At 46.8% G+C, this 46,507-nt stretch carries 48 protein-coding genes, 7 tRNA genes and 1 pseudogene (1 of these 56 cut by a window edge); 49 read left to right on the forward strand and 7 right to left on the reverse strand.

The genetic code is table 11. From position 1 onward, the window contains the following. The 8 genes from HMPREF0721_RS02010 to HMPREF0721_RS02045 form a co-directional block, all read left to right on the forward strand. Nucleotides 1-119, forward strand: the final stretch of a protein-coding gene (locus HMPREF0721_RS02010) for an insulinase family protein (protein WP_006597865.1). 2,818 nt of this gene lie to the left of the window's left edge; 119 of the gene's 2,937 nt are visible here — the last part of the coding sequence; the start codon falls outside the window, past its left edge; its stop codon occupies nucleotides 117-119. Between the two features lie 16 nt (nucleotides 120-135). After that, entirely contained in the window at nucleotides 136-1,500 is a 1,365-nt protein-coding gene (locus tag HMPREF0721_RS02015) for a D-alanyl-D-alanine carboxypeptidase family protein (protein ID WP_006597866.1), read from the forward strand. Between the two features lie 8 nt (nucleotides 1,501-1,508). Further along, nucleotides 1,509-3,857 (forward strand): U32 family peptidase, encoded by a 2,349-nt coding sequence (locus HMPREF0721_RS02020; protein ID WP_050786939.1) that lies wholly within the window; start codon nucleotides 1,509-1,511, stop codon nucleotides 3,855-3,857. Nucleotides 3,858-3,869: 12 nt separating this feature from the next. Continuing rightward, nucleotides 3,870-6,251, forward strand: a complete 2,382-nt coding sequence (locus HMPREF0721_RS02025; protein WP_006597868.1) for an endonuclease MutS2 — start codon at nucleotides 3,870-3,872, stop codon at nucleotides 6,249-6,251. Nucleotides 6,252-6,324: 73 nt separating this feature from the next. Continuing rightward, nucleotides 6,325-6,759 (forward strand): Fur family transcriptional regulator, encoded by a 435-nt coding sequence (locus HMPREF0721_RS02030; RefSeq protein WP_006597869.1) that lies wholly within the window; start codon nucleotides 6,325-6,327, stop codon nucleotides 6,757-6,759. Nucleotides 6,760-6,804: 45 nt separating this feature from the next. Further along, nucleotides 6,805-7,299 (forward strand): peptidylprolyl isomerase, encoded by a 495-nt coding sequence (locus HMPREF0721_RS02035; RefSeq protein WP_006597870.1) that lies wholly within the window; start codon nucleotides 6,805-6,807, stop codon nucleotides 7,297-7,299. Nucleotides 7,300-7,536: 237 nt separating this feature from the next. Beyond that, on the forward strand, nucleotides 7,537-8,556 hold the full coding sequence (gene argF, locus HMPREF0721_RS02040) for an ornithine carbamoyltransferase (protein ID WP_006597871.1): 1,020 nt from the start codon (nucleotides 7,537-7,539) through the stop codon (nucleotides 8,554-8,556). A 13-nt stretch (nucleotides 8,557-8,569) separates the two neighbouring features. Then, nucleotides 8,570-10,054 (forward strand): phosphohexomutase domain-containing protein, encoded by a 1,485-nt coding sequence (locus HMPREF0721_RS02045; RefSeq protein WP_006597872.1) that lies wholly within the window; start codon nucleotides 8,570-8,572, stop codon nucleotides 10,052-10,054. Nucleotides 10,055-10,112: 58 nt separating this feature from the next. On the opposite strand, the gene HMPREF0721_RS02050 is transcribed toward HMPREF0721_RS02045, so the two are convergent. From HMPREF0721_RS02050 to HMPREF0721_RS02060, 4 genes are all read right to left on the reverse strand, one after another. Beyond that, complete coding sequence (locus HMPREF0721_RS02050; RefSeq protein ID WP_040639842.1) at nucleotides 10,113-10,964, reverse strand: DegV family protein; 852 nt, start codon at nucleotides 10,962-10,964, stop codon at nucleotides 10,113-10,115. A 99-nt stretch (nucleotides 10,965-11,063) separates the two neighbouring features. After that, nucleotides 11,064-12,368 carry a glutamate-5-semialdehyde dehydrogenase gene (locus HMPREF0721_RS02055; RefSeq protein WP_006597874.1) on the reverse strand — a complete coding sequence of 435 codons (1,305 nt, stop codon included), beginning with the start codon at nucleotides 12,366-12,368 and terminating at the stop codon, nucleotides 11,064-11,066. A 44-nt stretch (nucleotides 12,369-12,412) separates the two neighbouring features. Continuing rightward, nucleotides 12,413-12,583 (reverse strand): hypothetical protein, encoded by a 171-nt coding sequence (locus HMPREF0721_RS11710; protein WP_006597875.1) that lies wholly within the window; start codon nucleotides 12,581-12,583, stop codon nucleotides 12,413-12,415. Nucleotides 12,584-12,690: 107 nt separating this feature from the next. Further along, nucleotides 12,691-13,296: a secondary thiamine-phosphate synthase enzyme YjbQ gene (locus HMPREF0721_RS02060; protein WP_006597876.1), complete on the reverse strand. Its 606-nt coding sequence runs from the start codon at nucleotides 13,294-13,296 to the stop codon at nucleotides 12,691-12,693. Between the two features lie 82 nt (nucleotides 13,297-13,378). Between HMPREF0721_RS02060 and HMPREF0721_RS02065 the strand changes: the two genes are divergently transcribed. From HMPREF0721_RS02065 to tnpA, 3 genes and pseudogenes are all read left to right on the forward strand, one after another. Further along, nucleotides 13,379-13,455: transfer RNA gene (locus HMPREF0721_RS02065), tRNA-Pro, on the forward strand. Between the two features lie 21 nt (nucleotides 13,456-13,476). Beyond that, nucleotides 13,477-13,553: transfer RNA gene (locus HMPREF0721_RS02070), tRNA-Pro, on the forward strand. Between the two features lie 176 nt (nucleotides 13,554-13,729). Beyond that, nucleotides 13,730-14,209: pseudogene (gene tnpA, locus HMPREF0721_RS11415) on the forward strand (IS200/IS605 family transposase). Between the two features lie 122 nt (nucleotides 14,210-14,331). On the opposite strand, the gene HMPREF0721_RS02075 reads toward tnpA, so the two are convergent. From HMPREF0721_RS02075 to HMPREF0721_RS02090, 3 genes are all read right to left on the reverse strand, one after another. Beyond that, nucleotides 14,332-14,760, reverse strand: coding sequence for a hypothetical protein (locus HMPREF0721_RS02075; protein WP_156788677.1), 429 nt, complete (start codon nucleotides 14,758-14,760; stop codon nucleotides 14,332-14,334). 333 nt (nucleotides 14,761-15,093) lie between these two features. After that, entirely contained in the window at nucleotides 15,094-16,338 is a 1,245-nt protein-coding gene (locus HMPREF0721_RS02085; protein ID WP_006597879.1) for an aminopeptidase, read from the reverse strand. A gap of 92 nt (nucleotides 16,339-16,430) precedes the next feature. Continuing rightward, a complete protein-coding gene (locus tag HMPREF0721_RS02090) occupies nucleotides 16,431-17,633 on the reverse strand; it encodes a tRNA(Met) cytidine acetate ligase (RefSeq protein ID WP_050786942.1) in 1,203 nt (400 codons plus the stop codon). Nucleotides 17,634-17,873: 240 nt separating this feature from the next. On the opposite strand from HMPREF0721_RS02090, the gene HMPREF0721_RS02095 reads away from it, so the two are divergent. The 38 genes from HMPREF0721_RS02095 to HMPREF0721_RS02270 form a co-directional block, all read left to right on the forward strand. After that, nucleotides 17,874-19,070, forward strand: a complete 1,197-nt coding sequence (locus HMPREF0721_RS02095) for an acetate/propionate family kinase (RefSeq protein ID WP_006597881.1) — start codon at nucleotides 17,874-17,876, stop codon at nucleotides 19,068-19,070. 115 nt (nucleotides 19,071-19,185) lie between these two features. After that, nucleotides 19,186-19,686, forward strand: a complete 501-nt coding sequence (locus HMPREF0721_RS02100) for a YceD family protein (protein ID WP_006597882.1) — start codon at nucleotides 19,186-19,188, stop codon at nucleotides 19,684-19,686. Nucleotides 19,687-19,723: 37 nt separating this feature from the next. Continuing rightward, nucleotides 19,724-19,900, forward strand: a complete 177-nt coding sequence (gene rpmF, locus HMPREF0721_RS11420) for a 50S ribosomal protein L32 (protein WP_083798122.1) — start codon at nucleotides 19,724-19,726, stop codon at nucleotides 19,898-19,900. 52 nt (nucleotides 19,901-19,952) lie between these two features. Next, nucleotides 19,953-20,981, forward strand: a complete 1,029-nt coding sequence (plsX, locus tag HMPREF0721_RS02105) for a phosphate acyltransferase PlsX (RefSeq protein WP_006597883.1) — start codon at nucleotides 19,953-19,955, stop codon at nucleotides 20,979-20,981. Next, nucleotides 20,968-21,201 (forward strand): acyl carrier protein, encoded by a 234-nt coding sequence (locus HMPREF0721_RS02110; protein WP_006597884.1) that lies wholly within the window; start codon nucleotides 20,968-20,970, stop codon nucleotides 21,199-21,201. Before plsX ends, HMPREF0721_RS02110 begins: the two co-directional genes overlap by 14 nt. Before the next feature lie 81 nt (nucleotides 21,202-21,282). After that, nucleotides 21,283-21,972 (forward strand): ribonuclease III, encoded by a 690-nt coding sequence (gene rnc, locus HMPREF0721_RS02115; protein WP_006597885.1) that lies wholly within the window; start codon nucleotides 21,283-21,285, stop codon nucleotides 21,970-21,972. Nucleotides 21,973-21,975: 3 nt separating this feature from the next. Next, nucleotides 21,976-25,554, forward strand: a complete 3,579-nt coding sequence (smc, locus tag HMPREF0721_RS02120; protein ID WP_006597886.1) for a chromosome segregation protein SMC — start codon at nucleotides 21,976-21,978, stop codon at nucleotides 25,552-25,554. A gap of 30 nt (nucleotides 25,555-25,584) precedes the next feature. Continuing rightward, a complete protein-coding gene (ftsY, locus tag HMPREF0721_RS02125) occupies nucleotides 25,585-26,502 on the forward strand; it encodes a signal recognition particle-docking protein FtsY (RefSeq protein WP_006597887.1) in 918 nt (305 codons plus the stop codon). A gap of 108 nt (nucleotides 26,503-26,610) precedes the next feature. Further along, nucleotides 26,611-26,997 carry a sigma factor-like helix-turn-helix DNA-binding protein gene (locus tag HMPREF0721_RS02130; RefSeq protein WP_006597888.1) on the forward strand — a complete coding sequence of 129 codons (387 nt, stop codon included), beginning with the start codon at nucleotides 26,611-26,613 and terminating at the stop codon, nucleotides 26,995-26,997. Nucleotides 26,998-27,011: 14 nt separating this feature from the next. Next, the gene (ffh, locus tag HMPREF0721_RS02135; protein WP_040640183.1) at nucleotides 27,012-28,358 is read left to right on the forward strand and encodes a signal recognition particle protein; all 1,347 of its coding nucleotides are present in this window, start codon (nucleotides 27,012-27,014) and stop codon (nucleotides 28,356-28,358) included. 47 nt (nucleotides 28,359-28,405) lie between these two features. Further along, the gene (gene rpsP, locus HMPREF0721_RS02140; protein WP_006597890.1) at nucleotides 28,406-28,651 is read left to right on the forward strand and encodes a 30S ribosomal protein S16; all 246 of its coding nucleotides are present in this window, start codon (nucleotides 28,406-28,408) and stop codon (nucleotides 28,649-28,651) included. Nucleotides 28,652-28,664: 13 nt separating this feature from the next. Continuing rightward, entirely contained in the window at nucleotides 28,665-28,895 is a 231-nt protein-coding gene (locus HMPREF0721_RS02145; protein ID WP_006597891.1) for a KH domain-containing protein, read from the forward strand. A 107-nt stretch (nucleotides 28,896-29,002) separates the two neighbouring features. Then, nucleotides 29,003-29,527, forward strand: a complete 525-nt coding sequence (rimM, locus tag HMPREF0721_RS02150) for a ribosome maturation factor RimM (RefSeq protein ID WP_050786943.1) — start codon at nucleotides 29,003-29,005, stop codon at nucleotides 29,525-29,527. Further along, nucleotides 29,524-30,249: a tRNA (guanosine(37)-N1)-methyltransferase TrmD gene (gene trmD / locus HMPREF0721_RS02155; protein ID WP_006597893.1), complete on the forward strand. Its 726-nt coding sequence runs from the start codon at nucleotides 29,524-29,526 to the stop codon at nucleotides 30,247-30,249. Before rimM ends, trmD begins: the two co-directional genes overlap by 4 nt. A 130-nt stretch (nucleotides 30,250-30,379) precedes the next feature. Beyond that, nucleotides 30,380-30,721 carry a 50S ribosomal protein L19 gene (gene rplS / locus HMPREF0721_RS02160; protein WP_006597894.1) on the forward strand — a complete coding sequence of 114 codons (342 nt, stop codon included), beginning with the start codon at nucleotides 30,380-30,382 and terminating at the stop codon, nucleotides 30,719-30,721. A gap of 59 nt (nucleotides 30,722-30,780) precedes the next feature. After that, nucleotides 30,781-31,341 carry a signal peptidase I gene (gene lepB / locus HMPREF0721_RS02165; protein ID WP_006597895.1) on the forward strand — a complete coding sequence of 187 codons (561 nt, stop codon included), beginning with the start codon at nucleotides 30,781-30,783 and terminating at the stop codon, nucleotides 31,339-31,341. Beyond that, entirely contained in the window at nucleotides 31,331-32,179 is an 849-nt protein-coding gene (gene ylqF / locus HMPREF0721_RS02170; RefSeq protein WP_006597896.1) for a ribosome biogenesis GTPase YlqF, read from the forward strand. The genes lepB and ylqF overlap by 11 nt, the downstream gene beginning before the upstream one ends. Further along, on the forward strand, nucleotides 32,163-32,951 hold the full coding sequence (locus HMPREF0721_RS02175; protein ID WP_006597897.1) for a ribonuclease HII: 789 nt from the start codon (nucleotides 32,163-32,165) through the stop codon (nucleotides 32,949-32,951). The genes ylqF and HMPREF0721_RS02175 overlap by 17 nt, the downstream gene beginning before the upstream one ends. Nucleotides 32,952-32,954: 3 nt before the next feature. Further along, entirely contained in the window at nucleotides 32,955-33,341 is a 387-nt protein-coding gene (locus HMPREF0721_RS02180; RefSeq protein ID WP_006597898.1) for a YraN family protein, read from the forward strand. Between the two features lie 165 nt (nucleotides 33,342-33,506). Next, nucleotides 33,507-34,427 carry a thioredoxin-disulfide reductase gene (gene trxB, locus HMPREF0721_RS02185; protein WP_006597899.1) on the forward strand — a complete coding sequence of 307 codons (921 nt, stop codon included), beginning with the start codon at nucleotides 33,507-33,509 and terminating at the stop codon, nucleotides 34,425-34,427. Nucleotides 34,428-34,480: 53 nt separating this feature from the next. Continuing rightward, nucleotides 34,481-35,023 (forward strand): glutathione peroxidase, encoded by a 543-nt coding sequence (locus HMPREF0721_RS02190; protein WP_040639844.1) that lies wholly within the window; start codon nucleotides 34,481-34,483, stop codon nucleotides 35,021-35,023. Between the two features lie 170 nt (nucleotides 35,024-35,193). Beyond that, a tRNA-Pro gene (locus tag HMPREF0721_RS02195) sits at nucleotides 35,194-35,270 on the forward strand. 15 nt (nucleotides 35,271-35,285) lie between these two features. Further along, a tRNA-Ile gene (locus tag HMPREF0721_RS02200) sits at nucleotides 35,286-35,362 on the forward strand. A 5-nt stretch (nucleotides 35,363-35,367) separates the two neighbouring features. Beyond that, a tRNA-Phe gene (locus tag HMPREF0721_RS02205) sits at nucleotides 35,368-35,443 on the forward strand. 433 nt (nucleotides 35,444-35,876) lie between these two features. Continuing rightward, nucleotides 35,877-38,534, forward strand: coding sequence for a DNA polymerase I (polA, locus tag HMPREF0721_RS02210; RefSeq protein WP_156788678.1), 2,658 nt, complete (start codon nucleotides 35,877-35,879; stop codon nucleotides 38,532-38,534). After that, on the forward strand, nucleotides 38,521-39,159 hold the full coding sequence (gene coaE / locus HMPREF0721_RS02215) for a dephospho-CoA kinase (protein WP_006597902.1): 639 nt from the start codon (nucleotides 38,521-38,523) through the stop codon (nucleotides 39,157-39,159). Before polA ends, coaE begins: the two co-directional genes overlap by 14 nt. A gap of 64 nt (nucleotides 39,160-39,223) precedes the next feature. Then, nucleotides 39,224-39,313 (forward strand) — tRNA-Leu (locus tag HMPREF0721_RS02220). A 64-nt stretch (nucleotides 39,314-39,377) separates the two neighbouring features. Continuing rightward, nucleotides 39,378-39,452, forward strand: a tRNA-Gly gene (locus HMPREF0721_RS02225). 75 nt (nucleotides 39,453-39,527) lie between these two features. After that, the gene (locus tag HMPREF0721_RS02230) at nucleotides 39,528-40,184 is read left to right on the forward strand and encodes an NUDIX hydrolase (RefSeq protein ID WP_006597903.1); all 657 of its coding nucleotides are present in this window, start codon (nucleotides 39,528-39,530) and stop codon (nucleotides 40,182-40,184) included. Nucleotides 40,185-40,867: 683 nt separating this feature from the next. Beyond that, the gene (locus HMPREF0721_RS12350; protein WP_006597904.1) at nucleotides 40,868-41,836 is read left to right on the forward strand and encodes an alpha/beta fold hydrolase; all 969 of its coding nucleotides are present in this window, start codon (nucleotides 40,868-40,870) and stop codon (nucleotides 41,834-41,836) included. Further along, nucleotides 41,784-42,113 carry a methyltransferase family protein gene (locus HMPREF0721_RS02240; protein WP_341349316.1) on the forward strand — a complete coding sequence of 110 codons (330 nt, stop codon included), beginning with the start codon at nucleotides 41,784-41,786 and terminating at the stop codon, nucleotides 42,111-42,113. Before HMPREF0721_RS12350 ends, HMPREF0721_RS02240 begins: the two co-directional genes overlap by 53 nt. A 693-nt stretch (nucleotides 42,114-42,806) precedes the next feature. After that, nucleotides 42,807-43,052 (forward strand): hypothetical protein, encoded by a 246-nt coding sequence (locus HMPREF0721_RS12355; protein ID WP_242821841.1) that lies wholly within the window; start codon nucleotides 42,807-42,809, stop codon nucleotides 43,050-43,052. 280 nt (nucleotides 43,053-43,332) lie between these two features. Next, entirely contained in the window at nucleotides 43,333-43,545 is a 213-nt protein-coding gene (locus HMPREF0721_RS02250) for a hypothetical protein (RefSeq protein ID WP_040639846.1), read from the forward strand. Next, on the forward strand, nucleotides 43,497-43,919 hold the full coding sequence (locus HMPREF0721_RS02255) for a hypothetical protein (protein ID WP_156788679.1): 423 nt from the start codon (nucleotides 43,497-43,499) through the stop codon (nucleotides 43,917-43,919). The genes HMPREF0721_RS02250 and HMPREF0721_RS02255 overlap by 49 nt, the downstream gene beginning before the upstream one ends. Then, nucleotides 43,894-44,517, forward strand: coding sequence for a class I SAM-dependent DNA methyltransferase (locus tag HMPREF0721_RS02260; protein WP_006597911.1), 624 nt, complete (start codon nucleotides 43,894-43,896; stop codon nucleotides 44,515-44,517). Before HMPREF0721_RS02255 ends, HMPREF0721_RS02260 begins: the two co-directional genes overlap by 26 nt. A 13-nt stretch (nucleotides 44,518-44,530) precedes the next feature. Then, nucleotides 44,531-44,698 carry a hypothetical protein gene (locus HMPREF0721_RS11715; RefSeq protein WP_006597912.1) on the forward strand — a complete coding sequence of 56 codons (168 nt, stop codon included), beginning with the start codon at nucleotides 44,531-44,533 and terminating at the stop codon, nucleotides 44,696-44,698. Between the two features lie 28 nt (nucleotides 44,699-44,726). Further along, a complete protein-coding gene (locus HMPREF0721_RS02265; protein ID WP_006597913.1) occupies nucleotides 44,727-45,518 on the forward strand; it encodes a class I SAM-dependent methyltransferase in 792 nt (263 codons plus the stop codon). 375 nt (nucleotides 45,519-45,893) lie between these two features. Further along, the coding region (locus HMPREF0721_RS02270; protein WP_156788763.1) for an alpha/beta hydrolase fold domain-containing protein at nucleotides 45,894-46,507 on the forward strand (614 nt) is incomplete at its 3' end.

Genomic DNA, 46,507 nt, shown 5'->3' on the forward strand with positions numbered 1-46,507 from the left:
ATTGCGGCGAAATCGTCGATGAAGCGATGCAGCAAAATAATTTATGCGTCGTCGGCAACGAAGAATTAATTAGAAACAATCAAGAAATATTTAACAATGTCACATATATCTTTGAATAACTTAACTCGACGATCAATGGCCGTTTTTGTTTTGATTTTGACCTTTGCAGTGGTTACCTGTTTACCGGCTTATGCGGCAATGCCCAGCTATACCGGCGATGAAGCTGTTTATGCAGTGGAAGAAAAAAGCGGCGATGTCATTACAGCTCAAAATGAGCACAAGCGAATGTATCCGGCGAGCACCACTAAAATGATGACGACTTTGGTGGCGCTGGATTACGTGGCGGATAAAATGGATCAGCAGGTTAAAATCGGAGACGAAGTTTCGCTGATTACGGCTGATTCCTCCAAAGCAGATCTCAAAAAAGGAGATACCTGCACGTGGCGGCAGCTGTTTTACGGATTGCTTTTGCCTTCAGGCAATGACGCGGCGTTGGCTATTGCCAAAAATATTGGACGGGCGGCATCAGGGGATCGCGAACTCGGCACAGATAAGGCGATTGATAAATTTGTATCGTTAATGAATCGTAAAGCGGCACAGCTGCAATTGGAGGATTCCCATTTTGTGAATCCGCATGGACTGCACGATGCCAATCACTATACGACGGCGGCTGATTTGGAAAAAATTTCTGCGGCGGCACTTGAAAATCCGACCATTCGAAAAATTGTTCAAACCAAGGTCTATTCTTGTAAACTCAAAAGCGGTCAAAAGAAATGGATCAATACCAATTCCCTGATTATCAGCACGAATGATCTTGCTAAAGTAAGGGAATCTTCCCATAACGGCAAACAATACAATCCTTATGCTACCGGAGTGAAAACCGGGCATACGGATGAAGCCGGCCGCTGTTTGGTTTTTTCTTCAAAGGATGGAGATAAAACCATGGTTGCGGTTATTTTGCACAGCGATAATCAAATTTTCACACAAGCGAATGGCGTTATCAATTCGCTGCACAGCGATTTCTCCCGGATTAATTGGGGGAAGCCATCAGGCTACTATCGCTCTGTGCAGTTAAAACACGTTCATTTTGCGGATGACAACGTGTTGAAGCTTTATTTTAAAGAGGAAGCCTCTTCGATGGTTGAAACATCGGAAAAAAGTGCATACACAACGCGCTTACAACTGGATAATCAGCTTTTTACCAAGAAAAAAGCCGGCGTGTATCGCTTGAATGAGGATCTTAAAAGCGGCCAACAAGTTGGGGTGCTCAAGGTTTATAAAAATCATCAGTTGGTTAAAAAGCTTCGTTTAAAGTCAAAGGCTGATACGAAAACGCGCAATTTTGTGGATTATCTCTTATTCTTTGTTATCGCTGGGGTGATAATCTGGTTGATTTTATACCTTTATGCCAAGCGAACAGCGTATCTCAGGCGTCAACGGCTGCGCCGGCACAGGCAGAGAAACGAACGTGCATCTGCGCGACGTACACAAAAAAGGTGATCAAACGATTGAAACAAAAAAACAATAGGCCGGAAATTTTGGCACCGGCGGGCAACGAAGCCGGCATTATCGCTGCGATTAATGCCGGCGCCGACGCTGTCTATTTTGGCGGAAAATTTTTTAACGCCAGACAGCGGGCTGATAACCTGGATGAAAAAGCCATTCGTCATTGTGTGCGTTTGTGCCATCAGCATGACATCAAGGCCTATTTGACATTAAATATTTTAGTAAAAGATAGCGAGTGGGATGAACTGCTCGACTATCTTTGTTTTTTGGAAACGTCCGGACTCGATGGATTAATTGTTCAGGACCCGGGCCTTATTTGGGTTTTGCGGCGATATTATCCGCAAATAAAATTACAAACCAGCACACAAGCGTCGGTCGGCGGTCTTTTTGGCGTATTATTTTTTGAAACGATGGGATTCACGCGGGTGGTTCTGCCGAGGGAAATGCCCATTGCCGAAGTGTATGATATCAAAAAGCACAGCCGGATAGAGCTCAAGGTCTTTGCTCACGGGGCTTTATGTTTTGCCAGATCAGGACAGTGCCTGATGAGCAGCCTGATCGGCGGGCGCAGCGGCAACCGTGGCCTATGTGCCCAGCCTTGCCGGCAATACTATCATCTGATGGATACGCAGGGGAAACCAGTGCGGGAGGGCTATTTGCTGTCGATGAAGGATTTGAACACCCAAACGCATCTGGAAGAAATCGCAGATGCCGGCGTCAGTGCATTCAAAATTGAAGGCCGGTTAAAAAACCAAGCGTATATTTATGCGACAACCAAAGCCTATGCGCAGATCCCTGAGGATGCGAAACAAGCGCCGATCAATTTGGATGCGATTTTCAGCCGAGATTTTACCGCCGGCTGGCTTTTTGATCTGCATCATCATATCAATGCGCACGTTCAGAAAAAAAGAGGCGAGTTGATCGGTGAAGTTGAAAAGGTGGGCAGGCGTGAAATGGTCGTGACACTAAAAAAGGGTGTGACGCTGGCAGCAGGAGACGGATTGGCCTTCGGGAAAGCTGCCGATCGTGGCATGCGGGTCGAAAACGTTCAAAACATTCGCGGGCAGGGAAACCGCGTCAGGGTTTTCGGCCATTCGGCAGCGCGAGCACATGAGCCGGTCTATCGCAATAAGAACAGCCGAATGCTTGCGGCGATTGCGTCAGCGGCAGAAAGGCCCGTCGATTTTAATCCGCTAGCCTTGTCGATTGATTTGGATCTGAAGAAAGACCGACCGATTCACTATAAGGCACGTGCGGATGAACGACAAATTGAAGGCCGCATTGCAATCGTGCCGTCACGGGCCCAGAAGCATCCGCTGGATCAAAAAATGATTCAAGGCCAATTGCAAAAATTGGGCGGGACGGATTATCTTTTGGCGGATTTGCATATAAAAATGACGGATGCTCTTTTTTTATCGAAGAAAGACCTTAATCGGGTTCGCCGCGGAGTGATTGAACAATTGGATGCTCCTGGAAAACGCAAGATTGATTTGTCGGTATTATGGTCAACCCCAAGAAAAATTCGGGATGGGCACCCCCCGATATCCCTTGAAGTCAGAGGGCTTGATCAAATAGAGGCACTGCGCGAATGTCAGCCGGATGAATGGGTTTTGCCATTGGATGGCGTCAAATCCATACCGCGGTTGCATGGACTGGTTCAACAGTTAAAAAAAGAAAACGCCGCGGTCAGAATCGCTTTTCCGCATATCATGAACACGCAAAGCTGCCGCTCACTGGCTGCCCATTTGGATGAGATTGAAGCAATGGCGGCGGATGGTTATCTGGCTCGCAATTATGAAACACTTTATCTTCTTCGGCAGATAAAGCGGCCGATCGAAGCCGATGCATCTTTGCATGTGTTTAACACCGTGACGACCAAGGCCCTTGGCGAATGGGGGTGCGCTTCGGCCGCAATCTCTCATGAATTGGAAGCACCGGCGATTCAGTCGCTGTTAAAAAGATCGGCGTTGCCTTTGGTGCTTTCGGTATATGGTTTTCAGGCGGTCATGTTTTCGGATAATTGTGTGGTTGATTGCGATAAGAAACAGTGTTCCCGGTGTCCGCATCACGGCTTATATTTTTTAAAAGATCGCATGGGAAAGGTATTTCCGCTGGTGCTGGACAAAGCGGGGAAAACGGTGATCTATAACGCGGACAAGCTTTTTTTAACGCCTAAAATGCTCGAACCATTAAAAGGGATTGATCGCTATCGCATCCACGTGCTGAATGAAACGGCGGCAGAAATTTCGCAGGTGATGACAATTTACCGCAGCGGTCAAATGGCGAATCTGAACCAATTGGATGAGGGGCAGCATTTTACAGCGGGCAATTTCAAGCGAGGCGTTCAATAAAGAGGAGTATCAATGAATGACAGAAGTCTAAGGGTTCTCGAATATCCCCAAATTTTAGAAAGGGTGGCGGCACTTTGCGTGACAGATGGCGGAAAAGCTGCCGCGCGCCGGCTGCGGCCGTCATCCAGATTGGAAGAGGCCGATATCTGGCTGGACTGGACAGACGAAGCCACGGGAATGATTTTAAGAAACGGCCGTGCGCCCATGGCCGCGTTGTGCAACATTCCGGAGTATGTCCATCGGGCTGAAATCGGGTCAACGCTTTCGATGCGTCAATTGCTCGAAATTGCAAGCAGCCTGCGCGTGGTGCGGGACATGCAGGCATATTTTGATGAAGATCCGGAACAAGAAGCGTTAAACCGGCTGCACAACGATTTTGATGCACTGGATCCCTGTGCCGATCTGGAAGCGGAAATCTCCAAGAAAATTATCGGGCCAAAGGAAATGTCGGACCGTGCATCCCGGGCGCTTAATCAGATCCGCAAGGAGATAACGGCTAAAAACGCTCAGATTACCGATAAACTCAACAGGATCATTTCGTCATCGGCCAATGAAAAAGTGCTTCAGGAACGCATTATTACGGTCAGGAATAATCGTTATGCGGTGCCGGTTAAACAAGAATACCGCAACCAGATTCCCGGCATTGTGCTGGATAAATCGGCAACGGGAGCCACCCTTTTTATTGAACCTGCCGCTGTGGTTCAGCTCAACAATGAATTGAAAATTTTATCGGTTGAGGAGGAAAAAGAAATAGCGCGTATCCTCAAAGCGCTGACCGAAAAGATCGCGGCATATAAAATGGTCTTAATCGCAGATTACGATGTGCTCGTGCATCTGGATTTTGTTTTTGCCAAGGCGGCATATGGTTTGAATACGGGCGGTGTGCGCGTCGCTTTTAAAGATGATCGGGAAAACGTTTTGCAGTTGCTGCGGGCCAGGCATCCGCTGTTGGATCCAAGACAGGCCGTTGCCTCTGATATTGCGGTGTCCAAGGATATTCACACCATTGTGATTACCGGTCCGAACACCGGTGGGAAAACGGTCACGCTGAAGACGATTGGATTGCTCAGTGTCATGATTCAATCCGGATTGTTTGTGCCGGCGCGGGAAGGGAGTTATACGCGATGCTTTCGCGAAGTATTTGCCGATATTGGCGATGAGCAAAGCATTGAACAATCGCTCTCCACATTTTCGGCGCATATGAAAAACACGGTGAATTTTATTGATAAAGCTCAAAAAGACGATCTCGTGCTTTTTGATGAATTGGGAGCGGGAACCGACCCGACGGAAGGCGCGGCGTTAGCCATTTCCCTGTTGGAGGTGCTGCACGCCCGAGGCGTGACGACGGTTGCGACAACCCATTATAGCGAGCTGAAAGAATACGCCTTGACAACTTCAGGGATTGTCAATGCTTCGGTTGAGTTTGACGTAGAGACTCTCCAACCTACCTATCGTTTGCTGATTGGTATTCCCGGAAAATCAAACGCTTTTGAAATTGCCCAAAAACTGGGATTAAAACCGGAAATCATTGCGCGCGCGCGGGCTTATGTCAGCAAAGAAGCCAGTCGGTTTGAAGACACCTTGGATGTGCTTGAGTCAAAGCGTCGGGAGATGGAACGGCGATTGGAGGAAGCTGAACGCAAGGAATTGGAGGCGCAGGAAAAAACGGCGCAGATTGAAGAACAAATGGCGGCGCTCAAAGCAACACAGGAAACGATTCTCAATGAAGCCAGAGCTAAAGCCGATGCCCTTGTGACGCAGACGCAGCAGAAAACAGAAGCCATTTATCGGGAAATCCGTGAAATTCAAGAGCATACCAATCAGCAAATTGATAATAAAAGATTGGAATCCCTCCGCAAACAGATGCATAATGCCCATCAGCGCGCAGGTGCAGAAAAAAGAAAAAAACAGAAGCCGCAAAAACAACGGCTTGATGTTCAAACGTTAAAGCCAGGAATGACGGTGTACCTTGAAAATTTCCATAAGGAGGGCGAAGTTCTTGAGGTTAAGCCCGGTACACATCAGGTTTTGGTGCAGGTGGGTCCCATGAAGATAAAGGTTGGGGAGAAAGAACTTTCGGTTTTAACACATTATGGAAAGGCATTGGACAAAAAAGCGACGCCAAAGAAAACTAAAAGTTTTGACCGGCATGCGATGAACACGCGTTTAGATCTTCGCGGACGAACGGCCGAAGAAGCGGTGTACATGGTTGAAAAATTTTTGTCGGATGCGGTTGTTGCCAATGCATCCCAACTCACCATTGTTCACGGCAAGGGAACAGGTGTTTTGCAACGGGTTGTGCAGGATTATCTGAAAAAATCGAATATGGTTCGAACTTTTCGCTTCGGCAATCCCAGCGAAGGCGGAACCGGAGCGACAATTGTTGAATTATAGTTTTAAATTAGAGATGCATTTAAGAAATAATAGTTATAATCTGAAATCATTCAAAAAGGAAGTAGGATAGTGCATGCCTAAAATAGACATGAAACAAAGAGATTCCAGGGAGCAACGCATCATAGATACCATCCGGCGCTGTGGGTTGCGTGCAACACCGCAGCGGATCGAGTTATTAAAATTATTACGGGACACGAAAAGTCATCCGACGGCAGAGGCATTAATGCAGATGGCCAATCATGAGGGATTTAATTTGTCGATGGGGACCGTTTATAATACGCTCGACAGTTTTGAGAAAAAAGGGTTAATTTCTCGGGTTCATGGATCAAACGATGTGATGCACTATGATGCAGAAACAGATTTTCATGTGCATTTGGTGGACCAATCCACAGAAGAGATTGTGGATCTTTTTGACGATGAATTGGAAGAATTAATTCGCAGACGTTTGAAGGCCAAATTTCCGAATGGCTTTAATCCCCAAAGACTGGAAGTAACGATTTACCAATAAGATTTCTAATGATCAGAATTTAAAAATCAGGAGAAGATTAGACGGATGACAATAACAAATCCTAAAATTCAAATTGAAATGGCCAATGGCGGTATTGTAAAAGCGGAACTTTATCCGGAAGTGGCGCCGATTACGGTCGAAAATTTTGTCAAACTCATAAAAGAGGGTTTTTACGATGGGTTGATTTTTCATCGCGTTATCCCGGGCTTTATGATTCAAGGCGGAGATCCGGAAGGCAGTGGTATGGGCGGCCCAGGCTATAGCATCAAGGGAGAATTTGCTTCCAATGGGGTGGAGAACGATCTGAAGCACGATCGCGGCGTTCTTTCCATGGCCAGAAGCATGATGCCTGATTCTGCCGGTTCTCAGTTTTTTATTATGGTCGAAAAGGCCCCGCATCTGGATGGCGATTACGCTGCCTTCGGGCAAGTGACCGAAGGCATGGATGTGGTTGACGCGATTGTTAAGGCACCACGTGACACGATGGACAAACCACTTGAGGATCAGCAAATGACCAAGGTCACTTTGATCGAAGAATAATAAAAACATAATAAAAAAGCCGTTTATGATATATACGTTCCGGGTTGCGTGAGGTATGTATGCATAAACGGTTTTTTATTGCAAAGCTGCATTGTCAGATTGGTGGATGGAATAATCATGCATTCAGGGGAAATGAATCGCGTTGCCACGCTGCAATTTAGCAAGTAAAAGCATTGAACTTCGTATGTATTTCGGGTAAAATATTAAAACGGCCATTTGAATGGAAAGGGAAACACAATGCAATTAAAAGGTAAAAGTTTTTTAACGCTTCGTGATTTTTCTCCAGAAGAAATCACATACATGATTGATTATGCCCAGGCACTTAAAGCGAAAAAAAAAGCCGGACGGCGAGGAAATTTGTTGTCAGGCAAAAATATCGTTTTGCTTTTTGAAAAAACGTCGACGCGCACGCGATGCTCCTTTGAAGTCGCAGCCTATGACGAAGGTGCCAATGTTACTTTTTTGACCAACTCGCAAATGGGAAGGAAAGAATCCATCGAGGATACAGCCAGGGTGCTGGGCCGTTTTTACGACGGCATTGAGTTCCGCGGATTTAAACAGAAAACGGTGGAGGATCTGGCAAAATATTCCGGGGTGCCGGTTTGGAACGGCTTGACGGATTTTTATCATCCGACACAAATTCTTGCGGACATGTTGACGATTCGTGAAAATTTTGGAAATTTAGCAGGCCGCAAATTGGTGTTTGTGGGCGATGCCCGAAATAATATGGGCAATTCGTTGATGATCGGCTGTGTGAAATTGGGCATGCACTTTGTAGCACTGGCGCCGAAATCTTTGTTTCCGGATAAAAATCTGGTGGAAGCAATGCGCGGCGTTGCGGCGCAGACCGGAGGATCCATCACATTAACAGAAGATATGGCTGCCGGCGTGAAAGGTGCCGATGTGCTTTATACCGATGTTTGGGTCTCCATGGGTGAAGAAAATCAAATGGCCGAACGCATCGCCCTGCTGAAAGATTATCAGGTCAACAAAGCGATGGTTGCGGCGACCGAAAATCCGGATGTGATTTTTTTGCATTGTTTGCCCGCTTTTCACGATCTAAACACGACTGTTTCAGCTTCGGTGTTCAGAGAATACGGTCTGGGCGAAATGGAAGTGAGTGATGCGGTTTTCCGAGCCCCTTATTCCAAGGTATTCGATGAAGCGGAAAATCGGATGCACGCCATTAAAGCAGTGATGTGTGCAACGCTGGCTGATAATCGTCTGGATGCTGACGGCAAACCGATAGTGGATTAAAAGGAGTTAAGAAATGATTTTAAGAGGGATTGTTGAGCTCCAAAACGGAACAGACGTCCGGGGAATTGCCGCAACAGGAGTTCCCGGTGAAGATATCAATTTAGACGATAATAAAACCATGAAAATTGTTTACGCTTTTATCGAAGGGTTAAAGCGTCAATTGGGAAAAGATAAACTTAAAATTGCCGTTGGCCGGGATAGCCGTGTCTCCGGTGAATTGCTGGCTCAGGCAGCCTGCGTTGCGGGTGTCTGCACAGGCTCGCATGTGTATGACTGCGGATTGGCCACAACACCGGCCATGTTTATGACCACGGTGGATCCGTATTTGCAATGTGACGGTGCGGTGATGATTACGGCCAGTCATATGCCGGCCAATCGCAACGGAATTAAATTCTTCACGCGAAGAGGCGGTATCGAAAAGGGCGAACTGGCGGCTGTGCTTAAGGAAGCAGAAGAGACTGAAACATCCTTCAACGGAGGACAACGAACCGATTCAAATTTCATGTCGGTCTATGCCGCCAATATTGTTGGAACTGTGCGCAGTGAAACCGGTAAGATTAAACCGTTGGCCGGGCTTCATATTGTCGTGGATGCGGGAAACGGTGCCGGAGGTTTTTTTGTCAAGGATGTATTGGAGCCCCTGGGAGCGAATACCAAGGGATCACAGTTTTTAAATCCTGACGGTCACTTCCCCAACCACATTCCGAATCCGGAAGATTCGGACGCGATGGCCTCGGCAATCCAAATGGTTAAAAAAAGTCATGCAGATATGGGGATTATCTTTGACACCGATGTTGATCGATCGGCCATCATTGATGAAAATGGTGATCCGATCAATCGCGACGCATTTATTGCGTTTATTGCAAAAATACTTTTGGACAAATATCCGGGAACAACCATTGTGACAGATTCAGTGACATCCACCGGCCTTGCAGATTATATCAATGCGCACGGAGGTAAACACCGCCGTTTTAAACGGGGCTACCGCAATGTTATTAACGAGGCGATTCGCTTGAATAAAGCAGGTGAAGAATGCCATCTGGCGATGGAAACCAGCGGTCACGGGGCCATTAAAGAGAATTATTTTCTGGATGACGGTGCTTATCTGGCCACAATGGCATTGATTGAATTGACTCGGCTGAAAAAGGAAGGAAAACCCCTTTCGCGTTTTCTGGAGGATTTGAAACAACCGTCAGAATCCGAAGAATTGCGCTATCGCATTAACGCTGACAATTTCAGGAAAAGAGGGGAGGCCATCCTCAAGGCATTTGAAAAATTTGCGGCGGAACAACCGGGGTGGTCGCTTGAGCTGCCCAATGAAGAAGGGGTTCGCGTTAACTGTGGGGCAAAAGCAGGCAATGGCTGGTGTCTCATGCGCCTTTCGCTTCATGAACCTAAGATGCCAATCAATATTGAGTCCGAAGAAATGGGCGGGTGCGCTAAGATAAAAGCCGTAATAAATCAGTTTGTGTCTCAATATTCAGAACTTGAATTGTAATTTTAAGAGCAATAAAAAAGAGAATGCGTTTTCTCATTCTCTTTTTTATTGGCAAATTTTAAAAAGAAATAACAATGCCACCGTTATCGGCGTAAACCGTGCTGAGACCGCCGGCTTCTAAAATAATAATCTCTTTAAATTTAGCGCCGGCCTTGATAATTTCTTCCTTGAGTTTTAATGCTTTTTCCGGTGCGTTAACGTGTGAAATGGCGAGGATGCGCATGGGTGCATTAACGACCTCTTCAGTGATAATTTGAGCCAGCCGAATCATTGTTTTTTTATGTCCGCGGCATTTTTCTTTGAGCTCAATCTCGCCGGAAACGCCCATCATAATGGGGATGATCTTTAAAACTTTTCCCACAAGCGCAACGGAATGCCTGATTCGGCCATTTCTCACCAAATTGTCGAGCGAGTTAAGCACAAAGAAGATAGACATATGGGCAATGTAATCTCGGACAATGGGAATTAAATCGACAGCCGAAAGATTGCGCTGGACTAATTCGATGATTTTAAGCACGGTGAGATCCTCGCCGGTTACCGCGGAGAGAGAGTCAAAAACATAAACACGATCGCCAAATCCCGCGTCTGCGGCCATCTGTTGGGCTATGCTTGCCGCATTATAACAGCCGCTGAGGTGTTTTGAAATGGTCACAATGTAATTCATGGTATTGGGATCAAACGCATCAAAAAAATCTTGAGGAGAAGGACAGGCCGTTCCGATTTTATTTCTGCTCAGCTGCATTTTATCAATCAATTCCGCCTGATTGAGATTGCGGTCGATGATTTCTTGATCATCAATAATGATTTTAAAGGGAATACGTTCGTAAGCAATGGATGAATCAAGCGCTGACAAATCCAATTCTGTGCAGCTGTCCATAATAATTTTAGTATTGAGGTTTTTGGGGCCCATGGGATCTCCTTGACAGACGAGATAATTTAATTGGTCGCAGTACATTCATCAATGATTTTTAATTATTATATCAAATCGAATTAAACAGATGAATGCCTTTTACAGTGGACATTTCTTTTGAAGTGACCGATGTGTAAATTGCGCTTGTCCATTGGCATAATCGGCAACGATCTGGCCATGACCGATTAATTTATACTTATAGCTGACTAAGCCTTCCAAACCCACTGGCCCTCTGGCGTGTAATTTGCCGGTTGAGATACCGACTTCTGCGCCAAAGCCGTAACGGTACCCGTCGGCAAAGCGCGTGGAGGCATTAACATAAACACCGGCAGAATCAACCAATGTCGTAAAGCGCTTGGCGGCATCGCCATTTTCTGTCACGATAGCGTCCGTATGGCCGCTGCCATAACGATTGATATGGCGAATGGCTTCATTAAGAGAATCGACGATTTTCACAGAGAGTGTATAATCCAAGTATTCTGTTTCCCAGTCAGCTTCGGTTGCCGGATACACAGAGATGTAATTTTGAACTTTAGCATCGCCGCGCAAAGTCACATGGGCTCGTTCCATTGCCGATTTTAAAGCCGGCAGAAAATCAGCGGCTATCGCCCGGTGCACCAGTAAAGTTTCGGCAGCATTACAGACAGAAACATATTGAGCCTTGGAATCGACAGAAAGAGCGACAGCTTTTTTCAGATCGGCATCTTGATCGATATAAACATGGCATAATCCGTCGGCGTGTCCCATGACAGGAATTGTCGTGTGATCCATGATATATTTGACAAAGGCATTGGAGCCCCGGGGGACAATCAAATCGATCGTTTCATTTTGGGCCAGCATATCATTCACATCTTCCCGGGTTTCCAGATTTTGAATCCAATTTTTCGGCAAGTCAATTCGTTGTGTGGCTCCTTGGATAACTTTAAAGAGAGTGCGGTTGGTGCAACGGGATTCGTGCCCACCTTTTAATAAAACGGCATTGCCGGATTTGAGACAGAGCGTTGCAATTTGAACAAAAGCATCGGGGCGTGATTCAAAAATCACGCCGATGACGCCGATGGGACAAGTGACGCGGTACAGTTCAAGCCCTTTGTCTAATTCTGTTGCCATTTGTGTGAGACCGATAGGATCAGGCAAATGAATGAGGCTTTCAATGCCGGCGATCACATCTTCGATTTTGTTCGTATCAAAGCGCAGTCTTTTTAGAAGTGGCGTATCAAGTTTGTTGGCCTTTGCCATTTCTAAATCTTTTTGATTAGCTTCAATAATAAAGTCTTGCTGTGACCTAAGCGCAGAAGCGATAGCCTGTAAAGCCTGATTTCGTTTGTCTTCGGTTGTTGCCGCCAATAAAATGCTGGCATCGTGGGAGAGAGTTCCTCTCTCTGTCATGTTTAATGGTTTCATGAATTGCCTCGGATAAGAATCTAAAAATCAGAAATATTAGAGAATCAGCCAGTATAGGAAAGACCATACATGGCGATAATACCAACAATTAGCGCGATGACTAACACCATCGCACCAATCCGATGCCAAGGTTTAACAGTTTGATGGGTTTCACGCCGGGCGGAATCATAATGATTGTTTTTTTTCTTGTGTTTATTTTTTTTATGATTTGACATAATAGCTCCTTATTTTAAACAGTTAAAGATCACTAAAGGCTGATATCCTTATTTTATAATAAAAGCATTAAAATAAGTTAATATTGACGACAGGCTATTCAGATGATTTATTTTTTTTGATTTTTGGGTTTCATATGGTTTTTCAAAATGGATTCACCGTTTTCTTTAAAATATTCTGTGTGAGATTCACGGTATTCACGACGCATTTCTTCGATGATTCGTTTTTCTTCTTCAGCAGCGGCCCTTTCTTCAGCAATCATTTTTTGATTAAATTGTCTGAGCAGCTCGGAACCCTGAGCGGTTTCACCGCCAGCAAACGTTGTTCCCATATGAGAAATAAAGATCATGCGGTCTTTTTTCGGCCCGCCAAAATCAGCGGCAAAAATACCTTGATGAAGACCAAGAATCAAGCTGCCTTCGTGCACAGAGATGCGCAGAGATTGACCGACCAGCGCCGCCTTAATGCCGGGTGTTGCCGGACCAGTGTATTGCATGCCATTGAAGCGGGGAACAACATGATCCAGGGCTTTCAAATAATCCTTTGCGATGGAGGGATTTTTTGGGTCGGCGAAGGTCAAGCCAACTGTGTTTTCCGGCGTTTGCAGTAGGATTTCTCCATTTTTAATTCGTTCAGCCTCAATATAATGATGAACTTCCTCGGTTATTTCACAAATATCTTCAAAATTTTTTGAAGAAAAATGAATCATTTTCATAAAAAACCTCTCAAAAAAGACTTGATTTTAAATCTGCCTTATTTTATAATAAACACCGTTGATTTGCAAATCGTAAGAGTGTCGGGGTGTGGCTCAGTTTGGTAGAGCGCTGCGTTCGGGACGCAGAGGCCGGAGGTTCAAATCCTCTCACTCCGACCATTCAATTTAATATTTTGATTACGGGGTGTGGCTCAGTTTGGTAGAGCGCTGCGTTCGGGACGCAGAGGCCGGAGGTTCAAATCCTCTCACTCCGACCATATAGCAATAGGCAGACTTTGGTCTGCTTTTTTTGTATAGGTAAAAAATCAACCACCTGCCTGCTATCCAGGTGAGTTTCCCAATAACTTTAGCTTCAAGGAAAAATAAAACCTCCAAGGTATAATGAAGTGCAGCTCCGTCAACCGCATAGACTAATACAAAGGAGGCATCTTAGATGGATAAAAATAGTTTATCACATACGAGATGGGAATGTAAGTACCATATAGTGTTTGCACTAGAGTGTCAAAGAAAAATGATTTATGAAAAAATTAGAACAGATATAGACCGTGTTTTAAGCGAACGGTGCAAGAAAAAGGGATAGAAGTTTCTGAATTATATACACATGTTTGTGAGAATGCCATCCAAATACAGCGTGTCAGAAATAATGAGATACTTAAAAAGGGAAAAGTTCGCTAATAATATTCGAGCGGCATGCCAATCCGAAATATAAATATGTGAATAGGCATTTCTGGAGCAAGGGGATATTATATCGATACAATGGGAAAGAATAGGAAGAAAATTCAAGAGTATATACGAAATCAATTAAAGGGAAGATTTAGAATATGATCAAATGATATTAGAAGAGTATACCGGCCCGTTTATGGATGGATGCGCCGGTAAAACAAAGCAAAATAAGATAACGCTTTTGTGTTAGCCTGGGGCACAGTGTGGAAGACGGGTCATTCATAGCCTTTTTATAAGGTAGGTAGGAAACAGCGGTTTATAGTTGCAGAGCAAACCACCGGCTTAGACAGTGGTGATAATTTTAAAAGGAAATTATTCATATCGAAGCACATCGATGGGGTTAAGTTTCGCGCCCCTGTTCGCCGGATAAAATCCCAAAAGACGCCAATCGCAAAAGCAAATCCAAAGAAGAATGCCAATGATCCCACCGGTATTGGCATGGCTGTCATTATCTTGTTTGGAGAGTGTACGCTCCTGTTTGAAGTGAACGGATTGAATATCAAAATAATTTTCGTTGATGCCTATCAAGGAAATATTCGCCCGTATTAAGCGGCCATCGGACATGGTGAGGACCCGGTTGGTTTCAATGGACAATTTGGCATTGTGGGTGCTGAGCACAATGGTTTTGCGCTGATCCTGATTTAGATTTTGAAATAAATGCATGACGCGCTCGCCGGTTTTGCTGTCCGGAGTGCTGGTGGGCTCGTCGGCGAGGATGAGATCCGGGTCGTTGGCCATCACCCGGGCGATGGCTTATCCGCCGGATAATTCATTGGGCTGATGCTGCATGCGGTCTTTCATCCCTACCATTTCGAGGAGCAATTCAGCACGCTCGCGGCGGACTTTCTTGTCCATCTCCGCATGAACCATGGGGATGGTGACATTTTTGAGCGCTGAGATGCGGGGAATTAAATTGAAATTAATGATATTGATTTTAGACGAGTGAGTGCTTTGGTTCAATTATGAAAGCGAAAAAAGTGCTTGATTTAAGCAAAGTGACAGATTTTGAATGGTATCAGCGCATAAAAAAGACGTCCGAAGACGTCCGCCTGTGCAGGCACAGGTGAAAAAAGTTTAGAGAGGATTGGCCCAATTGCCATCCACAAAAATCGGCGTTTCGTTGCCTTCGGCATCGAGTCCAACGATGGATAGGTCTTTGCTGCCCACCATGAAATCGACATGAGTGGTGGAGATGTTTAGTCCGGCTGCAGCCAGTTCCGTTTCGCTCATGTTCTGGCCGCCCTCAATGCAGGTGGGATAAGCTGCGCCGAGGGCAAAATGGCAGCTGGCGTTTTCGTCAAAAAGCGTGTTGTAAAATAGAATACCCAAATTTTGAATTGGAGAGTCGTAGGGCACGAAAGAAATTTCACCGAGCATATTGCTGCCGGGATTGGCTTCGACCAAACTTTTCAGGGCGTCAAACCCCTGTTCGGCATGGTAGCCGACGACTTTGCCGTCTTTAAAGGTGAGGGCAAAATGATCGATCAGCTGGCCGTTGTAAACCAGAGGATGAGAAGCGGCCAAGGTGCCGTTGACGCGGGTTTTGTCCGGAGCAGAGAAAATTTCTTCTGTAGGGATGTTGGGAAAGAAGGCAATGCCGTCTTCCGCAATTTCCGAGCCGCCGGCCCAGATATGATTTTTGGGCATGCCCACGGTGATGTTTGTTCCCAAGGCGTTTTTGTAAACAAAGGCGTCAAACTGTTTGTTGTTGAGAAAACGGACCTTTTCTTCAAAACTGGCATTATGTCGATGCCAGGCAGCGGCAGGGTCGGTCAGATTGGTGCGAGTGGTTTCGAAGATGGCGTTCCAGAGTTGTTCGACGGCGGCACTTTTCGGAATATCCGGGAAGACTTTCCGTGCCCATCCTACCGTTGGAACTGAGATTACGCACCAGCGAATTCGGTCGTTTATCACAGCCTCGTGGTATTTTTTGGCGGCGGCCTGCGCTGCATTGGAAGCGGCTTTGACGCGATCGACATCGACACCGGCCATCACGTCGGGATCGTCGGCGTAGATGGAAATCACCGCGACTTGGTCGTCGACATAGCTGTCCATCCGTGCTTTCTGCCAGGCGGGGATGGTGGTTAAGGCTTCGAGATCAGCATGATCATAGCGCATGCGGGAGAGGCGTTCATCATTGTAGCGAATAGCGACATCTGCCGCACCGCGGTCAAAAGCCGCAGCGGCAACCTTATGGGCGAAATCGGCGCAGTCGATGGGAGCGTTGATGATCAGGGTTTGTCCTTCCTGAAGGTTGACGCCCAGCGCCACCGCCAGATCGGCTAAATTTTGCTGCTTAGTTTCAAATGAGATAGTCATATGGGGATCCTCTTTCGTTCGATAGTTTGCGGTTGTGAATCGCGGGAAATAAATCAGGAGTTTTTGTTAAAGTGAGCCTGTTCAAACTGGCTTTAGTATCGCTTAGGATTCTGAAGATAATCTTTATGATAAATCGGTCGGTCGGCGAGCATATTCCATAGATCCTGGGCACGGACGTCAAGATCTAAAATGGCACGCTGTGTCGGGGATAACCGTGTTTGATTGCTGCGGAGATTGGTTAAAATCGGCAGGCTGCATTGATTGCGCAACTGCGCCAGAAGTTGTTGCCCGCGACGATTAAAGGCTAAAACGCGAAGATAAGGGACGAATACTGTTTGCAGGGACATAAGCGTCTGCCTGGAAATATTTAAGGCAAGATAGGCCAGAATGCGGCGTACGCGGCTTTTAGGGATGCGCTTTGAAGAGACCCGGTCAATAATCGCCTCGTATTTTGGAGCAGCGGTCAACGCGTTTTGAAGGGAAAATTCCAGCCCTTCACGCACTTCCGGCAGGTTGCGCAATTGTTCCAGATCGGCGGTGATAAGCTTTGAAACGACAAGACGTTGATATCGGGTACATATTTGAGGGTAATGGCCTTCGGTTAGGTGCTCAATATCGTATGGAATACCGGCGGCAATGGTTTTGTCATCGCTACGACACAGCGCATTGCGGATGGCCGAGCCAGAAAGCAGACTGCCATCCGTATTTTGATTATGATGCGCCGAACCCAGCCGGGGAACAGGAATGGGGCAGAGGCAGGCGGTCTGTTGCCGAATCGCCTTGAGGTATTCGATGGCGAGAATATTATTGGGATAACGGAGCAAATCGGCGGCATCCTCGCCTAAAATTTTTTGGATGGCCTGGCTTCTGGCCGCAGCAAATCCGATGCCGGCGGCGAGGCGGTCGGCAAGCTCGCGCCGAAAGGCCGACGGCTCTTCGGCGAGATAATGGGCGAGTGATTGCAGAAGGGGAAGGTCGTCGGTTTCTACGCCAAAAGCAAGGGTATCCAAACGGCATGCGTTAAGGATAGCGACAGCGCCGGCGGCAAAACTTTCCGCCCGTGCGCAAGCAAAAATGGCCGGCAATTCACAGACAAGATCTGCGCCGCCGGCCACGGCCCATTCGGCGCGCTGCCATTTGTCTGCACAAGCCGGCGTTCCGCGCTGCACAAAGGCGCCGCTCATTAAAACCATGACCGCGTCTGCTTGGGTGCGTTTTTGTGCGGCATGCAGATGGTAGCGATGTCCGTTGTGAAACGGATTGTATTCGGCGACGATTCCCAATGTTTTTATCAACTGTTTTTTCCTCCATTTGTGACAATACGCAGGCTGTCCATCAATAAAGATTTTGATCATTTTATCATTAAAATCTGAGGGCCGGTGTATTTGACTAAAAAAATCACTTTTTCGCGCAAAAAAATAAACGAACTAAATAATTAGAAGTGATAAGATATCACGTATTGTGATACAATATAAATGAAGTATCGTCATTCCGAGCAAGATGCTTGGAGAAATAGAAAAGGAGAAACATCAGGAATGAAAGTACTCGTTATTAACGCCGGCAGTTCGTCGCTGAAATATCAGCTGTTGGACATGGACACAGAAAGGCTGCTTGCCAAAGGTTTGGCAGAAAGAATCGGCATTGAAGGTTCCGTTGTGACCCATGAACCGGTTGGCAAAGACAAAGTGAAATTTGAACGTCCGATGGAAACCCACAAAGAAGCGCTCGACATCATTATGAGAGCCCTGGTGAACGAACAATACGGTGTCATTAAGAGTCTCAACGAAATCGATGCGGTGGGCCACAGAACAGTTCACGGAGCAGAATCCTTCGCTTCTTCTGTTGTGATTAACGACGAGGTGATTGAAAAAATGGAAGAATGCTCTGTTTTGGCGCCGCTGCACAATCCGGCCAACCTGATCGGGATCCGCGCCTGCCAGGAAGTGCTGCCCAATGTGCCGATGGTTGGTGTTTTTGATACCGCTTTTCACCAGACTATGCCGAAGGAAGCTTATATTTATCCGTTGCCTTATGAGCTTTATGAAAAATATCGCATTCGTAAATACGGTTTCCACGGGACTTCTCATCGTTATGTCTCGCTTAGAGCGGCAGAGCTTTTGAATCAGGACCTCAATCAGTTAAAATTGATCTCCTGTCATCTGGGGAATGGGGCCTCTATCGCTGCTATTCGCTACGGCAAATCCATTGACACTTCCATGGGCCTGACCCCATTGGCAGGGCTGGCCATGGGAACGCGTTGCGGCGACATTGACCCTGAAATCATGATTTTCCTGCGTCAGCATGGCTATACGACAGAAGAACTGGATCACATCATGAACAAAGAATCCGGTATTTTGGGGATTTCCGGCATTTCTTCCGATTTCCGTGACGTCGAACAGGCCGCGGATACGGGCAATAAGAGAGCGCAGCTGGCCCTGGATGTTTTCCATTATCGCGTTCGCACAACCATTGGCGCTTATGTGGCGGCAATGGACGGGGTTGACGGCATTATCTTTACGGCCGGTTTGGGTGAAAATTCAGCATCCACTCGCTCGGCGATCTGCAGCGGACTGACGTATTTGGGGATTAAGCTCAATGCGGAAAAGAACAGCAAGCGCGGCGAAGAAATGGTCATCTCCACAGCAGATTCCGCTACAAACGTTATGGTGATCCCGACCAATGAAGAATTGATGATTGCCCGAGACACCGTGGAATTGGTTCAAGGCAAATAAAGTCGTGAATTGAGGGTTTACGCACTCAGGAACATTTATTAAAATGATCAAGGTTTTTTCTTGACAAAATGGGCAGATCTCATTTATAATTTGACTTGCCCATTTGGAGTTTATTATGAAAATACGATTGACAGAGCTTTTTGGCGGCAAACCATTTTCCTTGGATTTTGAAGTCGGACCGGCAGATATTGTCGATGCGAATCAAGAGCTGAACGGCAAGATCAGCGAAGAAGGTCTTCATATTACAGGGGCGGTAACCATGTTAAGTCGTCAAAAAGTTCAAGTGGAACTCAATGTAAGCGGTAATCTAGTATTTCCTTGTGCGAGATGTTTGAAACCAACGATTTATCATTGCCGAGAAGCTTATCAAGATACCTTTACATTAGATCCGGAGATTGGTGAATTCGATTTGATTCCTTGCGTGGAAGAATGTCTTTTCATCAATGAACCTTATCGTGTTCTCTGCAAGCCCGACTGCAAGGGATTGTGTCCGCGTTGCGGGACTGATCTGAATCAAGGCTCTTGTAATTGTGGAAATGAATCAGAGGAAGATGATGGGATTGATCCGAGGATGGCCAAACTAAAGGCACTTCTTGATGATCAGAAAAGCAAATAACTGTTGCAATCAAACAGATTGTTGGGAGGTGTAAAAGATGGCAGTACCGAAGCATAGATCATCCAAAGCAAGACGTGACAAGAGGAGAACACACTACAAATTGAGTGTGCCAGGTATGAGTGTTTGCCCGAAATGCGGCGAAACCAAATTACCGCATCGTGTTTGCAAAAGCTGTGGAACCTATAAAGATACCGAAGTATTAGCGGAAGATTAAGACAGAGTTCAAGACTCTGTTTTCTTGTTTTAAGGGATATTCTGAGAGCCATATGCATATTTATGTAGACGCGATGGGCGGTGATAATGCGCCGGAAGCAATTGTCAAAGGATCTGTCGACGCCGTGAATGAATGGGGCCTGTCGCTGACTTTGGTCGGGAAAGGTTCTGCTATTCAAAACGTGCTGACATCGTTGTCCTACCCGGAGGATGCCATTCAAATCTTGGAGGCGGATGAGGTGATTGGTTTTGATGAAGAACCGGTCCGCGCCGTTCGCCGAAAGGATAATTCGTCTTTAGTGATTGCCCTTGAGGCGATGAAAGCGCAAGATGATGCAGTGTTGGTCTCTGCAGGGTCAACCGGGGCATTACTGGCGGGCGGCTTATTGAAACTGGGACGTATTAAAGGCATTAAACGGCCGGCACTTGCAACGCCGATACCCAGAGGAGATCATGTGACGTTGTTGCTGGATTCTGGTGCCAACGCGGACTGTAAAGCGGAATATCTTTTGCAGTTTGCCTTGTTAGGGACCGTGTATTGTAAGAATGTGATGCATATTGAGAATCCTAAAGTTGGATTGATCAATATCGGCACAGAGGCCGAAAAAGGCAGCACAATGGCAAAGGAAGCATACGCATTGCTTAGCCAGAGCAATTTAAACTTTATCGGAAATGTTGAAGCGAGAGATATTCTGACAACAGAATCGGATGTCCTGGTGACGGATGGTTTTACAGGGAATATTATCCTGAAATTTTTAGAAGGCGTATCCAGTTATCTGTTGCGCGGACTGAAAGATGCCATCACCCAATCTACTAAGGGGAAAATTGGCGGAGCCCTTATTCGCGGTAATTTACGATCGTTTAAAAAGCAATTCTCAGCAGACGAGGTTGGCGGCGCTCCCTTCTTGGGGATCCGCGGTGGTTTGATTAAAGCTCATGGCTCGTCCGATGCTTATGCGATGAAAAATGCCATTCGTCAGGCGACGCTTTATGCCGATGGCCAAGTGCTTGAAAAAATCACAGCGGCTTTGTCTGAAGAGAATCATGTTAAAAAAAATACAGGAGAAAATGAAAATGAGTGACAAATTTGAATCCGTTAAGAGCATTATTGCTGAACAATTGGGTGTTTCCGAAGACGAAATTACGGAAGAAAGTAACTTGGTAGAAGATCTGGAAGCTGATTCTTTGGATATCGTTGAGCTGGTCATGGCTTTCGAAGATGAATTCGGCGTTAAAGTTCCGGATGACGAACTGGAAAATGTGAAGACCGTCGGCGACATTCTGAAGGTCCTCGACAAATAATCTTTATCTAAATGATGATGAGCTCCCTGGACCAGGGAGCTTTTCTTGATATGGTGAAATTTTAACAATGGAGAATCGCGTATGGAAGCATTGAAACTACAGCAAAGCATAGGATATATTTTTAAAAATCAGGCATATTTGCATGAAGCATTGACCCATAGTTCGCATGGCAATAGTGAGAAGAATAACGAGCGCCTGGAATATTTAGGGGATGCTGTTTTAGAGTTATCGATCTCAGATTATTTGTTTAAGCACTTTGATTTTGATGAAGGCAAAATGACTAAATTGCGGGCCAGTATCGTTTGCTCCGAATCGTTGTCGCAGGCAGCGCGGCGATTGCACTTGGGAAATTACCTTCACCTGGGAAAGGGTGAAGTGATATCCGGGGGGAGAAGTCGGCAGTCGATTCTGGAAAATGCGTTTGAGGCCATGCTGGGAGCGATTTTTTTGGATTCAGATTATTCGACGTCGCAAAAGAAAGCTATCGAACTTTTGTCCGACAATATAGAGATGGCGATTGCCGGCCGTTTGACCAACGACTATAAAACAGCGCTGCAAGAACTGATTCAAAAGCAAAGCGATCATGTTATTGAATACGTTCTTGATAAGGCGGATGGTCCGGAACACGATAAAACTTTTTTTGTCACTTTGATGATCAATGGGCAGATGAGCAGCAACGGCCGGGGAAAGACAAAAAAAGAAGCGGAGCAGCAGGCGGCCAAGAAAAGCCTGCACGCGCGTCTGAGGCATGAAAAAAGCCCATCGGAGTAACGCATGCATTTAAAATCACTGCGAATCACAGGATTTAAATCCTTTGCGGACACGGTTGAATTATCTTTTGATCAAATGATCGCTGCGATTGTCGGGCCGAACGGCAGCGGCAAAAGCAATATTATCGATGCGATACGCTGGGTTCTGGGAGAGCAGCGGAGCAAATCTCTTCGCGGAAAACGCATGGAGGATGTGATTTTTTCCGGAAGCGATTATCACAAGCCGATGAATTATGCAGAGGTCGTTTTAACTTTGGATAACGGTTCGGGCTATCTGGCAGACCAACCGGATGAGGTCAGCGTGACGAGAAGGATCTTTCGTTCCGGGGAGTCCGTTTATAAAATTAATGGCAGACAGGTTCGTCTGAAGGATATCCAAGCGATTTTCGCCGATACGGGTCTTGGCCGCAATGGGTATTCGATTGTCGGCCAGGGCAGCATCGAAAATATTGTTAACAGTTCGCCTCAGGCGCTCCGTGAAATCGTGGAGGAGGCCGTGGGCATTGTCAATTATAAAATGCGCAAACAAGAGGCTGAGCGAGAATTGACGACAGCTCAGGAAAACATGGATCGGGTGTTGGATATCCTTGAGGAACTCAATCGCCAGCGCAAACCTTTAGAAAAACAATCGGCAAAAGCCAAACGATATTTGAAGCTGCGGGAAGAGCTTAAAGCTGTGGATTTATTTCGTTTTGATGAGCGTTGGCGGGATCTAAGCGATCGATTGGCACAAAGTGATGCACACATTGCAGACGCGAATGCACAGATCAAACAAACGGAAATCGCACTCCACGATGCGGATGCCCGTTATCAGCGCCTGCGCGTTCAAAATCGGAACCAATTAGTGGCGCAGGAGGATTTAGAGGCTCAGGCAGAGTCGACACGTCAGGCCTTGACCACCGTTAAAGAAAGCAAGGTTGTGTTGGCAGAGAAGATCCGACACGGCCAGAATGACATGGATAAACTTCGCGAGCGGGAAAAGCTTCAGGATGAACAATGGCAGTCAGCCCAAAATGCGCTTGCCATTGCTCAGGAGGCGGTTGCCGCGGAGCAGCAAAAACTAAAGGACCTTACCAAAAAAATGGGCCGCTATCAGGCGAAAGATCGGGCATTGGCGCTTTCTTTGCAGACCATTCAGGAGAAAATGGACCGCCGGATGCAGGCAGAACAAGCGTTGAGCGATCGTCGTTCCGCTTTGGCAAAGCAGCAATCACAATTAATGGCGGAGCAAGCATCTCTCGAAACGCGGATGACGATTGCTCAGCAAAATTTACAAACCATCCGCGCCGATATTCAAGATCGCAAGCAGCAAATCGAGGCGATGCAGGTGACGCTTGAAGCCCGACAAGTGCGGACGGAGCAACTGAATGCAGAAAATCAAACGCTTCAAAAACAATGGGAAGCGGAAAATCAGACGTATGAAGATTTGCTTAATCGATATCGGCTGCAGAAAAATAATTTGCAGGTTGCCAATTCCAAGTGGACGTATTTAAAAAACGCACAGGATCGGTACCAAAATTATTATCCTGGGATTCGGCTCATTATGAAGCAGGATGTTCTGCCGGATGTCGTTCGCAAAGCGGTTTACGGACCGGTTGGAGAACTGATGGACGTGCCGGAAACTTTAACCCAGGCCATCGATACGGTTTTGGGCGGTCGGAGTCAGAACATCGTGGTGGCAAAAGTAGAAACAGCGAATGCCTGCATTGAATTGCTTAAAAAGTATCGCGCGGGACGCGAAACGTTTTTGCCGTTGGACAATCTGCATTTTCGCTCTTTGGACAGCCGCGGACGGGCAGAACTTCTGAAACAAAGCGGCGTATACGGGGTTGCCTCTGAATTGGTATCTTGTGACACAGCTGTGCGGCCGGCGATCGACAGCCTTTTGGGGCGGGTGGTGGTCGTCCGCCATTTCGACGTGGCCAAACCGATTCGGAAACGTTTTCGACAATTGACGATCGTGACCCTTTCCGGAGAAGTTTTTTATCCGGGGGGAGCCATTGTCGGCGGGACGTCGAAAAAACAGAAAAATTCTCCGATTGCCCATAAAGCGGAGCTTGTAAGATTACAAGCGGAACTTAAAACGCTGAAAACCGAAGGTGCGGTTCTCAAGCGGCGATTGGCCGAACAAAAGATTAAAATTGATGACCTGAAAGGGAAACGGGCGGCGTTAAAAGAGGATCAAACGCATTGGGAGCAGGAAAACTGGCAGCAGGAACAGTGCCAAAAAGCCTTGAAACAGCATTTAAAAAATTTGCAGGATAACCTTGAAACGGCAGAAAATACGGATCGCGATCTGCAGGTACAAAACGAAAACCGGAAGCAAACTCAAAAAACGCTCGAACAAAGGATGGCTTCTCTGGCTGACCGGGAAAATGGCGAGGAAGTCTTAACCGCAAGAAAAGCAGATTTGGAACGACAGCGTTTCAAACTGCGCGAAGCATTATCAACGTTGGAGATCCAAAAAGCACGATCAGAAGAAATCTGCCGACAGAGCAATCGCTTGTTAACCGAACGGAAAACGCAGATTGAAAGCCTGGCCAGTGAGCAAAAACGTATGCAGATCGAACGAGAAAAAGGATCGGCGGCTCTGGCGGCAGCCCAAAAAGATTTGACGCAGGCCCAGGCACAGATCGCTGAGATTGAAGAAAAGCATCAGCGTATTACAGCGAAGCGGCAAACCCAAAATGAAAATCAAAAGGTCATAACCCTGGAGATTGAAACGATGGACGGGCAAATCAGAAGCTTCAACCACGATTTGGTTGTTCAAAATGAAGCGAAAAATAAACTGGAGATTGCTCAAAACCGAATTTTGGCAGTAAAGGAAGGGCTTGAGGAGAAGATTAGAACTCGCTACGATTTTAATCCGTTAATGGTTTCAGACTGGCTGGCAGATCATGATTTGTCGGAAGCGGATGTGAGTGAGAAACGCCAGCAAGAGCTGAGTCAGCAGATAGAGGCCCTCGGCAATGTGAATGTCGGCGCAATCGAAAGTTTTTCAGCATTGAACACGCGCTATCAATTTGTCCGCGGACAATACAGAGATTTGGAAAGCAGCAAGCAGGAAGTAGAGACCATTATCCAGGCGTTATCCGAAGCGATGACCACACAATTTGCCGAAGGGTTCGAGAAATTGCAGAAGTCCTTTGGAGAGATTTTTAAAATTCTGTTTGAAGGCGGTCAGGCTTCCCTGCGCTATGAAGATCCCGACCATATTTTGGAAAGTGGCATCGAGCTTATGGCGAGACCGCCGGGAAAACATTTGAAACAGCTCTCGCTGTTGTCCGGCGGGGAAAAATCCATGACGGCCATCGCCCTGCTCTTCGCTTTTTTAACCTTGAATCCGTCGCCGTTTTGCGTGATTGACGAAATTGACGCCGCGTTGGACGATCACAATATCGATCGTTTCACGCGCTATTTGGAGACCGTCGCGGATAAAACCCAATTTATTTTAATCACGCACCGAAAGAATACCCTCAAGGTGTGTGATACGATTTACGGGGTATCGATGGCTAAATCGGGAGTCTCCAAATTGTTGTCCATTCATATTTCAGATTATACGGAGCCTAAAAGGCATTCTTAAATGGAAAGTTTAAAAAGAAAGAGGTAAAAAATGGCATCTTTGTATCAGCGGATGAAAGATAAACTGGCAGGCACCAAAAAGAATTTTTCTGAGAAGATTAACCGTGCCCTGTATTACAAAAATCTGGATGAAAATTTTTTTGATGAGCTGGAAGAAAGTTTGATTCTGTCGGATATGAGCATTGAAACGTCAGAAGCCATTATCGACCAGCTGCAAAAAGAGATTAAACAAAAGGGGATTAAAAAAAGCGAGGAAGTTTTAGGGCTGCTTGAATCCATTATGACGGAGATGGTCACGGTGACGGCGGCTCCGATGCAGATGCCGGCCGTGATGTTGGTGGTCGGGGTCAATGGTGTTGGGAAAACCACCACGATTGCCAAATTGGCTCAGCGCTATAAAAACGAGGGAAAGACGGTCATGCTGGCGGCGGCGGACACCTTTCGGGCGGCTGCGGCAGAACAACTGGAAGCCTGGGCAGAGCGCATCGGTGTGGATATCATTGCCAGTGCATCGGGAGCCGATCCGGCATCGGTTGTTTATGATGCACTGCATGCGGCACATTCCCGACATGCGGATGTGCTGATCTGCGACACGGCCGGACGTTTGCACAACAAAGTGAATTTGATGAATGAACTTGAAAAGCTCAGCCGGATCATCGACCGGGAGGGCCAAGGCTTTGATGTGCACAATTTGCTGGTGGTTGACGCGACAACCGGGCAAAATGCTCTGACCCAGGCACGCACCTTTAATGAAGCCGTGCATTTAAGCGGTATCGTGATGACGAAAATGGATGGCACGGCGAAAGGCGGTGTGGTGATTCCGATGATTAATGAATTGAAAATCCCCGTTGAATATGTGGGCCTCGGTGAAGGCGCGGATGATTTGGTGCCCTTTGATGCCCGCGAATTTGTGAAATTACTTTACGATACCAGTGATTCGGGCGCGTGAACGGCCGCACATGTTTCAAGAAAGCGTCAAGACAAATTGTCAAGAAAAAAGCTTGACAAAGAGACGGCGAATCTGTAAAATATAAAAGCTATCGGAGTCAAAATAGAGATGCAGAATAGAAATGAAAAGGTCCGAGAAAAAGTTGAGGAGCAAATTCTCTTCGATTTTTATGGTGAGCTTCTGTCGGAACGATTGAAGTTGGTGCTGAGCTATTACTACAACGAGGATTGCTCCGTTTCTGAAATTGCGGAACTGACACAGATGACGCGGCAAGGGGCATCCGATGCGCTTCGACGCGGGCGTCGGCAGCTGAAGGTCTATGAAGAAAAATTGGGTCTAGTCGCACGTTTTCGCGATAATCGAAAACTGATCAGCGACACGGCGGAGGAAATGGCCGGCGTGATGGATGATCCTCAGATCGGAGAGAACGCGAAACTGCGACAAACGCTGGCAGATATTGCGAACAAAATTCGGCAATTCGCCGATGCATTTTAAAAGGCTGGTGAATGATGGTATTTGAAGGATTGAGTGAAAAATTTCAAGACATCTTTGCTGGTATGCGCCGCAAAGGGAAATTGGATGAAGCTGACATTAAAGCGGCGAACCGGGAAATCAAACTGGCCCTTTTAGAAGCGGATGTCAACTTTAAAGTGGTCAAGCGGTTTACCAAAGCCGTTAGTGAGCGGGCGCAGGGCGAAGAGATTTTAAAATCGCTGACACCTGGCCAGCAATATATTAAAGTCGTTAATGATGAAATGACTCGATTGCTCGGCGGCGAAATCAAACCGTTGGAGCTTCAGAAAAGCGACTTGAATATTTTCATGATGGTTGGATTGCAGGGCGCCGGCAAAACCACGACGGCCGGTAAAATTGCCAATCTGCTCCGGAAAGAAAACAAATTGAAGCCTTTGCTGGTGGCCTGTGACGTTTATCGCCCGGCAGCCATTGATCAGCTAAAGGTTTTAGGCGAACAGCTGGATATTCCGGTTTACACCATGCCGGGAATGAAGGAACCGCGGATTATTGCCAACCAGGCGATCAGTTATGCCCAAAAACAGGGGTATAATTTGGTGATTTTGGACACGGCAGGGCGTCTGCAAATTGATGAACGCCTGATGCGTGAACTGATGGATATCAAGGAGTTGGTCCATCCTACGGAAACCTTGTTGGTGGTTGATGGTATGACCGGTCAGGAATCAGTCAACGTTGCGAAAAGTTTTGATGACCAGTTGGACATTTCCGGAGTGGTGCTTACCAAATTGGATGGGGACACGCGAGGCGGTGCCGCCTTGTCGGTTACTTACACGACCGGTAAGCCGATTGTTTTCATCGGGAGCGGCGAGAAATTATCGGACCTTGAACGCTTCCATCCGGATCGGATGGCATCGAGAATCCTTGGTATGGGGGATGTATTGTCCCTCATTGACAAGGCTCAGGAGATGGTTGACGAAGAGCAGGCCCGGGCGATGGAAGAAAAAATCCGAAAGGCAACGTTCGATCTGAGTGACTTTTTAGATCAGCTTCATCAATTGCAGAAAATGGGATCCCTTACGAGTTTGCTCGAGATGATGCCGGGGATGAACAAGAAAGCGTTGGCCGGGCTTGATATGGTCAAAACCGAACAGCAGACGAAACGGACCGAGGCGATTATTTACGCGATGACGCCGGAAGAGCGGGCTAAGCCTGAAATCATCAACGGCAGCCGCCGCAAACGCATTGCTAATGGCAGCGGTACCAGCGTGGCGGATGTCAATCGCCTGCTTAAGGGGTTTGATCAGAGTCGTAAGATGATGAAGCAGATGGGCGGTATGGGAAAGGGCCGCAAAAAAGGCCGTATGAAATTGCCGTTTATGTAAACCAGGGTTTACTGAACATAAATTAGAATATTGAAAGGAGAAAAACAATGGCAGTAAAGATTAGAATGAAACGGATGGGTAAAAAGAAGAGTCCATTTTACAGGTTGGTAGTCGCGGATATTCGCGCACCGCGTGACGGTAAATTCATTGAAGAAGTCGGCTACTACAATCCGACCGCGGAACCGCCGGTTGTTAAAATTGATGGCGATGCTGTGAAAAAATGGATCGCCAATGGCGCAAAACCTTCTGACACTGTGAAAGCACTTTTAAAGAAAGAAAACATCATCGACTAATTAGGAGATAGGCATGAAAGATCTGGTTGAAATTATCGCCAAAGCTTTAGTCGATCATCCCGATGAAGTTGAAGTGACTGAAACAGAAAAGCAACACGAGATTTTTGTGGAGCTTCGTGTTGCGGACAGCGACATGGGCAAAGTCATCGGCCGTCAGGGGCGCATTGCCAAAGCCATTCGCTCTGTGTTAAAAGCCGCCGGCACCCAGCAGGACAAGCATGTTTTGCTCGACATTGTGGATTAATGATTAAAGGAATGATTCGTGAAAGCGGGTCATTTTTTTATAAGCCGCTGTTTTCAGAATAGCTGATTGGGAAAAAGATGAGTGGCAAAGGAATGAAAGAGATCAACATGAAGGATTGGTTGACCATCGGCCAAGTCGTGAATGTTCATGGCATTCGCGGGGAAATAAAAGTTGCACCCATGACCGATGATGTGCAACGTTTTGATGCATTAGATCAAGTGTGGCTGATGCATCCGCGCAAGGAAGAGAAGAAGGCTTATGCCATTGAATCGGTTCGTGTGCACAAGGGGAATGTGCTTATCAAGCTTGCGGGTGTGGATAATCGCAATGCCAGCGAGGCGTTGAAGCAATTCCATGTGATGATTCCCCGGGAGCAGGGAGAGCCGCTGGGGGATCATGAAATTTATATTGCTGATTTGATCGGAATGAATGTGGTAGATTGCGCCCGGGGGGAGATCGGTGTGGTGGCCGATGTGCTCACGACAACGGGCACGGTGGATACCCTGGATATTCGTCTGGCGGGAGGCCGCAAACATTTGTATGTTCCTTTTCGCCGCATTTTTTTCCCGGATTGGGATTTGGCGGCCGGTGTGCTTTCGGCAGATATTCCCCAGGATTATTTTGAACTATGAGTACTTTTTATTTTGTGACGCTTTTTCCAAAGACGATCGCAACGTATTTTTCCGAGAGCATGATGGGCCGCGCCGTGGCCAATGGGACCCTTCGGATTAAAATTGTCGATATCCGTTCCTTTGCGCACAACAAGCATCGTCGAGTCGATGATTATCCCTATGGTGGCGGTGCCGGCATGGTGATGCAGGCGCCACCGGTGATCCGAGCGATTGAAAGCATTCCGAACCACGATCATTATCCGGTGATTTATCTGTCGCCGGGGGGAAAACCGTTTGATACCGGAGAGGCACGGTCATTGGCGCATCAGATGGCAGCGGCCGAAGGGCTTATTTTTTTGTGTGGGCACTACGAGGGAATCGATCAGCGCGCGCTGGATCGCTGCGTGAGCGTATCTTATACGATCGGGGATTATGTGCTGACCGGCGGGGAACTGCCGGCGCTGGTGATGTCTGATGCCATTGCGCGCCATCTGCCCGGCGTGCTTGGCAATGTCGAGAGTCTTGAGGAAGAGTCTTTTGAGCATGATCTTTTGGAATACCCGCAGTATACAAGACCGGAAATGGTTGATGGGGTGGCGGTGCCGGAGGTGTTGCTGTCAGGGCATCACGCGAAAATCGCCGCCTGGCGTCATGAGCAGGCACTCAAAAAAACCGCGGCGCAGCGCCCGGATCTTTATCGGAAATATCTGGCCGAACATCCGCCAAAAACCGGCAAAAAATAAGGCGGCATGGCGAGAAAGTGCTTGCAAATGCCGGATCCTTAGGATAAAATATTAACGTATGTTAACACGCGATGATCCTCTGGTCTCAGGACGAATGATCGTCAAATCATCTTAATATAAAGGAGCTGTCATGGAAATTTTAAAGCAAATTGAGCAAGCGAACATGAAAAAGGATATGCCCCCTTTTAATGTCGGAGATACCGTTCGGGTGCATGTGCGCGTTATCGAAGGCAAGCGTGAACGTGTTCAGATGTTTGAAGGCGTGGTTTTGAAAAAGCAGCACGGTGGGATTCACGAAACCTTTACGGTTCGCAAATTGTCTTCCGGCATCGGCGTTGAAAGAACTTTCCCGGTACATTCGCCGAAAGTGGCTGCCATTGATGTGCTGCGCAAAGGTAAAGTCAGACGTGCAAAACTGAATTACCTGCGCGATCGCGTCGGCAAGGCTGCCAGAGTCAAGGAAAAAGCATAAGCATCAAGGGTCCGGTTGCCGGACCCTTTTCTTTTAGGCACATAAAGCGAGGAGATTCAATGGTAAAGCAAAAAAAGAAGACAGATGTCAATAGAGCGGGCAAGAAAAAATCGGAAGCACAGGAATGGATCATTTCTATTGTGGTGGCAGTGAGCGTCGCGGTGATTATTAAGTTATTTCTTTTCGACTTCGTGATGGTGCAGGGCAGCTCCATGTATCCGACGCTGAAACAGAGTGAACGCTTGGTGATCAATAAACTCGAATATGAGATCGGCGAACCGGCTTACGGCGATATTGTGGTGCTGCGCTATTCGCGGGGGATCGATTATGTCAAACGGGTGATTGCCAAAGGCGGCGATACCATCGAAATTAAAAATATGAAGGTGTACCGCAATGGTCGTTTACTTAAAGAGTCTTATATCAACAAAGAATCCTACGGCGATTTTGCCAAGGTAACAGTGCCGGCAGAAAAATACTTTGTAATGGGGGATAACCGTGCGAACAGCTCTGACAGCCGTTATGCGGATTTGGGATTTGTGGACGAAGATGATATGATCGGTCATGTGATTTTCCGCTTCTGGCCCTGGGGGAAAATAGGGAGTATTCAAGATGGACATTGAACGGAAGAAAATTCAGTGGTATCCCGGGCACATGGCAAAGGCCGGGCGCCAGATCGGAGAGAAACTTAAACTGATCGATGTGGTGATCGAAGTGCTCGACGCCCGCGTGCCTCGAGCCAGCCGAAATCCGGGGATTTTTAAAATGCTCAAGGGCCGCCGTGTGAGCCATGTGATCTTGCTCAACAAATCAGATCTTGCCGATCCCGGCATGACCCAGAAGTGGGCGGCATCATTTTTGGACACACCTGGGATTGATGCGGTTTTGCCCTTCACAGCCTTTGACGGCAAAGCGAAAAAGAGGCTTATTGACACGTTACATCAGGTTAATACCCAAGAGAAACGTCTTATCAAATGCCTGTTGTGCGGTATTCCTAATGTGGGCAAGTCGGCGATCATCAATACCTTGGCGGGCAAGAAGAAGGCACAAACCGACAACAAACCGGGCGTGACCAAGGGCCAGCAATGGATTCAAACCGGGTCTGATATTTTATTTTTGGATACGCCGGGCATTCTCTGGCCGAGATTTGAGGATGACGTTATCGGCACCGAATTGGCGTGGATCGGTTCAATCAAGGATACGATTTTTGAGAAGGAAAATCTTGCCGGCGATTTGATGCAGTTCATGATTTCACATTATCCGAAACGGTTGGAGAAACGTTATGATCTCGACGTGATGCGTGAAAAGCCCGCTTGGCGGTTGTTTGATGAATTATGCGAAGGCAAAAAGCTTTTGATGCGCGGCAATCAATATGATTACGCCCGGGCGTCGCAAATGCTGCTGACGGATTTTAAAAACGGCAAATTGGGAAGGATCACCATTGATGATGTTAAAGGATGAGGTGGCCGGTAGTTCTGTGGCGGCGATTCGTGAACGCGTGAAGGCATTGCCCGAAGATTCAATACCTGTTTGGATTGAGGCATTGAACGCGGATAAACGCAAGGGAGTCCGCGCCATTGGCGAACAACTTCAGAAAAAACAGATGCGTTTAAAGGCGGCGATCGCGAAAATCCACGAGCACCAGGCTATCGAGCGCGCGGCGCGCGCGCAGGGATACGCGTTGATCAGCGGCATCGATGAAGTGGGCCGCGGCCCGTTGGCAGGACCGGTGGTGGCGGCTGCCGTGATTTTGCCGGAGACCTCAGCCATTGCAGGTATCGACGATTCTAAAAAAATCTCTGCAAAGCGCCGAGAAACATTAAACGCGGCGATTCGCGATGAAGCGTTGGCCATCGGCATCGGTGTTGTGGATCCTGAAACCATCGATGCGATGAATATTTTAGAGGCAACCAAGCTCGCGATGACCAATGCAGTAGCGCAATTGGTCCCGCGGCCGGACCTGCTGCTTATCGATGCACTGAAGTTGCCGTCTCAAATTCCGGTTCAGGCGGTGGTACATGGTGACGCCCGATGTTATTGCATCGGGGCGGCGAGCATCGTTGCCAAGGTGTATCGAGATCATTTGATGCAGGAATACGCCAGGACCTATCCGGAATACGGTTTTGAGCGCAATATGGGCTATGGCACAGCGGCACATATTGAAGCCATTCAGACCTGTGGACCGACACCGGTTCACCGCCGAAGCTTCATTACTCATTTTGTTCAGGAGTGATTTTTGAACGACAAGGGACAAAACAAACAAAAGGGCAATCGGGCGGAGCAACTGGCCGCGGATTATCTGTCGCGCGAAAAGCGGCATCAGATTCTTGCGCGCAATTATCTGACGGCGTTTGGCGAAATTGATATTATTTCCAAAGATGACGAGACATTGGTTTTTACGGAAGTGAAATATCGGGAAAATACCGATCACGGTCTGCCGGGTCAGGCTGTGGGGAAGGCTAAACAGCGTCACATCATTCAAACGGCTCTTTATTATTTGCAGGAAAACGCCGTTGATGACCGCGCTTTGCGTTTTGATGTGATTGAGGTTTGGCAGAGAGATAAAGACCGATTGGCAATCCATCACATCGAAAATGCTTTTCAGGCAGATCGTGATTATTGAACAATGCAGATTGCATTGAAGAAACCTTTCGAGGTTTCTTTTTTTGTGGTTGTTTCGAGCGGCATCATCATGCTTAAAGATAAATAAAAAGTAGAAAAATGATTGACAAACGCTTTTTAATTGCGTAAAATATAATTGAAACTAAGAAATGATCGGGAGGGCGACATGAAAGACTTAATTATTATCGGTTCAGGACCGGCTGGATTGACAGCTGGTATCTATGCCGAACGCGCGAAAATGGATACGATCGTGATTGAACGCAACTATATGAGCGGCGGTCAGATTATTGATACTTATGAAGTTGATAACTATCCGGGGCTGCCGGGTATTAACGGCTTTGATTTAGCCCAGAAGATGCGTGAACACGCCGATAAATTGGGTGTTAATTTCGTCAACGCAGAAGTGAAACGTGTGGAAGATTTGGGTGATGTCAAACGCATCTATACCGATAAAGAAGTTTATGAAGCGAAAGCGGTGCTCTTTACATCCGGCGCCGGGCACAGCAAGCTGGGGATTCCCGGCGAAGATACTTATGGCGGTAAAGGCGTTTCCTATTGCGCGACTTGCGACGGCGCTTTTTATCGGGGCAAAGATGTCGCAGTAATCGGCGGCGGTAATGTTGCTGTGGAAGATGCCATCTTTTTGGCAAGAGGCTCCCGAAAGGTGTATGTGGTGCATCGCCGAGACGAACTGCGGGCGATCAAGTCCCTGCAGGAACAGCTTTTCGCGATGGACAATATCGAAATGGTCTGGGATTCGGTTGCGACAGAAATTGTGGGCAATGATGGCAAAACAAGCGGCGTAAGAGTTCACAATAAAAAGACCGGGACAGACAAGGTGCTTCCGGTGGACGGCGTCTTTGTGGCCGTTGGGATTGTGCCGAACACAGAGCTCTTTAAAGGCATTTGCGCCATGGACGACAGGGGATACATCATCGCCGGCGAAGACGGCAAGACGAATACACCGGGTTTTTTTGTGGCAGGCGATGCCAGAACCAAACAAGTGCGTCAGGTTGCGACAGCAGTCGGCGACGGCGCATCGGTGGTGTCTTCCATCGATCGGTATTTAACTACCGGAGAATGGTAAATCGACCAGGTGAGCAGATAAATTGTTATTTGCATAAAGAAAGGAAAACAACAATGAGCATTTATGATTATAAATTAGTAGACGGCCAGGGCAACGAAGTATCGATGAAAGACTATGAAGGCAAGGTGGTGCTGGTGGTGAACACCGCGACGGGTTGCGGCTTTACTCCGCAATACAAGGATATTGAAGCCATTTACGAAAAGTTTCATGATCAAGGGCTGGAAGTCATCGACATTCCGTGCAATCAGTTCGCCGGTCAGGCACCGGAATCCGATGAAGAAATTCACGAATTTTGCCAACTGCATTATAATACGCAGTTCCCGCAGATGAAAAAATCGGATGTGAACGGCGAGAACGAATTGCCGATTTATACCTTCCTTAAGAGCCAGAAAGGCTTTGAAGGTTTCGGCAAGGGGCCGAAGGCATTGGCTATGAGTGCGATGCTCAAAAAGATCGATAAGAACTACAAAAATACTTCAGATATCAAATGGAATTTCACCAAATTTTTGGTCAACCGAAGCGGGGAAGTGGTTGCTCGCTTTGAACCAACCCAAAAAATGACTGACGTCAAAGAAGCTGTTGCCGCTCTGATCTAACAGGTGACGAATCGTATAAACATTTATGAAAAGCCTCACTTTGTGAGGCTTTTTGCTTGCATATCAACAAAGTTTGCGAGGTCAGAGGTAATGCATTTGGATGGAATTGGGAATCCAGAGAAAAACTTGACGGCTTAAAAGGGCTGTGCTATTATAATACGGTCAAGTTTCGAGGTGTGGCGCAGTTTGGTAGCGCACCTGGTTTGGGACCAGGGGGCCGGAGGTTCAAATCCTCTCACCTCGACCATTTTATGTTCAGGGAGGGCCTTTAGCTCAGTTGGTTAGAGCATCCGGCTCATAACCGGCAGGTCCAGGGTTCGAGTCCCTGAGGGCCCACCATCCTTGCCCAGATAGCTCAGTCGGTAGAGCAGGGGACTGAAAATCCCCGTGTCGGTGGTTCGATTCCGCCTCTGGGCACCACGAAATGAATCCTCATTAAGAGAACGGACATCAAGCGGTGTCGGTTCTTTTTGTATGCCGAAAATCATGCGTTAGACACATGATTCCGGAGACCTTAAAGGTTTGAACAAAAAAGCCATCCTTAACGTGTTCTACTTTGAATTGTGTTTACACGTTTTACGTATCCGTTAATAGCAGAGGGCTTTGCCCGTCAGATGACAGCCACGCGTTTGACGCGTGGATGGGTTTGTGCATTAATATAGGGGGAAATTTTGTCCGCCTTGATGGTGGTTAAAATATCGGAGGGATCGGCGGTTAGCGGCGAAAGAATTGATTTTGAATTGTCATGTGAGGAAATACGGTGCTTGTGTTATAATTTGTACATTCAAACAAAGATGTTGATACCTTGATGAAGTGCTTAAAATAATAAGTAACAAAAGAAAGAATAATGAAAATGGCAAACCAAACGAAAAAAGCAATATTAATTGACGGGAACAGTATTTTATTTCGAATGTTTTATGGCGTTCGCACCATGACCAGCTCGAAAGGGGTGCCAACCAACGGGATCTTTGGCTTTGTCAAACTCCTTCAGCAAATTCAAAACGAGATGCAGCCCGATTATCTGGCAGCGGCCTTTGACATGGCGCAGCCGACTTTCCGCCATCAACGCTATGATGCCTATAAGGCGGGGCGGGATAAAATGCCGGAAGAGCTCATAACTCAGCTTGACCTGATTAAAGAGATATTGACGCAGATGCAGGTGCCGGTGGTGATGCTGGCGGGTTATGAAGCGGACGATATCATCGGGACGCTGGCAAAAAAATTTTCCGGGAAAGGGGTTGCGGCAAAAATTATTACCGGGGACCGGGATTCCTTTCAATTGGTGGAAGATCAGGTGCATATTTTATATACCACCACGCGAAGCGGCAACCAGTTTGTCGAGGTGGATCCGGTTTATATTCACGAAAAATACGGCATTGAACCGATTGAACTCATTCAGGTAAAAGCCCTGATGGGGGATCCGTCGGACAATATTCCCGGCATTAAGGGGATCGGCGAGAAAACAGCTCTTAAATTTGTTAAGCAGTACCATACCGTGGACGGGCTGTACGAACATATTGATGAATTGAAAGGCAAGCAGAAAGAAAAGGTTGCAGCGGGTAAAGATGCGGCCTATTTAAGTTTGTTTTTGGGTGAAATCGATGTGAAGGCGCCCATCGAGATGGATGAATCGGATATGCAGATGCGAGATCTCTTTAACGAGCAGGTGGTCGAAATCCTCAAAGAACTTGAATTTACGTCGATATTAAGAAAATTATCCGCGCCGATGGCGCTGCCGACAGGTGATGCAGCATCCGTTGCGTATTCAACCGTGGGCAGTTCTAAGGATCTTTACTTTTTATTGACACAAATTGCCAAGGAAGATCAATTGCTGTTGCACATTATTCAAGAGGGTAAAGCGCTTTGGGCCGCCTTTGAATTAAAGGGGCGCTACTATTACGTACCGGAAACTGCACTGGTTGAGGCGTTGCTTGGCGCTTTGAACGATTTGCCCAACGCCGATGCTCTGGGGATTGTGGGACACGACCTGAAAGCACTCACACACATCTTTGAAGCACAAGGCGCACAGCTGGTTAAAATGGATTTTGACACCTATGTGGCGGCCTATTTGCTTGAACCGGCAGACAATCGTTATGACTTGAAATCGCTGGCGGCTAAATATTTGGATCAAACTATTGTCGGGGAAGAAGAATTATTGGGCAAGGGACGCACGCGCAGGGCGTTGGCTGAGATCGCAGCACCGGAACGTGCGGCGTTTATCGTGGGCGAATGCGCGGCGATCCATGGGCTTCACGCGGAATTGGCCCATCAGCTGGAGGAAATGGAGATGACAGCGCTCTATCAAAAGATTGAGTTGCCATTGATTCCAGTTTTGGCATCGATGGAGAGCATTGGCTTTAAAATCGATCAGGAACAGCTAAAAAATCTTTCGGCTCATTTTGAAGCGCGTATCGAAACCCTGACCCGGCAAATTTATGAAGAGGCTGGGCAGCGTTTTAACATCAATTCGACCAAGCAGCTGGGAATGATTTTGTTTGAAGAGATGGGCCTGCCGCCGATAAAAAAAACCAAAACGGGATATTCCACCTCGGTGGAAGTGCTGGAGCAATTGCGGCCGTATAATACGATTGTCGACGATATTTTAGAATATCGCACAGTGACGAAATTGGATTCGACCTATGGCCGCGGACTGATCAAATTGGTGGATCCCGAGACAGAAAAGATTTATTCTCATTTCAACCAGACGGTCACGGCGACCGGGCGTATCTCATCCTCGGATCCGAATTTGCAAAATATTCCGGTGCGTACCGATTTGGGGCGGGAGATTCGACGCGTTTTCGTGCCGTCATCGCCCATGTGCGTTTTGGTGGACGCGGATTATTCACAAATCGAGCTGCGGGTGCTTGCCCATTTGACGCAGGATGAAAATTTGCTAGAAGCTTTTGCCAAAAATCAGGACATTCACGCACGAACCGCATCAGAAATTTTTCAGGTGCCCCTTGAAGATGTGACCAGAGAGCAGCGAAGCCATGCCAAAGCCATTAATTTCGGACTGATTTACGGCAAGCAGGCCTTCAGTCTCGGGAAGGAACTGGGTATTGGCCGCAATCAAGCACAGGATTATATCGATATGTATTTTTCGCGTTATCCGAAAGTTTATGCTTATATGAAAGCGATTCGGGAAGAAGCCAAAACCAAGGGCTATGTCACAACACTTTATGGCAGACGGCGGTATATCCCGGAAATCCAATCCCGCAATCGCATGATCGTGCAGAGCGGCGAACGTATGGCTTTAAACACGCCCATTCAGGGGAGCGCCGCCGATATTATGAAGATTGCGATGGTTAAGGTATACCATCGCCTGGCGAAAGAAAGTTTCCGTTCGCATTTGCTGCTGCAGATTCACGACGAATTAATCATTGAAGCGCCGGAGACTGAGTCTGAAAAAATTTTACGTCTGCTGACGGAGGAAATGGAAAACGCGGTATCGTTGTCGGTGCCGTTGGTGGTGGATGCGCGCATTGGGAAGTCCTGGTATGAACTTAAATAATCAACCAAAAGACACGCCGATGATTATTGGCTTGACGGGCGGCATCGGATCGGGCAAGAGCACGGTCTCCCGCTATCTGCGCGATGCCTATGGCTGTCCGGTCGTCGACGCCGACGCGATTGCTCACGCCGTGACGGCACCTGGCGGCAGGGTGTTAATGGCCATTGCCGAGGTTTTTGGAGCTGATTTTGTGACTGCGTGCGGCGAACTTGATCGAAGAAAAATGCGGGCTTTAATAGCCAAAGATGTGCATGCAAAAAAAAAATTAGAGGCCATTGAGCATCCGATTATTCAGCAGGCAATTTTGGAACAGTTTGAGGAACTTCGGCAGGCGAAGGTACCGCTGATCATCTACGATTGCCCGGTGTTCTTTCAGGCGCATCAGGAGACCTATGTGGATGTGGTGGCGGTGGTTATTTGTGATAGGGCTATTCGCATTGCGCGTATCTGCAAACGAGACGGCATTGACGAAGATTTGGCAAATCGGATGGTCGCACTTCAGATGAGCGACGCTGAAATGACGGCCCGGGCGGATGTGGTGTTCGACAACAGCGGTGAAACTTCGGATCTATATCGCTGTGTTGACCATTGGATGATGGTGTTAAAAAAGCACGAAAAAAAATGAAAAAATGCTTGTAATTTATTCATTGTTTATTTATAATATATGTTGTTCTGATTTAAATGGTCTTGCGAGGATGGTGGAATAGGCAGACACGCAGGTTTGAGGGACCTGTCGCTCTTATACAGCGGTGAGGGTTCGAATCCCTTTCCTCGCACCATTTTGAAGAGTGGTGTTAAAAACTTGACACGTGCCTCAGCGTCGAGTATAATTAGCACATTACTGCGGAAGTGGCTCAGTGGTAGAGCATCGCCTTGCCAAGGCGAGGGTCGCGAGTTCAAATCTCGTCTTCCGCTCCATTTGGTAACATACCGTTCGTGCTTCGAGCGGTTTTTTTATTGTCTGGAAATTAGAAAATAAAGTAGGGTAATCAGATGAAACAAGAACAATCGTTTATCAATACTGATCAATGGCTTCAAACAATCAAAGATAAATGGCGTCACCGAACGCCAGGATATTTGTCGCGCATTCGGCATGGAACAGCCGCCGTGGTGATCCCTTTAATTGAAACAGACCGAGGCGTCGAAATTTTGTATGAAGTACGCTCCGATGCATTGATGACACAGCCCGGGGAAGTGAGCTTTCCCGGCGGGAAAATTGAAGCAGGAGAAAAACCAGAAGCAGCAGCCGTTCGGGAAACGATGGAAGAATTGATGATCGAACAGGATCAGATCGAAATATTGGCGCCAATGGATGGGGAGAACGGGCCGTCCGGAGCGCCTATTTGGCCCTTTGTCGGGATGCTTCGCGATTTTGAAGGGACATTTTCCAAAGATGAAGTCGATCATCTATTCTCAATTCCGATAAATTGGTTTTTAAAACACGAACCGCTCAAACATAAGGCCGCAATGGTGACATTAACCGATCCGGATTTTCCTTATGACCTGCTTCCCGGCGGAAGGGATTATCAATTTAAAAAAAGATATCGGGATATTTTATTTTATCAGACGGAAGAAGCGGTGATTTGGGGGGTCACGGCGCAAATGACCTATTCTTTCGTTCAATTTTTGAAATCAAAGAATATGGTATAGAAATGTTGTTCCGAAGGGGATTAACACCTAATAAGACAGGGGAAATAATCTGTGCGGAAATGAGCCTTAGAACAGGTTAAACAGCTCTTTATGAACGGTTAAGCAGTTTAAGCAGAGATGGTGATATTCAAGGGTGAAGGCAATTCAGTCGTCAATTTGGAAAAAAGTTTTTAGAAAATGATGTAAAAAGAAACGGATTTTTGAACCTTTGCGGAACGCCAAGATGAATACAAGAAAATGCGTTTATCAAAAGGGTTAGATAGCTTGAAAGTGGGAGTTTTTAGAGCTTGAGGGTGCTTTGGCGTCATTTTTGCGTTTAGTTTACGGAATCTGGCGACAGCATTCGCTGCTGAGTTTGATGGTAGCGGCGGAGAAAACAACAACAAAAATTTGACAACGCATTCTGACAACAGCATCAAGCAGAATTGAAAAGTTTGATAACAATCTATACTGCAAATCTTGCGATAATTTCTTGAAATTTGGGAAACAACGTGCTATTCTGTTAGAAGTAGCTAACCAACGAGAAGAGGGCGGTGCCGCAAATCTGTTTCATAATAATAAATTTTAGGTTGGCAGGAAGATAATACGATAATATGGCGGACAGCGAGTCTCGGTAAGCGCCTTGAAAACGGCATATTTTTTTCGAATATTAGTTAGCTATATCTAATAAGGGGAGACTGTATATGTATATCCATGAATATGGCGATAAAAAGGAGCCGACAGTTATTCTCCTTGCGCCTATGCTGATATCAGGAGAAGATTTATACAAGCTGATGAGTCCGCGCTTTAAAGGGCAGTATCATATCATTGCGCCGGATCAGGGAGGACACGGAAGAGCCGGAGCGTACATCGGTGCGGATGAGGAATACAGCGAACTGAAATGCTTTCTCCTGAAACGGGGATTCAGACAAATCTCTCTGCTATATGGGGCTTCGCTCGGCGGCACTGTGGCATACAGACTTTTTCTTGACGCGGATTTCGAGGTGGCGCATGCATGGTTTGACGGCATCATGCTGAGCAGGCGTGCCGGGTTTGCTGAATGGTTCATGAGAAACATGTTCAGGAGCCGAAAGAAGAAGCTTGCCAGGACACATGCCGAAGTATCGGAGCGCCTTGTGAAGATGTATGGATACGACTTTGCAAGAATGATGACGAAAAACTTTGAACGGGTCACGCTGGAGGATATCAATGCGATTTGTTATGCCTGCTGTCACTATGACCTGCGGGAGCTGACGGACAGCGAACAAAAAAAGCTGCATTTTGATTTTGGTGAAAAAGACCTTGATTTGAGATATTCAAAAAAAAACCATACCTATCTACATGCCGAAAGCGGAACTGACAATTCGCAAGGGTCATGTCCATTGCGGATACATGGCGGCGCATCTGCAGGCGTATGTGGAACAGATCGAAGCATTTATCAGGAGGACATAAGCCATGAAGAAACGAGAGCATTTGCCGATGCTTGGCGTGGGGCCGATATACGTTTGCGGCATAACGCTGCTGACGATTGCCGCTGTACTGGCGAGAAAGCTGGCGATTTTTTCTTCCGGCGAGTTGAAAAAGATACATATACCGCTCATGGTTTTGGGCATATGTCTGATGATACTCGGTGTTTTTATATGGATACAGGCCGTTGTTGTATCAAGAGTTGATGACCATATCAAGAAAAATTATTTGACAACAACGGGAATATACGCGTGGGTTCGCCATCCGATTTATGCGGCTTTCATGATCCTGTGTACAGGCGTGTTGCTGATGGTCGGCAATGCTTGGTTTCTCATCCTGCCTTTTGTTTACTGGCTCTTCATGACTGTGTTGATGAAGAACACGGAGGAAAAGTGGCTGAGGCGCTTGTATGGGCAGGAATACGAAGTGTACTGCGAGCGGGTTAACCGATGTTGGCCGTGGCCGCCAAAGAAAAATAAGTAGGCTGAAATGATGCCGCACAAGGGAGAACGTACACACCAATTTTCCATGTCTCTGTTCACGCAATATCTGATAGAAAAGTATGCAAGAAGTTTCATGAAGCCTATTTCTATTGCGTGTGAAAACGATTATTTGATACTTGCTGCTCATCTCGTCGTGGCTCCGTAGGGTTATATGTTGGCAATCGGCGGCGATACATGTGATGATCGGATCGTTTCGGACGGAGTAAAAGGTCCGAAGAGAGGTACGAGATGAAAAAATAACATGACGACAAAGGATTCTGTTTGCAGTTCCGGGCTTGCGAATTACAGCGGCATCATGCGTATACATACCGGCTTGAGTATGCTGCCTGTGGTATTCAATGCAAGTACGGCGGACTCAGATACGGTCGGTCGGCAGCACATCGTCCTGCTTTTTACGATTGTATGGTGTCATTCTCTTGGGCAAACACACCATTCATATTGTGCGTTTCGATCCGGATGTTATCAGCAGCAGGAATGACAATGGGCACATGTCCGTGCGGAATTATAATATCGGATTAAAAAGGCTGGATAAAAACCGTACGAGGTACGCAGACCGGGCAGAAATAGATACAGGCTGGAAGGCGGTATTCGTTTGGCTGTGGGTAAATGCTTTTTATACATACCGGCAGAGAAGATGGATACGTCCTGTTGGAGTGGTGAGGAGGCGGAAAAAATGATTACAACAGTTATTTTATCCATTGTTGCGACGGCGGGTCTGTTTTTGCTGCTGCTGTCCGCCGTGGCGTTTATACAGGACAAACGCTTCTTTGCGTCTGCACCAAAGGAAATACAGGCGGTGATAAAGGAAAGAAAAGAACGTTTTCCTGGCGCCCATGCGCTTGGCTGGCTGCTGATGGCGCTGTCTTTAATGATTATGTGGTTGGCGCGTTTGCCTTTGGCGGCTGGGACGGCATCATAAAGGGGTTTACCTTTTGGCAATTCTTCCAGAGGTTTTTGACCATGCTGTGGCTTCTAAAAGCTTTTGATATCTTGTTTTTTGACCCGTTTCTGCTTTGCCACAGCAATTTTTTTCCGCATTTTTACCCGGAAATAAAAGAATATGTGGGACCGCAGTAGTTCGGGTTTAACCGTCAATCGCATATGATACAGATTGCTGTGTGCCCGGCGGTTGCCCTGCTATCAGCCGCATGTACTCTGTTCTTTTAGAATGGAAGTTACACAGAAGCAGAGACGAAACAATGATTGAAATCGAAAGGAATACGCTGATGGAAATGCCGGTTATGCCGCTGTATGGCAGGGCTGTTTGCTTAAAAAGGTATTCGGATATCTTTAAAGACGGCAGTGCAGAGCAGGTTATCGGGAATATCCATTTTGATTTCAGCCAGGCCGGAGGACGGTCTGTTTGTTATCAGCGGAGGCATGCTCATATATTTTTATATCCGAACAAATAAAGCCTTTGTTTGTCCATCTTGCCGAACGGTTTCCTGGCGGCAGCATTTCCTTTGATGCGGAAAATCAAAAAGGTGTGAAGTCTAATAAAATTATTCGCAAGAGCGGCAATACCGATTCGCTGGTTGTGCTTGCGGTTGATAATGCGGCGTTGATGTTTGCACCATGGACAAACAAGTTCGAAAAAGTAACCACCTTTGCAACCCCGCCGGAAAAAAGTTGGGAACGAGAGAAAAATTGCGTTTTTTACCAAGATCATGCTAAAAATGGCATTCAAAATGGGGTTCCTGAAGTTCGTGGAGAATTCATTCGTATAAGATGCCAAAACGTTGAAAAGGAGAAATTTGATTATGGGACTGATGAAAAAATTTTTTAACCAGACAAGGAAGCCTGAGGGAAAACTTGGGAAAATGATGCTCTCCGGTATGAATTCTGGCCATGCAAAGCTGGCAGACTGGGGTATGGAACATTTGCCGAAGATACAGCCCAAAAATGTGGTTGATCTTGGCTGCGGCGCAGGAAGAAATGCAGGCGAGCTTCTGAAAAAATATTTGGAGGCTCATGTGCTTGCGGTTGATTATTCGCCGCTGTCTGTTGAGAAAGCGAAGAAATACAATAATGCGGAAATTTCCGCAGGCAGATGCGCGGTGCAGCAGGGTGATGTTTCTAAGCTTAACCTCTCTACGGCATCTTTTGAGCTTGCTACAGCTTTTGAGACAATATATTTCTGGCCGGGACTTGAAAATTGTTTTTCCCAAGTTATTAACATTCTGAAACCGGGCGGGTATTTTATGATTTGCAATGAGTCGGACGGAATTGATGCCGTAAGCAAAAAATTTGAGCGCATCATTGAAGGCATGAAGTGCTACACACCGAGTGAAATCGAAGCTGCATTAAAGACGGCAGGATTTTCCGAGACAACGAGCGATCATCATCCGTCAAAGCCATGGATTACGGTGTTGGCAAGAAAATGAAAAAAAGACATCTATGAAGAAGATGGTGGATTATGCATATGATATTGCTGCCAAGAAAGAAGTTTCTGTCATTTTGGACACAGACGATAAAGACAAGAGAGAGCCCGCGATACGAGCATTTTGGGGTGAAGCTGAACAGAGTGAGAAATGGCGGGGGAAGGATTCCATATGTATGACTTGATCAGAGAAATGCAAAGGAGATAATAGAAATGAAACCAGATTACAAAAATTGGGTTCCGAAATCAATGTTAAAAGTTCTGGTTGCTGGAACTATAGCTGCATTTTCACTTTTTATGTTATTTGGCGTGACAGAGTTGTTTTTGCATGGAACGGCAAGAATTATTTGTGCGTTTGTCTTTGGGATTGGAACAGTTGTCCTGCTGTTTTTTTCTGCTTGGATGTTTGCTCTGCACAGAGTCTTTGACTACAACGGGAAACGCAGACTTGCCAAAACGATTGTGGATGGTTCATCGGCATATGTTGACATCCCGGAAGGTGGCATAGGGCTGGATGTAGGCTGTGGGAGCGGGGCATTGACGATTGCATGTGCAAAACGCAATCCAAAGGCGAAGATGATTGGTATAGATCGCTGGGGCAGAGAATATGCATCCTTCAGCAAGGCACTGTGTGAGAGCAATGCGGCAGTCGAGGATGTGAGGAATGTATCCTTTGCTCAAGGAAATGCGCTGAAGCTGGATTTTGAAGATGAGACTTTTGACGCGGTCACCAGTAATTATGTTTATCACAATATCCCAAGCAACGACAGGCAGGCTATTCTGCTGGAGACGCTCCGGATTTTAAAAAAGGGCGGCACTTTTGCCATCCACGATCTTTTTTCAAAAGCGAGATACGGGGATATGCAGTCCTTTATCGGTCAATTGAAGGATTTGGGGTACGAAAAAGTGGAGCTGATCGATACGGCCAACGGAATGTTCATTGGCAAAACAGAGTCGCGGTGGCTGGGACTTTCCGGTTCGGCACTGCTGGTCGGGAAGAAATAAGCGAAGGAGGCTCTTTTGTGAAATATGTTATTAGCTATTTTTGATCCGGCGGCGGAGCGTATCTGCTTTCGGCTGGATTATGACTTTGAGACGAAAAGAAACCGGATAGGAAAATTCACTGAGAAATTTCTTTGTCGGCAATTTTATTAAGAGTATTCCCAAGCGGTGTTTGGGAAGCTTTGCTGCTTGGTTTGGCGGGAGCGGAGGGGTTGAATCTGTCCGGAGACCGGCTTCTATCTACGCGGTGATCGCTGGGGGATCGATATAGAAAATACGTAAATGCTGGTCGGCTTGCTTTTGTAGGCGATAAAAAAAGCGGAGCAACGGATGGAAACGGCTCATGGATGAAAGAAAAAGAGGGGAGACAATGATAAGATGCCAAGCATACGGCACAAAATGCTCAGTGGTCTGATTCGGCTGACCGGTATAAAAAAGAGATTGGACAGGCAGGGAACAGCGTTTGATGAACTGTTGGAACGATACAGAGTAAAGCAGAAAAAACCGTTGAAAATTCCTTACGGAAAAATGTCAGATTTTCATATAGAAACGAAGGATATTGGAGGGACAACCTGTTATGCAGTGCGGGTCAAAAGATCTTTTTCGAAGAAAGGTGTTTTGTATCTGTTCGGAGGCGGCTACATTCTGCCGCCCGATCCCGGCGATATCATTCTCTGCGGACAGATTGCACAGAATTGTGATGCGGAAGTGTGGTTCCCCTTGTACCCGATGGCGCCGGAGCATCGGCTTGCAGAGACAGTACAATCCACACTGCGCGTGTACCAGGCAATGCTTGAACGATATGAAGCGGCAGATATTCGCTTTTTCGGAACGTCCTCCGGCGGAGGTCAGGCAATGGCGTTATGCGTTTATATAAAACACGAGCAAATAAATGTGCCGCTTCCGGGAAAGCTGGTGCTGCAGTCTCCGGGTCTTCAGCTGCCGCCGAGTGAATCACAAAAAGAAGAGATGAAAAAGCGAGAAAAGATGGA

Origin of the sequence: Pseudoramibacter alactolyticus ATCC 23263, from assembly GCF_000185505.1 — a bacterium.
GTDB classification, from domain to species: domain Bacteria; phylum Bacillota; class Clostridia; order Eubacteriales; family Eubacteriaceae; genus Pseudoramibacter; species Pseudoramibacter alactolyticus.

What these genes read in the sequence shown, in the direction of transcription:
- HMPREF0721_RS02015 (WP_006597866.1), top strand. Translation starts at nt 136, where the DNA reads ATGGCCGTTTTTGTTTTGATTTTGACCTTTGCAGTGGTTACCTGTTTA.
- HMPREF0721_RS02025 (WP_006597868.1), top strand. Translation starts at nt 3,870, where the DNA reads ATGAATGACAGAAGTCTAAGGGTTCTCGAATATCCCCAAATTTTAGAA.
- HMPREF0721_RS02030 (WP_006597869.1), top strand. Translation starts at nt 6,325, where the DNA reads ATGCCTAAAATAGACATGAAACAAAGAGATTCCAGGGAGCAACGCATC.
- HMPREF0721_RS02035 (WP_006597870.1), top strand. Translation starts at nt 6,805, where the DNA reads ATGACAATAACAAATCCTAAAATTCAAATTGAAATGGCCAATGGCGGT.
- argF (WP_006597871.1), top strand. Translation starts at nt 7,537, where the DNA reads ATGCAATTAAAAGGTAAAAGTTTTTTAACGCTTCGTGATTTTTCTCCA.
- HMPREF0721_RS02045 (WP_006597872.1), top strand. Translation starts at nt 8,570, where the DNA reads ATGATTTTAAGAGGGATTGTTGAGCTCCAAAACGGAACAGACGTCCGG.
- HMPREF0721_RS02050 (WP_040639842.1), bottom strand. Translation starts at nt 10,964, where the DNA reads ATGGGCCCCAAAAACCTCAATACTAAAATTATTATGGACAGCTGCACA.
- HMPREF0721_RS02055 (WP_006597874.1), bottom strand. Translation starts at nt 12,368, where the DNA reads ATGAAACCATTAAACATGACAGAGAGAGGAACTCTCTCCCACGATGCC.
- HMPREF0721_RS11710 (WP_006597875.1), bottom strand. Translation starts at nt 12,583, where the DNA reads ATGTCAAATCATAAAAAAAATAAACACAAGAAAAAAAACAATCATTAT.
- HMPREF0721_RS02060 (WP_006597876.1), bottom strand. Translation starts at nt 13,296, where the DNA reads ATGAAAATGATTCATTTTTCTTCAAAAAATTTTGAAGATATTTGTGAA.
- HMPREF0721_RS02085 (WP_006597879.1), bottom strand. Translation starts at nt 16,338, where the DNA reads ATGACTATCTCATTTGAAACTAAGCAGCAAAATTTAGCCGATCTGGCG.
- HMPREF0721_RS02095 (WP_006597881.1), top strand. Translation starts at nt 17,874, where the DNA reads ATGAAAGTACTCGTTATTAACGCCGGCAGTTCGTCGCTGAAATATCAG.
- HMPREF0721_RS02100 (WP_006597882.1), top strand. Translation starts at nt 19,186, where the DNA reads ATGAAAATACGATTGACAGAGCTTTTTGGCGGCAAACCATTTTCCTTG.
- rpmF (WP_083798122.1), top strand. Translation starts at nt 19,724, where the DNA reads ATGGCAGTACCGAAGCATAGATCATCCAAAGCAAGACGTGACAAGAGG.
- plsX (WP_006597883.1), top strand. Translation starts at nt 19,953, where the DNA reads ATGCATATTTATGTAGACGCGATGGGCGGTGATAATGCGCCGGAAGCA.
- HMPREF0721_RS02110 (WP_006597884.1), top strand. Translation starts at nt 20,968, where the DNA reads ATGAAAATGAGTGACAAATTTGAATCCGTTAAGAGCATTATTGCTGAA.
- rnc (WP_006597885.1), top strand. Translation starts at nt 21,283, where the DNA reads ATGGAAGCATTGAAACTACAGCAAAGCATAGGATATATTTTTAAAAAT.
- smc (WP_006597886.1), top strand. Translation starts at nt 21,976, where the DNA reads ATGCATTTAAAATCACTGCGAATCACAGGATTTAAATCCTTTGCGGAC.
- ftsY (WP_006597887.1), top strand. Translation starts at nt 25,585, where the DNA reads ATGGCATCTTTGTATCAGCGGATGAAAGATAAACTGGCAGGCACCAAA.
- HMPREF0721_RS02130 (WP_006597888.1), top strand. Translation starts at nt 26,611, where the DNA reads ATGCAGAATAGAAATGAAAAGGTCCGAGAAAAAGTTGAGGAGCAAATT.
- ffh (WP_040640183.1), top strand. Translation starts at nt 27,012, where the DNA reads ATGGTATTTGAAGGATTGAGTGAAAAATTTCAAGACATCTTTGCTGGT.
- rpsP (WP_006597890.1), top strand. Translation starts at nt 28,406, where the DNA reads ATGGCAGTAAAGATTAGAATGAAACGGATGGGTAAAAAGAAGAGTCCA.
- HMPREF0721_RS02145 (WP_006597891.1), top strand. Translation starts at nt 28,665, where the DNA reads ATGAAAGATCTGGTTGAAATTATCGCCAAAGCTTTAGTCGATCATCCC.
- rimM (WP_050786943.1), top strand. Translation starts at nt 29,003, where the DNA reads ATGAAGGATTGGTTGACCATCGGCCAAGTCGTGAATGTTCATGGCATT.
- trmD (WP_006597893.1), top strand. Translation starts at nt 29,524, where the DNA reads ATGAGTACTTTTTATTTTGTGACGCTTTTTCCAAAGACGATCGCAACG.
- rplS (WP_006597894.1), top strand. Translation starts at nt 30,380, where the DNA reads ATGGAAATTTTAAAGCAAATTGAGCAAGCGAACATGAAAAAGGATATG.
- lepB (WP_006597895.1), top strand. Translation starts at nt 30,781, where the DNA reads ATGGTAAAGCAAAAAAAGAAGACAGATGTCAATAGAGCGGGCAAGAAA.
- ylqF (WP_006597896.1), top strand. Translation starts at nt 31,331, where the DNA reads ATGGACATTGAACGGAAGAAAATTCAGTGGTATCCCGGGCACATGGCA.
- HMPREF0721_RS02175 (WP_006597897.1), top strand. Translation starts at nt 32,163, where the DNA reads ATGATGTTAAAGGATGAGGTGGCCGGTAGTTCTGTGGCGGCGATTCGT.
- trxB (WP_006597899.1), top strand. Translation starts at nt 33,507, where the DNA reads ATGAAAGACTTAATTATTATCGGTTCAGGACCGGCTGGATTGACAGCT.
- HMPREF0721_RS02190 (WP_040639844.1), top strand. Translation starts at nt 34,481, where the DNA reads ATGAGCATTTATGATTATAAATTAGTAGACGGCCAGGGCAACGAAGTA.
- polA (WP_156788678.1), top strand. Translation starts at nt 35,877, where the DNA reads ATGGCAAACCAAACGAAAAAAGCAATATTAATTGACGGGAACAGTATT.
- coaE (WP_006597902.1), top strand. Translation starts at nt 38,521, where the DNA reads ATGAACTTAAATAATCAACCAAAAGACACGCCGATGATTATTGGCTTG.
- HMPREF0721_RS02230 (WP_006597903.1), top strand. Translation starts at nt 39,528, where the DNA reads ATGAAACAAGAACAATCGTTTATCAATACTGATCAATGGCTTCAAACA.
- HMPREF0721_RS12350 (WP_006597904.1), top strand. Translation starts at nt 40,868, where the DNA reads ATGTATATCCATGAATATGGCGATAAAAAGGAGCCGACAGTTATTCTC.
- HMPREF0721_RS02240 (WP_341349316.1), top strand. Translation starts at nt 41,784, where the DNA reads ATGATACTCGGTGTTTTTATATGGATACAGGCCGTTGTTGTATCAAGA.
- HMPREF0721_RS12355 (WP_242821841.1), top strand. Translation starts at nt 42,807, where the DNA reads ATGATTACAACAGTTATTTTATCCATTGTTGCGACGGCGGGTCTGTTT.
- HMPREF0721_RS02250 (WP_040639846.1), top strand. Translation starts at nt 43,333, where the DNA reads ATGATTGAAATCGAAAGGAATACGCTGATGGAAATGCCGGTTATGCCG.
- HMPREF0721_RS02260 (WP_006597911.1), top strand. Translation starts at nt 43,894, where the DNA reads ATGGGACTGATGAAAAAATTTTTTAACCAGACAAGGAAGCCTGAGGGA.
- HMPREF0721_RS11715 (WP_006597912.1), top strand. Translation starts at nt 44,531, where the DNA reads ATGAAGAAGATGGTGGATTATGCATATGATATTGCTGCCAAGAAAGAA.
- HMPREF0721_RS02265 (WP_006597913.1), top strand. Translation starts at nt 44,727, where the DNA reads ATGAAACCAGATTACAAAAATTGGGTTCCGAAATCAATGTTAAAAGTT.